We start from the raw sequence: 56216 nt of genomic DNA on the forward strand, positions 1-56216 counted from the left end.
AAGTCACGACTGAATGGACCCTCGTCGCTCTCGCATACAACTGCAAAAGAATGGCACGGCTTCAGGCAGCATAAGCCGGGTCAGCCTCGGCGTTATCAGCCGCAAAATGCCCAACCCGACAGGCTGCGAGGCCGCAAGGGCCGCAGCCATAGCCGCAGCCGAAGCGAAAGCGCGCGAGATTGCGGACGCCCCCGACCCCTGGTGGCCCGACGATCCGACGCCTTGAGAGACCACGCCGCAGGAGCCCGGAAACCGGGTTCCTGCTTCTGGTGTCCGGGGTCGCCATTGTGCTTGCAAAAAAATGCCCTGAAACCAGCATGTCGCCGCGAGGCGCCCGCCTCAAGCCCGCTGCGCGCCGCGCTTCGCGCGGTGAGGACACGCCCCTTTCAGTGAACAGGGCCGCCCGGATCGCAGGGCGGTGCCCCGCGCTCCGGGCAACCCGGTTCACCTCAGGGGCATGCCCTCAGGCTTGACCCGGGCGCCTCGCGGCCCTCCCGGCGGGCAGCGGCCTTCCCTGTTCCGCTCCCATGAAAAACAATGTCGGTCATGCAGCATGCCGGATTGTGGAGATGACAAATCTACTGTGTCGCCCTGCCGAACACGAAGCCGAGCTTGCTGTCATTCATGACGTAGGGCGTGCAGGTCATGCCGGGATGGACCACGTCGTAGGGTTTCAGCCATCTTGTCGAGACCCAGCCGGGACGCAATGCGAGGGTCATGCTCCGGACGTAGCCGTTCGTAGGCGGTGCGTCCGTGGCGACCGGGAGTACCGCCAGCGCGGGAGCAATGCTCGGGGCATCGTCCCGTGGTTCGCTCTGCAGCCGGATCGGATGCCGGAAATCCATCATGACCCGCTCCGGCGCATCAAGGGCCATGCATCTGTACCCGTCGAGTGCACGGACCGGGGTTCTGTGCAGCGCGAAGGCCGGGTGGCTGATGCTGCAGGTGATGACCGCAAGGATCGCGGCCCGGTGGAAAAACCTCATGCTGGACTCCTCGTCAGCCGGTCAGGATCGAACTGGACGCTGCACTGCCCATTTTTGCTGCGACTGCCGCGCGCCATTGGCCGACCGTGGTGGTTGAACTGATATTGTTCCCCGACATTGCCGTGCCCGATATGTAGGACGACATGAGACTGCTGTCGTCGGCCGTCGCGATTTCAGCGCCAGCGCTCGGGCCAAAGTTATAATAGGCCCGGGCATCAAGGACTGTCGGGTTGCTGATGCCGCTGTGCTGCAGACTGGTCGCGGCATCCTTGAGATACTGCGCTGCAGCCACCGCCTGCGTCGCCGGGTCCTGCTGGCCTGCCGTGCCGCTGGTGATGGATGAGGCCAGCGAGGGGTCTGCGGCCAGTGCCTCTCCAAGGGTCTGGCTGTAGGTCCCGTTGCTCATCTGGAACGCGCCGGTGATCGTACTGCCGTTTCCGGCCGTGTAGAGGTTCTGGCAGCCGGATTCCACCACGCAGGTCGCGGCAAGCGCTGATGGATTGACGCCCAGCGCCTCGGCGTTCTGGGCTGCCGCATAGCCCCATGACTGCTGGTATAGGGTCTCGAGCGCATCGCTGTCGGACGTGCCTGCTGTCGTTGTCTGGGTGACGGCGCCGCTTCCGCTGGTGGCCTGGGCTGTACCCGTCGTGTCCGGGGTCCAGCCACCGAGCCCCAGTTCCTGATAGGTTGCGTTGACATGTGTCGGGAGCCCGCCCGGCACGTTTACTGTCTGTGCGTGCCCGATCGGCCGAGCGACGAGGCCGCACGTTACGAGGACCACGGTCGCTTGCGTCGTGCGGCGGCATGGGAAGGGGAGCCGGATCACCTTGGCCTCCTGTTGCGAGGCGGACAGGATCGGCCAGCATCATGCGACCTGTGTCAGTACTTCGTACGGCGTTTCCGTTCCGGCCCTGAGCGTGACCGTTGCAGACATGCTCAGGGCATCCGTCCGAGCGCAAATCCCGCTATCAGGACGATGGAACTGTAGCCCAGGATGCGAAAGGCCGTCTCTAGGTTGTACCGTCTGGTCATGGCCGTGGCCTGGCTCTCGATGGCGCCCCTTAATCCTTTCGTCATATCCGCCGTGATCGTGAGGAGTTTCTTCTCGACCAGTTTTTCGTTGATGGTGCGCAGCGTGTGCACGGCTTCAATCCCGTCGCGCAACTGCTCGCGGATGACCACGGTATCGTCGGCGAGTGCCCTGCGCTGCTGCTCTGCGATCAGCCTGGCTTCCGTGACGGAACGGATCGACGCGCGTCGTGCCTCTATGGCCAGCATGCCAATCTGGTCCAGCGTGACAATCAGCGCGGAGATCACTTCCGCTTCGGGTGCGATCGGGCGGGAAATCCACTGATTGGCAACCCGCCGCAGGTTATCGACGTGCTCGGCAAACGCACGATCCGCGTCTTCGATTTCGTTCGGCGCTGTCATCACACACCAACCCCCATAACTTCTGGCAGGCCTGCGGGCATCCGCGGCAGATAATCGGGGCCAAGTGCTGCAAGAAACTTCGGCACGTCGCGCCTCAGCCACCGGCTGACGCGACACCGGTCGAAAAACGAACTTGTCGGGAAGCCGTGGACCGGCCTGTTCGCCGCAAAGTCCATGAAAGACTGCCCCCGGTCCGAGACACGCTTTATCCCGTCAAGCGCAGGAAACACCCCGTAGACAGCCCCGCGGCCAAGTGCGCCCTCGATTGCGGGATATTGGAGGATATGCCGGATTTCCTCTGAAGCATCGACGCGCCCGCTAAGCAGGGCCTCGTTAATGACAATGACGGTGTTCTTGGGAATAAAGCCCCGGTTTGCCTGCAGGTCTTCAAGATAGTCGATATCGGCATGTTCCGAGCCGATCATGAAAACCGTGACAAGATTGATCCCGAGTTCCTCAAGCTGTGCAACGAGCGGGGAGGCCTTTACCAGTTCATGAACCGCCGTCCAGCCGCCACCGATGTCAAGAATCGCGTCGTTCTGAGTTTCCACCAGCTGCTCGATCCTCTGTTCCAGCCAGGCCGCCTGTCCCTTGGCCGTTATGGTCGCAGGTTCCAGGACGTAATCACCCAGAGAGGCGATGGTATTGGACTTGTTGAGTGAATCCGTATTCCAGATTTCCGGGTGGCCTCCCTGCTGCTGGGTCAGTTCCGTGAGGACCTTGAGGAATGTCGTTTTTCCAACCCTCTGGCGTCCGATTGCCATCATGAGGGTCGGTTGCGCCTTTACGGTCTCTTTCGCCGCGGTCTTCGGTTCGCGTGCCGTCATGTTTCATTCCTGATGAAAGCCGGGTTCCTGCAACCGTCGCCGGTTTTCCAGATCCCGAATGATCTCTTCGGCCCGTGCGCGACCCCGGCGACGGATTTCTTCCTCGTCCAGGTCTGCTACTGACGCCTCGGGAATGGTCGGTGGTAATGATGCGACCTGGGATGGCTTTTTTTGGAGGGAAGCAATTTCTGCCGGCAGGGCTGCTTCGGCAAGAGGTAGGCTTTCGTGTTTCCCGTCAATGATATCGGGTTTCCAGTCTTTAGACTGTCGACTGGGCAGGAGCTGCTTCTGGTTTTTTCGGACGATATCGTGGGATCGCCCGGCATGGGCACGCCGGACTCGAGCCCATGTCTTGGCGGCCGTCTTGCGGGTGATTTCCTTGTTCTCGACCGTTCCGGTTATCCCATCCTCGTGTGCGATCTCGATGAAGATATCCCAAGCGCGGATTGTCTGACGCGCTTCCGAGATGTCCTTGAAATTCTCCATCATCCAGCGGTAAAGTGGCGAGACTTTCTGTCCTTGCCGACCACGAATTTTTTCTCCGGCCACGCGTCGGATGAAACGGTTTCCGCCTGCCTGTGAGTCCATTTCCGTCACGTCGTTTCTCCTGCAGGCCGTGTCAGTGGCTGTACCGGTGTGAGGTAATCGCTGTGTGGACGTCGGGTGGCGCATTTTTGGTCCCGGTACGAACCCTTTATGAACCCCCACTGGACCCATTTCAACGACGTCTTGGCACCTGCCCGGGGTGGGACCGGTACCACCTTTGGAACCGGGTCGGACCCGGCCTGATAGAGGCTCTTCATACACCATTGCACCGTTGGTGCGGGACGTTCCGTAGCGACGATCTGAGGCCGAAAAAAAGATATAAAGTAATCTTTGCGCCCTTGGGGTGAGTATAGCGATCTGATAGAATAAACCGCTTTGTGGAAAGGGAGAGGTGTTCATGCGTCCGTCTGAAGCCGTTGCCCTGCATCGTCACTCCATCATTGGACTGGCCCGGCAATGGAAACTCGATAATCCCCGGGTCTTTGGCTCCGTTGTGCATGGCCTGGATCGGGATGGAAGTGATCTGGACCTGCTGGTTGATGCACCCGAGGGAATCACCCTTTTTGACCTGGGCGGACTGCAAAGCGATCTCGAAGATCTTCTGGGACTAGCAGTTGATCTCCGGACGCCCGAAGATCTGCCCTTAGCCTTCCGGGATGAGGTTCTGTCTGAAGCGCGTGCCTTGTGAGTCGTCATTTTCGTTTGACTGACTATCTGGGACATATGCACGAGGCAGCGACCGACGCCCGCTCCTTCGTGCAAGGCATGGCGGTCGAAGATTTTCTGAAGGATCGCAGGACCCAGCAGGCCGTTGTCATGAGCCTGCTTATCCTTGGGGAAGCGACGACCAAAGTTATGGCTGCCTACCCGGATGACGTAGCGCGTTATCCGCATATTCCGTGGAGGCAAATGCGCGGAATGCGGAACCGGATCGCGCACGGCTATTTCGAGATCAATTATGGGATTGTTTGGCGTACGGTAGAAGAGGCTTTGCCTGCCCTGATCGCTCAATTGGAGCATCTCCTGCAGAGATCATCCTGAGGATTTCATTTTGAGGGCAGGACGGTGGGCTATCTGATGAACGGCTTCGGCCGTTACGTCCGGTCCCACTAAGCGGTGTCCTCAGTCCAATATGACCTACCTGTATCATGTCAGGGCGCTGACCCGTAATCGATGCAGCCTGCGTGTCAGTCCGGGGATAAAGCAAATGTGTGACTGCATGCGATCGTAATGCGTCCTGGAACCGCAATCGTAAATTCGCGATATTTTCCAATGGTCCTCAATCAAGGATCGATCATAGGAGCGTAGTCGCCAGACCGACCTGGGGCCCCGCTTCGGCAAGACGACGATCCAGGGTACATAATGTCGCGCCATGATCCGCACAAACTGCCAGATGGAGGGCGGCTCCGGCACGCAGACCCAGAGCATACTGATCGGAAAATCTTGCCGCCGTCCGGAAGTTCTGACTGGTCACAGGCATGACACCAAAGCTTTCTGTGCGAAGACGGGTGAACATGGCCAGGCTGTTTGCTCGATCTGTGACGGTAATCTGGCCCATGCGAAGCTTGATCGACAGGGCTGAAGAAAACTCGGTGACAACCCAGTCACTGATGGAAAGATCTTCAGGTGCCTGGGCGCCAAGCCAGTCCTGCATCCGGGTTGTCTCTTCCTCATTGGTCAGAGCCGCCACAAGAACCGATGTATCGAGATAAAGACTCAATACCTTGCCTCATCACGCATCGCGCGAACAGTTTCTGCAGCAGGTTCCCTTTGCGGCGTCATAATGCTGGTAAGTGAACGAAGAGCACTCACTGCAATGGGTTTACGTACTGGCTCCGCCTTGACGAGTTGTGCGACGACCTTGCCGCGACGAAGAATACGAACGGACTCTCCTTCCTTCGCCAGATCAACCAGACGACTGAGATGGGCTTTGGCTTCCACCAGGTTGACAGTCTGCATTTCGGGCTCCGAACCATTAAACTGGTCACTTTATAGCGAAAAAATGTCGCCCTACCAAACGGAATATGCGTCTGACAATGAGAGCGATGCTCGCGGAATTCAGACGAGCAGGATGATGCTTTCCTATACGCCTGGTGGGATGCCGACCCCGTTTACAAGTCCAATCCCACGTTTCTGGCAACTCTTCGTCTCGCCCGTGCTCTGGAGATTAGCCCGGCGGCTTTGGTGGAGCTGGAAGAATAGCACGCCGGCTGCCGAGAATCTGAATCTTATCCGGACAACAAGCTCTGTTCACGTAATAAGACATGGTGATCATCGTTGACCACGTTGGGCATGGCTTCCCCATCTTTTTGGCAGGGGAAGCATTGGGTTGTCGATGTAGCAAGTGACATCTTATAACTGCTGCCTAAACACGACGTTCAGACAGAGCCATTACCGCGTGAAAGTCGCGGAGAATCAGTTCGTCGGACAAACCCGTGGTATCACCTTGGTGGCGTCGACAAGTGCGGGATCCGTCTGGTTGCGGCACGTGCAGGTCGCAACCCGAGAGCGCATGTTGATTTGCTGTTCCGGCCTGCGCAAATGTCACCTTTTGCGCAGGCGCGGGCGATGAAGGATGCCTCGGGCAGAAGAAAATCAGTAAAGTCGCGTGATGCCACGTCACACTTCCCTCGGTCCTCACATGGGAAACGATGATAATGCGCGAGGCAGACAGAAGGCAAAGCAGATCCCTAGTCCAGGACGACGACCTGTGGGAACGGCTGCGGGCGATTGAGGACAAATTGTCACTGATCATTGAAATCTTCTCGCCGGAAGATTCCGACGGGCCCACGCTTGATGAAATTCTCGGCCGATTGGTGACCTTGATCGCAGCCCAGAACCCGATGCTCAGACGTATTGATCTTACAACCGGCAGGTTGCTCGACATTCAGGAGGGGAGGACGCCCCGCTCCGCCCGGCGCGACGATGAGGATGGAGCCGATGCCTGATGATGACGTTCCGGAAAATCTCAGCTGAGAGCAGTGGTCGGCTGATTACTGCCTATTTCACACAGGAACTGCCAGATCCGGAGCACGACTTCCGTACCCAGCCCGGAAAAGTGCCTGACGCGGATGGTGGCCGACTGACCAGCTATTACACCGGTCGCGACGGGCGGGCCTCGTGGCGACCGGACATGCAGCCCAAGATCGCGGCGGCTCTTGGCATTGATCCGAAGACACCACCGAAGAACGCGCAACTCAATCGCCTGTTTGAAGCAAAGAGGGCCGATAATGGCGAGGACTGGTCAAGGAACGCCCGCAAGATCAGTGCCTATGATCTGACTTTGGCGCCACACAAATCAGTTACCCTTGCGGCCGAGTTTGCGCCGACCGAAGCCGAGAGGGCAGCCATCTGGCACGCCATTGATCGGGCAAACGACGCGACAATGCTCTATGTCGCGCGGGAAATCGGCTTCGCACGGCGCGGTCACGGGGGCGAAGACGGTGCCGACCCGGGCGAGGTCGCCTGGGTGTCATTCCGGCATGATACCGCGCGCCCGACGGTCGAGGCGCGTGACGCGGCGACAGGCCAGACCTATCTGATCGATACGCCAGCAGGCGGCGATCCCCATGCCCATATCCATAATGCCCTGTTCAATGTCGTGGTTACGGAAGAGGGGCATGTGGGTTCACTCGACACGAAGCGGCTGCGATCGCGCGTTCACGAATTTGGAGCATATTTCCAGGCACAGCTCGCTGATGAACTGCGCCGGATCGGCATCGCCCAGCAATACGATGCGAATGAACAGGCGACGGTCATCTCGGCCGTGCCGCAGAATATATCGGATTTCTTCAGCAAGGGACGACGGAACGTCATCAGGGCGGCCAAGGATTACGCCGCGGCGGAAGGAGCGGACTGGGCGCATATGCCGATCAAACGCAAGCGCCGTATCCTGTCCATGGCCGGCCTGGCAGCCCGGCTGGACAAGAACGAAGGCACAAGCGACCATGAGATATGGCGAGAACAGGCCAGGCGTCTTGGCTGGGAGGAAAAAAGTCTGCTTGGCGCGCCAGTAGCGCCTGCGGGCACCAGGGAACAGCGATACGATATTGCCTGCCGTTTCGCTGTGCGCCATCTCGCGAGGGAGTTTGAAACAGCCGCCGTGATCGATCACGACAAGCTTCGAACGTATGCGGCCCGGGGCCTGATCGGCACCGGCATCGAGGGCGGGGTGAAGGACATTGATCATGTCGTGGCCCTTATTGAACAGCGTGGTCTTGAACTCAGCGGGGAACGGGTCTCGCTGATTCAGGAGATGCGCGGCGACAGGCTGAGGGTGACGAATTCCGCGCAGATCGCCATCGAGGAGGACCTCGCGATTCAGGCAGCTCGTGCGTCAGGAGACCGAAGCGGGGCGCTGTCGGACCGCCAGATCACGGAAGCGATCGGACGATCATCCCTCGACTTTGCAAGCGATCATGGAAAGACCCAGAAGGCCGCTATCTACGCTCTTGGCCGGGGCGGCGCGCTCTCCATGCTCACCGGTGTCGCGGGCTCCGGAAAGACGGCGCTGCTGTCTCCGCTGGTTGATGCGTGGAAACATGATACGCGTTATGACACGAATGGTCGCAGGGTTATCGGGATTGCCAATGCCTGGCGCCAGGCGGACGCATTACGTGAGGCCGGCATCTTTGACACGAGCGCGATGCTGCCTTTTCTGGCGCGGCTGGAGCGCGGTGACGTTGATGTGGACCAGAATACGGTGCTGGTGATTGACGAGGTCGGTCAGGTCGGCCCGCGCCAGATGCTTCGCCTGTTACAGGTGCAGCGTGATACTGGTTGCACGGTCAAGGCGCTGGGTGACCACGAGCAGGCGCAGAATATCGAGGCAGGGGACTCCATCGAGATGCTGCGCCGGGTTCTGGATCCGGAAGATATGCCTGAGCTTCTGTCCAGTGTCCGGCAGGTATCTGCAAGAAATCGCCAGATTGCTGATCTGTTTCGTGGCGCAGAGCCGGAAGAGAGCGATCTGGAAGCCCACGAGTTCAAGGGGGCTGCGGCAAACGCGCATACGGACGAGGAAAATGATGACGATGTCCGTAACAGGTTCCATCTGAAGGAAGTCCGGGATGCGATCGATATGAAACGGGCGGATGGAACGATCCGTCTGGTCGGCGGCGACCATGAGGAAGTCCTGCAGGATATTGCCCGGCTGTATGTGACGCGTCGCGATGCCCTGATAGCCGAGGGGGCCGGCCCGCAGCGAGGCCGGGCCAAGACGATCAGCATGTCGGCGCTGACCAATCAGGATGCTGCCGATCTGAGTCGCGCAGTCCGCAGGATCCTGCAGGAGCGCGGCGAGATCTCGACACATGAAATTACCGTGCAGGCCATTGATCAGCGTGGCGAGACCTATGATCTTGCGATCGCTACGGGCGACCGGCTTCGGCTGTATCGTCGGACGTGGGGCAGCGTGGATGGAAAGGGCGCCACAGTCGGTAATAACGGCGATGTGGTGGAGGTTCTGGCCCATGGTGATGCGGGGCTTCGCGTCCGCACGAAGGACGGGCTTGTTGCTGATGTTGAATGGCGGCGGTTTCGTGATGTGAAGACAGGTCGGGTACTGCTGGGGTTCGGACATGCCATGACGATTGATGCGGCACAGGGGCTTACTTCAGATGAGCACGTCAACGCCCTGCCGCGAGGCGTCGAACTGGCGACGGGATTTACCTCATACGTCGCGGAAAGCCGGGCGCGTGGAACCACATGGACCATGATCTCCGATGGCGCGACGTTTGAGGCGGTCCGGAACCAGAGGGCGCTCGGGGATACGACGCCCATCACCAGTGACGATCTGTGGAATCACGTGGCAAAGAAAATGGCGCATAAACCATATAAATCATTGGGCACGGATCTGGTTGCCCGAACCCGCAAGGCCCGGGATGCGAGGATCCGGGAACTGATCGCGCTTGGGCGCACGCAGGAGACACTGATGAAGTCAGGTCGCCCATATGGCAGGGAGATTATTCTGGAGACCCAGGCGCGTCTGGCCGAGCGCTTGCATAAGGCGCGTCTGGCCGAGATCGACGCCAGGCTGCAGGTCATGATCAGGAACGCACCAGCGGTCATGACGGGTGCGGAACAGACGCTTCGGAGCCAACGGGCTGCTCAGGTGCTGGGCAGGCGTTCCCATGTGCCATATGCGTCGCCAGGCGCCGCCAGCTAGAGCGTCCGGCTTTCTGCTGTTCTCACCCGAATTTGGATCCTGCCGACAGTGCGCCATACCGCGACAACATCTCAGATCTGACGCACGCTTTGGTCATTTGCGCAACGAAGTCGGCTGGGTATCGTTAGGTAGGCGGGGAGCAGCAGATAGCAGGTCAATGATGGACGATGTGTCTTTCCGGGGAGATCCTGATCCGTTCGACTGTTGGTTGAAAAACGAATTGCGTGCCCGGTTCAATGATGTTGTGCGTGAACCGATCCCTGAAAGTCTGCTGCGCATTATTGGCGCGACTGAAGCTTCCGGGCATGTTCACGCGTCAAGACCTTCCTGGACCGAAGAGGAAGCTGTGTCTGATTACTTGGCTGATACCGGCTCCAGATGATTTCGTATCGCAGATATGGCGTCTTGATGCTGTGCGGGCAACAGTTAATAGGATCACGGCAGAAGACAAGAAGTGTTGACGATCAGGTAAAATACAGATGAGCGGGCACAGGACCCTATAGATATCAGTTCAAGAGCATACCTGTTCTGCAATCTGCCAGATCCTCGAAAACGTCGAGGACTATTCCCAGTAGCGGTGTTATATACAGGGCCAGAGTTTTTTCGTCTGTTAAGGTGATCGACAATGTCCGAAGAACAACAAAGACAGCTGGCGCTGACCGTGGAAATCATAACTGCTTATGTATCGGAAAATAAAATATCGCCGGATGAACTTATCAGGCTGATTGGGACTGTTTACAATTCATTGTCCTTCCCGACTACTTCGAGCGTGAAAGAACAGATACCTGCCGTTCCCATCAAGCGGTCCGTATTTCCGGATTATATCATATGCCTTGAAGATGGGAAAAAGCTGAAAATGCTCAAACGGCATCTGCAGGCATCCTATGGCATGACGCCTGAAGAATATCGGCGGAAATGGGGACTTCCGTCTCATTATCCTATGGTCGCTCCCAATTACACAGCACGCCGATCGGAACTTGCAAGAGAGATTGGGCTGGGGCGGGATATAACGTCCACTGCCACCAAATCTGGTGATGAGGGCACGACAGAGCCTGCATTGCCTGACAGGCCGCAAGGACGCCGCCGGGGTAGAAAGAAGGCCGCCCACTAAAAGGGGAACGCGCCGCCGGACCGGGCGGCGCGGCGATCTCCTGGCTCAGGAACGCGGCAATATACGAAGGCAGCGCTTCTTCGCTACGCCGTAGGGTGCCGACTGCGGCTGTTCCTGTTTGACCGGACCATGATCCAGTTCAGGGCGTTACGTCGATAAATCCGGACGAAAGATGCCTTTTATACAATCCAGGTTGCGGATTGCGATCCTAAGCCCTTGCGTTATGCACCTTGTGGAAGAATTCAGTTCTCAGTGAAAATCCATAGGCGATGACTACAAAGTTGTGCTCTCACGAGGGCAGCCTGCCTTTTCCGCTCTGACAATCCTTTTTCAGATCCCATATCTGGTGACGGACAACTTTCTACTTATCACGGTCGGTCCACGCGCAATCATTCAGAGAATGAACGCCTCAGCGCCTCAGTGTCTGACCGAAAATGAGTTGAGTGATTTCAGCAGGTTATGATTCATGGGTTTGCGAGAACCTGATGAGATCAAGATGGCCTGGACTGAAATCACCCGAGCGCAGTATCGCCGGGACGACCTGGAATATGCAAGCGACCTGCGCGATGCGGAGTGGGCGCTGATTGCGCCGCTGATGCCCGAGAAGAAACGGCTGGGCAGACCACGACGTACGGATTTGCGCCGGGTCATGGAGGCGATCCTCTATATCGTCACGACCGGCTGCCAATGGCGGCAGTTGCCCCGGCACTTTCCGGCCTTCACGACCGTACAGGGCTATTTCTACCGTTGGATCCGCGAGGGAAGATGGGAAGCCATTAACCATATTCTCGTGATCCTGTCGCGTGAGCAGGACGGGCGAGACGCCACGCCTTCGGTAGGCATTATTGACAGCCAGTCGGTTAAAACTGCTGAAAACGGCGGTCCACGCGGTTATGACGCGGGCAAGAAGATCAGGGGACGCAAGCGGCATATCACGACCGACACGCTGGGTCATGTCGTGGCGGCTGTCGTGCATCCCGCCGACATTCAGGATCGTGACGGTGCGCCGCTGGTAGCGACCAGAATACGCTCATTATTCCCTTGGCTTCGCCATCTGATCGGTGACGGGGGATATGCTGGCGAGAAGTTGCGTGGTGCGCTGGCTGAACTCGGCCGATGGACGATCGAGATCGTCAAACGTAGCGATCGGGCCGAAGGCTTCGTCGTCTTGCCCAAACGCTGGATCGTGGAGCGTAGCTTTGCATGGCTCGGACGTTGCCGTCGCCTCACGAAGGATGTCGAGGCAACAATCTCGTCATCCCACGCGTGGTTGATGATTGCCCATATCCGCAGAGTTCTGCGAAAAATCAATCAAACCGCTTTCTGATTCAGGCTCTCAGAGATGGCGTTCCAAAGCCTGAATTTTTCGATCATGGGATATTCTTTTTGAATCTTGCCGCTTGGTATGAAATGAGTATCCCGTAATGACCTGATGATGCGGTCGGCATCCATATCCGGCATTTCAACAAGTTCCTTGAGTGCCTGCCGGGCATTATGGTGCGACCGGAGATATATGGCTTCCTCTTTCATGTGGTGCTTGATGGTCATCTCCAGTGCTGCGCTGAGATAGATAACGTGGGGGGCGAAATTGATATAGCGCCAGGCCGGTTTCGCCAGGTCAGGGGTCGAGAAGTCGAGATTGGATTTTATCCCATCAGGATAGGTCTTCATGTCACGATCGAAAGAGACATGATCCGTGATCTGTCGCATTAGGGGTTTTGAAACCCTGTCCAGAATCTGGTCGTAGTTTCGCCTGCTCGTCGGGTCTCCAATGATGGTAGCTGAGATGGGAAGGATGATCTGGTCGGGGATGGCGCCGTCCCGCCTGAGAACGTCGTTTATCAGGAACCGGTGTACACGGCCGTTCCCGTCAGAAAGAGGATGGATGTAGACGAACCCGAAGGCTGCCACGGCGCTACGCATGACAGGAGACTGTCCTTCCGTCCTGTCGAGGAAAATTTTTAATCCTCCAAGCATATCCGCTACGTCTTGTGCGGGAGGCGCGAGGTAATGAACAACATTCTCGTACCTCATCGTGTATTCTCCAACGAATACCGGTGACAGCCGCAAGCCAAAATGCTCGGTTATTGTGACGTCACCGAGGATGTTGCGTTGCAAGTCGGCAAGGTCAGTATCTGTCAGGGGGACTGCCCCATGCCCTGTCCTCGTGGCGAGTACGTGGCTGAAGCGCTGGATCCGGTCAAGTTGGTGCTCCTCGCCTTCAATGGTGAAACTTGCCTTGCTTTCACGATTTGTCAGCCACACTGCGGCCCGGGCAAGCATGCTCTCGCCGAATTCCTGCACCAGTTCACCGTAACCGGCAGATACGTCCATCTCCGCAGCCGTCCTGAGTTGACTGGAAAGCGGGATAAAGGGACAAAAAAAGCGGTTCCCAGGCATGTTGTCACGGACGCGCCATCTGCTGACGTTGCTCATCTTGTCCGGAGAAGCTGTTACCTGAAAAGATGCATCCAGGGCGGAAACGTAGTTGCCGCCGAGGTCGACTGGCGGCAGGAGCGTTTGTCCGGTGACGAATTCATAGAGAAACGATGCCCGTCTGGCATATTGTCCGGTCGGTGCATTGTTTATCCACTCCTGGACAAAACTTGGTCCGGTCTTCGCAAAGACGCGCGCCAGCAACTCAAGGCTGGTGGGTTCGTGTCGCAGATGAAACTGCAGATGCGCGGCTGCGGCGTCGGTCGGACGCATGTTTTCGGGATACGTCTCGATGCTGTATAAATTATGATGACTGCTCGACCGGCGACTTCCAAGCTGGCTTTTGACAGCCAGTCCGCCGAATGGCTCTGCATCATATTTCAGTGCGAGCCACATGCCGCCGATCGGGTCTGCCATTGGAATTAAATTCCTGCTGAATTGTCCAAAACCGTTTATTAATGCTTAAAATCGCATATAAACGGTGCCTTGTGTAAAAAAATATATATGGACAGCCGTGGCCACGCGTATGCTTTCGTCACTTCGTCTTTGTGATCAATAATTCCCATTCGCTGAAGCGCCGCATGATCAGCCTGTTTGCTTCTGGTGTCCGATGATATGGTCCGGCAGGGTTCTGTTGCGTTGACAAAATCTGGAGCCCGACCAAGCCGGATGAAAGTCATTGTCTGGCGTGATCAGCACAGTGTTGCTCCCTTTCTGGCGGGTGGAAAGGCTGGAATCCCGCTTCGCGTTGTTGCATCCCATGACCACCATCCGTCTGCTCCAAAAGTTATGTTGTAGTAGTTTTCCTTCTCGGCTCGTCTGGCAGTGTAGGCCTCGTCCGTACGGCCGAAAACTTCCATTGGATATCCGGCACTCCGCGCGGTGTCCTGCAGGATGAAGTCGGGGAAAACGAGATCCCGTTCCGCGTCGAAACGCAGTGGTTTTTCGAATGCGCGCCCCGCTGCCACGAGGGCATCGGCTACCGCCAGTTCATGACTGCTTTCGAAAGGAAGCATGCTGCGAGAGACGGTCATCAGGGCACCGGTCCTGACTTCCGCCTGGATCCAGCCCCTCCACCGGCTATTGGGCGTTCCGATGTTTCGTGCCGTCACATAGAGCAGCGCTACAACGTGCGCCTGCCGCGCCGCTTCGGGCAGGGCGAGCGTGGCTGCCGCCAGTTGGTGCGACCGGGCAAGACGGTTCCTCTCGGCTGCAGGCACTGTCAGAAAGCAGCGGTAACCGTTGCGCTGGCCGCTCAGGGTCATGGTGAAATTGCCCCTGGGGTCTGGTTCCAGAGTCTCCACGAACCCGATCAGGAACAGATGGTTTTCCTTTCCTTCCGTCCGGACAATGGCATGGAGACGCCGTCCGAACCTTTCATGCCCTGGGGCGACAGGGCATAGAAGATCGGAGATCAGTCTGCCCTGCGCCCGGATCCGGGTTCCGGCTGAGGCGATCCGGCCCAGGGCAACCGTCGGTGTGCGGTGTCTGGCAAATTGTGGCCGCCATTCGGTCAGCCCCGCCCGTTCCCACAGGAGATGGAGCAGCCCGAGAGGCGTCATCCGGCGCTGTCGCGCCTGTCCGGGCCGATCTGAAGCAGGCAGCGGCGTGTCATCGACTGGCCGGGGTGGCCCCTTGCGGCGCAGGCCGATCGACAGGGTCACAGCGACATCCCCATCCTCACCCTCGCGAATTACGCTATTTACATAGCTGGCGCGCCCACTTTTTTCTGGATCAGGCTTGTAGAACGCGCATGTCTTTTCATGCAGCGGCCCTTCATTTGGCCAGACGGCGAGGTGAAAACTGTGACTGTCCGCCCGGTAACGGATCTGTAGAGGCAGTGCGGCCCCGCGATGCTGGCACAGGCATCGCGCCTTGTCAGAACGCTCCGCGCTCCGGCTCTCATCATATTTTGCCTTCAGGCGGCGTTCCCAGCGCTCCGGGTCACTCCGGCGCCATTCGAGCTGGAACCTTTCCCCGCCAGGAAGGATGATGATCGTGCCGGTCATGCCGAGGTTTTTTCTCGCAATATCCTGATCTGGGCGAGGATTTCCTTCTCGGTTATCCCGGTGCCAGCCGCGCCCTCCTTCGGTGCGCCTTTTGTCATCGCGTCCCTGACACCCAATATAAGCAGTGCCTGACGCCGGGCTACACCAGGCTGCCGGTCCACGCGGCGTTCAATGGCTTCAAGGCGTCCAAGCAGGTAACCGTCGATGGGAGGTATGGTGCGGGGCTGTGTCTGAAAACCGGGTTTCGGGGTGGAGGCAGCATCACGCAGCATATAGGAAAATGGTGTCAGCATGTCTGTTCTGGCTGCGTGTTCATTCCCTTCATCGTCATTGGCGGTCGTAACCCGGCGTGGTGTGGCGGCGACTGCTGCACCAATTTGTGCAAAATTGCGCAGGATGTCTTTAGAACCTGAACCGAGGCGGTCGACTGCTTCCTGGAGTGCGTGAACATCCGGTTCGTCGTGTACCATGGTCAGCTCAGACTGAAACAGGCCGCCTTCGATCGTCGCGAGGAGGGCGAGCAACTGCTGGTCCGGGGGCACCCGATTCAGGTCCAGCGGCGCTGCAAGCATGACCGGCTGGGCCATGCGGATCGCGCCTGACCGCCCATTGACGGCGGCAAAGAACGTCTTCGAATGGACGATGCGACCGGCATACATCGTTATGGCCTCGCCCTCGATGAGCGACTGAAGGTCTGCCCAGGGAATACGGGCGACTTCCCGGACTTCGGCACCCCGTCCTTCCCGGTAACTTCCCGCGGAGTTGCCTTCGAAATGCGTGGCCTGACTGACCTCGATCCGATCGGACTGCTTTTCGATCCACTCGCGCGTGCGCATGGCATCCTGCAGGCGCATGGCGTGGGTAAGGTTGGCGTTGCCGAGCAGGGTAAAGGCTTTGTCGCCGATGCGTGTCGTGAGACCCGGAAGATCCTGAAACCCCAGCCAGAACATGCAGTTCAGGCCGCGTCCCATGGCCAGCTGCCGGTCCATGCCGTCCGTGACGTAGGCGGAGAGTTCATCGTAGAAAAAATGGAACGGCGCGTCGCCGCTGCCTGCCTTGAGCTTGAAGACCTGCTCGGCGGGGCCGTCGAGGCGGGCGCCAAGAAGCTGGGCCATGACGCCGCGACCGGCCGCGACCACGATCTTGCCCAGTCCGGCCAGCGTATCCGAGGAATTCTCCAGCGCGGGCAGCGTGACGACGAGAATGCGGCGGTTCAGCACCACATCGCGCATATCGATGTCGGGCGTCTGGGCGCGGAAGATATGCCCGAGACTGACGCCAAGCTGCGTGAAGACCCGGGTGAAATACATCTTGGCGTAGCCATGCTGTTCGCTCGGTTTGTTTTCTTTCTGTTCATTCCACGCCAGAGAGGAATCATACCCCGGCAGTTCGCCCAGATAGGCCTGGGCCGGATAGAGGATATCGTCGGGAATTTCGGGAACGCTGATCTCGATGGGATGATCGGAGCCGGGATTGCGGATCAGGAATACGCGATGCCGGGCCAGCGTGCCGATCCAGCGCAGTTCCATGGCATAGCGCATGGTCTCGATGTTGATCGGCACGCCGTGCGTGTCGCGCATCCAGGTCAGCACCGGCGCGATCGTGCCGGCAAGGCCGACAGCACGATCCCGAAAGACACCGTTGGCGTCGTTGCTCGACGGCTCACCAAGCTGGCTGACCAGCATTTCACGGATGGCGTCGGCATTGCCGGTCGCAAACGGATTGAACGTATTGGACTGGCGGATGCCGCTTGCGGTTAGAAAGTTGAGATTGAGCACCTGGTCATCCAGCCCGAAGCGGCGGGCAAGCGCCAGCACATCGCCGTGGACCGTGTTGTCACCCTTGCCATCGATCAGGATAAACCCGGATCCATGCGCAAGCGGATTGGCGAGCAGGGAGATGGCGGATGTCGTTTTGCCCGCACCGGTCGTGCCTGGCACGGCGGCGTGCTGGCGTCCCGCGTCGGATGAAAGCCAGAGTTGCTGGCCGGTCAGTCCGTCCGTTCCAAGATATATGATGCCTGCCGCCGCCCGCGGCCGACGGGTTTTGGGATCAAGATCGTGTTTATCCTTCAGTCCGCAATACCGGGGCAGATGAAAAGGCAACACGGGTTGGCGGGTCATGACCCAGAGCGTCAGGCAGAGGGCGAGGGGAAAGGTGATCCCGACGATCGCGGGAGCCAGCACGCTGAGCCCTGCCAGCATCATGAGAGCAAACCCGGAACTGCTGGATTGCAACTCTTCGGCGATCCGGACCGTGAAGGGACGCGTATCGCGATAGGTAGCGCCGTGTTTCAGTTGCTGGTGGACCTGCGGTCCGCCGATCTCGCGCTTCACCATGCCTCAGTCTTCCAGCCCAAAAGGAGATTTTCCCGTGCCGATCGTATGCGGTACGGGCGCTGTTGGTGCCGTGGGGGAAACCGGCGCCGTCGGCGCTGTCTGCGCGCCACCTGGGGGGTGCGGATAAATGACGACGGGCCGCTGCGTCATGATGCGTCGTGCGGCATCAATTTCCGCGCTCGCCGGGTGACCGTCGGGATTGCCGACCACATTCCCGTCGACCGGCATGTGCTCGCCCGGGACATAGGTTGAGCGGACCCCTGGCGCGCCTTCGTCCGTCATGGGCGCGCCGGAGAGTGGGGGTAGAATTGCAGGCGGCCGTAGCATGCCAGCGGGCCCCGTGTCGGGAACAGTGCGGTCGGAAACCATGGCCTGACGTGTGCCGATGATCAGGATGGCGGCCAGTCCCCCAGCGATGAGCGCGGGCAACGCTTTTTTCAGGCGCCAGTGCCGTGATGCTTCCGGTGCCGGTAAAGTCGGGACCGCGCTGCTCGTCTCCATCTGCCCGAAATCAGATCCGAGATGGAGATGGAGGGGCTGTAAGCCTGTCCCGTCGAGTTCAATGGTGATGGGAGCCCGGCCATCAGCGTGCAGGATGATACGGGTCATGGGAAGATCCTTGTGCTTCGGGCATCGGGCGCAGGATGGCGAGTGCGTTCTCAACCGCAGGGATGTAGATCGGACGCTGGTAGCGTCGTTCTTCGCTCCAGTGCGCACGTGCGCCGGCGGCCTCGATGCGGGGATTGGGATGAAGGTCTTCGGCCGGGATCTCAGCAGGAAAGCCGAGTGAGTGCAGCGCGTACCACAATGATCGGTCGATGAGCTTCACGATGGCGAATGAGGAGGGGGCGAGCACGCCCGCCTGACGCCGGGCTTCGTGCAGCAGGGTCATGAGCGCGGTCACGCTCCATCCGCTGCGCTCGCAGACCGTATCGATACAGTTTGTGATTTCCTTGTCCTGCAGGGCAGAGCGGGCGCTTCGCACAACGGACTCTGGCACCGTGAGTGGCGCTAGCGGACCACGGGGACCATCAAGGCCAGCGTCGGCCAGGCCGGCAGAGAGTTCACCAAGCAGGGCGAGGGCTTCCCGGCGCCTCTGGAGGTAGTGCATCGCAAAGGCAACGAGAAGCACCTGTTCGACAGGGGACGCGGCGTGGATGCTGGACCAGTGGCGGCCCAGCTGGCGCGTGAACGCTTCGAGCGCGCCGGTTTCACTGCAGCGGTCCTGTGCATCGACAGCGAAGCGCGCGCCCCATTCGGCACGTGTCAGGGCCGGGTCCGCGGGCAGGGGGATGCCATCCGTGGGCGTTACAAGCCTGTCCAGTCGGCGTCGGACGAAGCCTCTCAGTGTCGGAAACATTTCTGCCTGGACCGCAATCAGACCTTCCAGATCGAGCGCTTTTGCAAAACGGCCGGGGGCAGCACGCCACATGCATAACCCGCCCATGAGCGCAATCACGATGGCCACCGGCCATTTCAGGGCATTGCCCAGGATCGCAAGGCCATAATAAAGCTGGATCGCCCGCACCAGGTCCGGTCGATATTGTGCGGCCCGCAACTGAAATCGCAGGTGCATCAGGTCGGGATTAGACGTATGCAGCAGGTTGATCTGCCCCAGCATGGCCCGCAGATAGAAGGCCGTGATCTGCGTATGCCACAGGCTCCAGGCCATGTAGCTAAACAGCAGGACCCCGACGATGATGATGATCGAGGAGAAGAGCAGATAGTCATCGCTGGATGACCATGGGACACGGCTCGTGCTCATGAACGATCGTCCCCGCGGTTTCTGGCCATCATCGTGAGGGCGATGTCGTAGAAACGCCGGAGATAGGCGTTGCCATGGCGTGGGGTATGAGAGTGATAGAATGCCACGGCCTGCCAGAGGTCGCCGTGTGCCTCGTGCATCGCCTGACCAAGGATCCAGGCGCCTGCCTCGATATTGGCGCACGAACTGTCGCGCAGGGCCGCATATGTTTGCGCGGGCGTGCTGTGCCATCGCCTCGCGATGCGATCGACCCATGTCGTGTTGACCTGCATCGGCCCGAGATCCGCCGTGCCGTTACCGTTCGGGCTGACCATTCCGGGGCGGCCGGCCTCGACATAGAGGAGGACGAGCAGCACGCCACGGGGCACGCCGGAGATTTTTGCCGAAGCCTCCAGACAGGCTGCAATCTGGCGGCCATTTTCTTCGATGCTCGCGGCACGGGCGGTCGTGCTGGCGGCAAAAAGGGGAAACACCCCGAGTGCCGCCAGAGCGAGGCGAGGGATCATGTCGCCCCCTGCAGGGTCGGCGCGACATCGGCGATCCGGCCATGGGCTTCGCCCCAGAAGTCGATCAGATGATTGAGGACCAGCGCGTCGTCCATCTCCGCAAGCCTCATCGTGACATCGATCAGACATAACATCACGACCGTAAATGAACCGGCGCGCACCGTGCGTACGGCATAGCCGAGCGCGCTGTCGGGCGTCCTGCTGACATCAAGGGCAAAGCCCGTCCCTGTCAGTTCCAGCCACAGGGCTTCGGCACTGATCAGGAAAACGGGCAGATAGGCTTCAGGGTGTGCCGCGTCAGCCGGTGATACGACCACCCTTTTTCCGGTCCCAGGGTCCAGCAGCTCAATCGGCTTGCCGATTTTGGCCAGAAGCCGTGTCTGCGCCGCACTGATCGCCGCCAGATCGATCGCGCTCATGAGAACCGCCTCCTTTGCCATGTCGGCAGGGCGGTGCGGACCGGCCCGATGAGGAAGCGTCGCATGGAGCGTATCGCGGCCGGCAGCGTCAGCCCGAAAAACGAGATCGTGCCGAAAAACACCACGCCGAAGACGCCGATCAGCAGGGTGGTGAGGCTCCAGTGTGTCACGGAGATGAGAATGGGAAAGCAGCTGCGGGCATCGAGAATGAAAACCCGGACAGGATAGGCCGTTGCACGCCACATCACGCGTCTCTCCTTTCTTCCGCCAGAGCGGTGTCTTCGGTGATCAGATCGGCATCAAGCAGTTTGCGGATGGCATTTCCGAAAGACTGGCCCTGCGCCTCGACTGCGTCGGCCACGACGTCAGGCCAGTCCGTTGGCTCGGTTCGGGTCAGCTTGCGGCGCAGATCACGGTCGAAGGTGAGGAATTCGCGGATCGCAACACGCCCCCCGCCCTTGCGGGGTACAAGACGCTGGTTGATGCAGAACCGCAGTGCCTGAGCGAGGGCCGAGACGAGGTTGTCACGTTCCGAGGGCGGACAGAGCGCGATCGCGCGCTGGATCATGAGGGAGACGCTGTCTGCGTGTAGCGTTGTGCCCAGAATACCGCCCATCATGGCGATATTGATGGCTGCATTCATGGTCTCGCCGTCCCGACATTCCGTGATGATGCCATCGCTCATCTCGCGGCGTGTCAGGCTGCGGGTGAACGTGGGAAAAGTCAGGGTAGGGGGGCGGATCTCCGTCTGGCTGATCCGCGAACCTGAAGGCGGACGCAGGTCGTCCAGCAGGAACTCGATGGGCTCCTCGCCAGTTGCCATGTCGCAATACACGGTCGGGTCCATGAGTTTTTCGATGGCGAGCCCGAATTGCAACGTGGTCTTTCCGGAACCGGTTGCCCCACCAAACAGGACCATGCCGCTTTTGAGCCTGTTCGTGTCCCGGATTTCCTGCTCGACCATCTGCTGGTCAAGGCTTGCGGGGCGGGCGGGGATCGGACGCATGACGATGTGGACGCCACTGCCCCGCTTGACCGAAATGGGCGAAAGATTGATCCGGAAACGCAGATTGACCTTGCGGTCCAGTGCCACGCTGTAGGCTGTATCGAGGATATGGCCGACACCAAGCATGGCCATCCCGTCAGAGGCATAGACATGGCCGACGATATCCGCCAGCGCGAGGGAGTCCGTCGCTTTGCATGTGGCATAGCGGATCACGCCGTGCACCTTGATCGTGACCGGATGGCCGGTCTTGATGTCGATGCGCGAGGCGCCGAGGCCGTGCGCCCAGCGAAGGAGGGAGTCCAGCCCCGGCGCGTTACGCCGTCGTTCCTCGACCCAGGCAAACGCTTTCCTGCCTTCATCCGGCCAGCGTTCGTCGGTCGTGACGGGGATCGTCATGTTCATCGGCAGTGCTCCGGATAACCGTAATCGCTTCCGCGACGGACGTGGCCCTGAAGCCCCGGCTGGCTCGCGATCCGGATCGTGCGGTCATTGAGGTGGAGGGTGTCTCCCCCTCCCACGGCGTCCTGGTGCTCGAACACGACGCGCGGTTCTTCGACGCGCCCGGCGTTCAGCAGCACCCGGTAGCGGGCCATGCCGGTAATGTCGCGCTGCAGACGCGACAGGTCGGAGAGGAAGATCTCGGTCGCCTGCTTTTCTCCATCTGCCCAGCCTTCGGCCACCCATTGGTTCCAGTGTGACACTTCCGCCTTTGTGCGAGGCAGGGCCGTGGCTACCGGATGATGCGGTTTGCCCCATGTCCGGACGAGATACGTGCGCCAGTCCGGGGGCGCGGATGTCAGTTGTGCCTCCCGGGTGATCTCGAAAACACATTCTGTCTCGTGCGCCACCTGACCGGTGTCATTGAGCGCAAAGGCCATCTGCGCCTCGGTGACGATAGGGGGCTGCATGAGGGTCTGGCCACTCCCGATCGGAAGCACGATCGACCGGAAATCATAAGTGGCGTCGAGTGTCTCCTCATGGCGCCGCAGCATCTCGTTGATGGCGAATGCCCGGGCGGCCAGACCGCCCTGCGCGCCGTAAATATGCGCGGCTTCCCGAAGCTGGGCGCTTCGACCGGGTTTCAGGTCATCGCCTGGCTCGTCATTGGGGCGGGTATTCTCAAGGGCCTCAAGAGAAGGTGGCGCTTCGCCGCCGACTACCTCGTCGAGCGTTGAGGCCCCTGTCACCGGTTTATTGATGGGATTGGCAAGGGCGGGGTCAGCCCCATCCACCTGATCCGCACCCGGCTGGGGCGGCTGTGGCACCGGGACCAATGTGCCGCTGCGAGCCGATGGCGGGAATGGAGACGATGTCGGTAGCCGGACGTGCTGCCCCTCCTCAATGACAACCTTCCCCGTGGAGACAGACGCCGCATGGGTCGGACCGCCTGCGGCCGTCACGACGATGGCCGAAGATAGAAAGAGCGCCATCTTACGCATGCCACGCCACCGTTATTGCGTGGTGAAGTGGGTCTACCGAGACCATGGCCTGATCTCCGGCCTGATCGCCCAATGTCCGCAGGATATCCACCACAGCAGCAACGCTGTTGGTCGCGACGCGCATTGCTCGGGGATGGCCGGTGACAGTCACGCTATAGCCAATCTCCTGGCCGAGTTTTGCGACGGCCTTGCCCAGCGGGCCGTCCCACACGAACCAGATCCGGCGGGTCAGGTCATCGGGGAGCGGGGGTTGGTTGGTAGATGCAACGACCGGAGACGGGCGGATGCTGCCAAGTTCCCGAAGATCGGTTGTGGTCTCTGCTATTGACCGCTGCAAGGCCAGTTCAGGATTGGCCATGCCGGTCGTCGCAATGGGAGAAGGTGACGACAGGCTCTGCGCACAGGCGCTGAGCGCCATGGGCAAAAGAAAAATGAGCAGAGAATGTTTCATGAGCTTCTCCGGATAATGGGAGTAGCTTCGAAGATCATCTTGCGACTGCTACAGCAAAAATTGGCTGCGTTGCTTTTTCTTTCATGCAGGCCCCGAGAACAGATTCGTGTCCTCTTTTGGGGTATGCTGTCGCCGGATTGACGCGCAGAATTGCGTGGGACAGGAGCAACCCTTTTCTGTTTTCGGCTCTGAACGTGAGGGGATCACCGGCAGCCATCCATGTTGCTGACAGTCCTACCAAGCATCTGATGTGCGCTGAACAATCTGTATCGATGGGACACAATGAGGTATGTCGATGATATGTAGCCGAGAGGGTAGAGTGCAGGATGAAGATCATCAGAATGGCCATCGTGATGGCGATCATTGCAGGCACGAGTGCCTGTTCGTCCACGGGTGATGCTTCCATAAAAAAAACAACCATCGCGGAAGTTGATCAGAATATTCATGATGGTGTGACAACTTCATCCCAGGTGCGTCAGATTTACGGTGAACCGGGGCAGAAAACCTATGAAGATGGTTATGAGGTCTGGATTTATAGTTTTACGTCCGGCAGGGAGGATGGTCTTTCAATAGCGCAGGACGTAGTCGGGCTTGGCATGCTTGGAGAAAGATCAAATAACAAAAGCAAGATGATGACTGTTGTGTTGAGTAACGGGATCGTGCTGAAGCATAGTTTTTCCACCTCGCATTTCAGCTCCAGCAGTGGCTTGAGGTAGTAATATCGCAGGCAGGTAATGGTTTGGTATGAATGTATTGATCTGGGTAAGGCATGCAGCAGGGGCTGACTATAATGAAGACGTGTGCCGCAGAACTTAAGTTGGAAGAAGCCCCCTGCATGGTCCGTAGTAGTGGAACGTGGTAAGTGCGTATTCGCATGTCTCCTGATCAGAAACGCAGCTATGCGCGCTCAAGACGCATACCTCCCTTTAAGTCACTGCATTGACGGGTAAGCAGTCCTTCTGGTGACGAAACCATGGGACCATGCGGCGGATGGCTTCTTCAATCTGGTCCGTTGCGACCGCAAAGCTGAAACGGATGAAGTATTTCCCGTCTACGGGGTCGAAATCAATGCCCGGTGCTGTCGTAACACCCGTATCCAGCAACAGGCGCTTGCAAAACGCCATGCTGTCATCCGTCAGGTGCCTGATATCGGCATAGATATAGAACGCTCCATCTGGTGGCGCGATATGGCGCAGCCCCATTTCGGGCAGGGTACGCAGCAGCAGGTCACGATTGCGCCGGTAGGTTTCCATATGCCCTTCAAGCTCATCGCGGCAATCGAAGGCGGCGAGGGCCGCGTGCTGGCTGAGGGCGGCGGGCGGCAGGAACAGATTGCCCATCCGCGCACGGGCGGCTTCCACCTTGGCAGGCGGGACAACCAGCCACCCCAGCCGCCAAGGCGCCATGCTGAAGTATTTGGAAAAACTGTTTACCACCAGCGCATTGGGATCATATTCCAGAATACTGTGCGCGCGTTCGCCAAAACTCAGGCCGTGATAGATTTCATCCGATATGATGCAGATCCCGTGCGCGCGACAGACGTCAACAATGCGCCGTATTTCATCAGGAGACAGGATGGTACCGGTGGGGTTGGCGGGACTGGCCAGGATCAACCCGTCGGGAGCAGGTTCAAGCGCGGCAATGGCGTGGGGGGTCAACTGGAAGCGTTCTTTTTCCCCACACGGAATTTCAACCGGTTCCATATGGAGCGAGCGCACGACATTGCGGTAGGCCACGTAGCCAGGTCGCGCCATGGCTACATGCGCGCCGGGCACAAAACTGGTCATGAGCGCCAGGACCAGCGCGGGTGATGCGCCACAGGTCAGGATAATCTGTTCAGGCCGGAGCGAAACGCCATATGTTTCGTGATAGTGCAGGGCGATCCGTTCCTTCAGGGGCTGGCTTTCCCAATAGCCCATGGGGTCTGTCGCCAATATGTGCTGGGCGCGTTCGATCGCCGCGCTTGGCGCGCCGGTGGAAGGCTGGCCAAATTCCATATGAATGATGCTGCGCCCCTGCGCGGCCAGTTCATGCGCCAGTGCGCTGATGGACAGCGCGTGGAAGGGATCGATTGGTGGAACAGGCATCATGACCTCAAGGTGGAAAATAGACTTATAGGGCGATGATCGCCCTGCGACCAGAAACTGCCCCTGGAAATCAGGCGGCCTGCCCACCGTTTTCTACGCGACGTGCCAGTTCCTGCCAGGAACGTGTTGTGGAGGGCAGAGGCTGTGGAGTTTACAGAATTCCATATATGATGCTATAAGGCACTTTATATGCCAAATATGAGTGATAGTAATGGGCTCACCAAAATCCCGCGCGGCTCTTGAGCGACTGGGGCGTGACCTTCGTGGCGCGCGCCTGCGGCGCGGCATAGCGATAGCCGACCTGGCCGCTCGTGCCGGCACGTCAGCAAGTTCCATCGCGCGCCTGGAAAAGGGAGACCCGGGTGTGGGGATCGGCACTCTGGCCGACGTGCTTGTCGTGCTTGGTCTTCTGGACCGGTTGGCCGACCTGATTGATATCCGCAAGGATGATCTGGGACTGGCGTTGGCTGCTGAACGTCAGCCTCGTCGAGGCCGGTCTTCTGCGACCACGTTACGCAGGCAGCAGGATAAGGATAAGGCCACGCATGGGGGAGCGGATGTTATTGATATGGACGGTGCTTCGTTCTGATGCCTGATTTCAGCGCCCATGTCGTTCTTGGCGACAGCCTGACTCCCGTGGGTCAACTGCGTTTTACGCAGGCAGGTCCACGGCAGTTTTCGACCTTCACTTATGATCCGGCCTGGGTCGAGAATTCTCGGGCCTTTGCCATCCAGCCAACCTTTCCCCTTGGCTCTGGGCCGTTTCATGCGGCTGGCCAGCCAGGGAACGTGCGCGATGCTCTTGCGGGTGTCTTTGCTGATGCTGCGCCCGACAGTTGGGGGCGCAGGCTTCTCGAGCGTGCCTACGGTAATGGGCTTTCCGAGTTTGAATATCTCACACTGTCGGATGACGTATGTCGGCAGGGTGCGCTTCGTTTCGCCGATGATAACGGAGAAATCATTCGTGGCGGCGCCGATGACATCATACCGCGTCTGGTCGATCTTGCCGCTATTACGGCTATCGCGCGGGCATATGAACAGGGCAAGGACATATCCGAAAGGGATATGCAGGCGCTCGCTGGTGCAGGTGGTTCGGGTGGGGCGCGACCGAAGGCCAATGTTCGGGACGGCGATGTGCTCTGGCTTGCAAAATTTACCTCGGTTCACGACCAGTGGCCAATAGAACGTATTGAAGTTGCCACGCTTCGTCTGGCAAGAGCATGCGGAATCCGGACGCCAGAGGTCAGGCTGGAACTGGCTGAAACGCCGTTTCCTGTGGCTCTGATCCAGCGGTTTGATCGGCGTGGGGCTGGCCGGATTCCTTATATTTCGGCGAGGACTGCTCTGGGGAAAACCGGAACGGAACTGGGTTCCTATACGGAGATTGTCGATTTTATCCGGACCTATGCCGCCGATCCCCAGGCAGAGTTCCGCGAACTCTTCCTGCGTCTGGTTTATACTATTCTCGTGTCAAATAAGGACGATCATCTGAAAAATCACGGATTTCTCTATGTGGGCGCTGGACACTGGCGGTTATCCCCCGTTTTCGATGTGAATCCAGCACCCGACCGTAACCCGCATCTGGAAACGGCGATACTGGAGGGCGGTCCGCATGATCGGTCCATCCGTCTGGCACTGGAGGCGTGTGAATTCTTCGAAATTACCCCTGCTGAGGCCCGGCAGATGATCCGCGTGACAGCGCGGCGAATTTCGGATGAGTGGAGATCTGTTCTGCGAGAGGTTGGTGTTTCCGGGGCGATGGCGCGTCATTATGAAGCCGCCTTCATAAACGATCAGATCGGGATCGCGCTAACGATCTGATAGTCACATATGACTGATAATATCGTATAATATGCCAGATACGACACATAAATTTGTCGAATCTATCCCTGCCAGACGCCGCCGCGCTATTGATCGAACAGCATGGTCAATATCATTGTGTCCGCAATGATCAGGCTGTGAGGACGTCAGGAGAATATCGGTCACTTTCTACCCAGTGGTAAATTCGAGTTCCGATTGTTCATCAATGGCGCGCAGGGTCTCGTACAGTCCTGCAGCCACGCCTCTGCCGCCTACGATCTCGTCCGCCAGTTCGTCCAGAACGCCGGCAAATGCTTCATCGGTCGCGAGACCAAAAACATTCATGCGTTCGCTTTTTCTGCGTTCGATCTCGCTGTTTGCTGTTCCCGAGGGAAATACGGTGGCAAGCATCCGCAGGGCCCGGGCAAAGTGGATCCGTTTGTAAAGGCGCGAACGGAGCGCCGTGTCTCCAGGCGTCGTCGAAAAAGACCAGAGTTCGATTGGCCCCAGGACGTTCACCAGAAGCTGTTCATACTTTGCTTCTCCGGCCGACATGTCCACGAAGAACGGCGCACCATTCTTTCCCGGACCCGGCAGTGCGTTGCGGATCACATAGGCGCTGGCATCGGACAGCTTGAAGCGTCGGATAAGGCTGTCTGCCGTCTCCTGATCACCGCATTTGAGGACCCATCGGGCGGTTGATATCTTGTAAAGGTCCTCGCTGAAGTCGGTATGGTTCTGTGAAATGAAGGCGAGTTGGACGTTGTGCTTGCGCCCCTCGCGGCCGTCGCGGACAGCCTGCTTGTCTACCTGGGGCGCTGGTTCGGTACGGTGCCACTCGTCGAAGTCGATACGTTTCGTCGTTTCATACATCTCCGTGAAACGGGCGAGATGATAGTCCCGCATGGATGGGGGCATATGCGGGTCGTCGGCATAATCGGGATGGAGAAAGAAATTCCGGGCCAGGATATGGCGGCCAAGCATATACATGAGCGCTGTCTGGCGGTTGGCTGCGGGAGAGCCGGAAGGTGCCACCTCGGCAAGATCGAGAACGATCACGCGCGCGTCGCCCATATCCAGCCTTGTGGGGGACGCCAGCATGGGAAAATTCTTGATCACGTTCATGATGTAGCGATCAAACGTGTCGATCAGGCTTTCACCAGTTTCCAGGGTGATCTTCGAATAGCGTTTTTCGATTTCCGGGCTGCGGGCCGCAATCAGCAGATCCTGCAGGACCGGTACTGCATGGCGCTGGGCAAAACCTGCCAGGCGGTATTCCCTGAGATTGACAAAGGCATCGACGACATCCCGCCACCATGTCGGATCGTCCTCTCCCGCATGGTGGGGCAGGCTGATGCCCAGCGATGTTATTGCGGCATCGACGTCGGGCTCGATCCCCGGAGTGTAGATTTTGGGCGTGCCCCCCTGCACCCCGGTACAGAGGCGGTAGGCTTCATCAATCACGTCCTCTACCAGATGGTCCATGCCCTCCCACGGCCTGCCATCCAGCGGCGTTGCAAGGAGCGAGATGAAATTCTGCAGGAAGACGCGCTCGAGTGGCAGGGGATATTCCAGCCCGACCTGGGTATCGAAGACATTGACCTCGAAGCCCGGGATTGCCTGCATCTTGACGTAAACCGCCTCGTGCTGGCGTTCGGGGCCAAGCGCGTTGCGTAGCATCTCGATCAGTCCGCGCGAGGACGGTCCGATGTCGAGCTTGCCGATATAGGGGAGCTTCGTGCCGTGGCTGCTGATCGCGGCGCTGCTGAGGATCAAGCCCAGCAGAATGGTATTGGCCAGAACGGATTTTCCGCCGCCAGGCGGGGCTACGATAATGTCTACGACGGATGGGCGTAGCCCGCCCCCGGTCGGATCGTAAGGCCAGATTGAACCATCGGGCTTGCGGAAGAGGATGGATCCTTTCTGCCACGGTGACGCACTGCGTGCCCACGGCATCATGGAGAACGCGTCACCGACAAGGGCGAGCGATGAGGTCGCAGTCGAACCGAGCGCCAGGGCAGGGACAGAACCCATGGCCGCCTCCAGCGGATCGCCGGAGATCCGCGTTGTCTTGCTGTTGCCCCACGCATCAATCGCCTGTGAGAGGTCCGACGCCTGCCGTCGCAGCTTCGCCTCTGCTCCGACCGGAGCCCAGGTTGTGGCGGTCATGCGCATCCGCACGGAATTATGGTTGTTTTTCTGGCGCTCGAGCTTGAGTGCGGCTAACGCCCGTCGAATGTCGCTATTTCCAGGGAACATCGCCAGAAACCCGGCTCCGGCTTCCTTGAAGCCGAAGGCGGCGCGGCCACCGCCCTCCAGGATCATGGCGCTACGCCATGGCAGTCTCTTGCGGCCGAGCACGCTGGACAGTTCGGAGAACGGGCGCGGATCCTCTGGGCCAATCGTCATGTCGACCGGGGCGTATGTATAATCCCCCACGGTCACGAGCTGCCCGCCTTTCGTTTCGGCGTCGGCATTGAAGATCTGGTCCCGGATCGCTGGCCAGAGCAGGCCCTGCGGATGTGGCTGCGGGTCATCCAGATCGTCGGGAAGCTGTGGCATGACCCGGTCACCCAGCAGGGTCGGTTTCCAGGCGGAGCCAGCCGTTTCACGATAGGTTGCCTCGCGCGCAATCTGCAATGCCTGATGTGGACCGAGGAATTCGCAGGAAATGTCGAACCCCTGCAAGGCGGCCTGGACGCGCGAAATGAACGATTCATGGCGGGCGGCCATGATATCGGAGCGCAGGGCAAAACGTTGGGTATTGCCCACGCGGGGAAACTGGGAGGCAAGGGTCCTGCGCTCCTCTGCCACCTGTTTGCGGTCCTCACGTGTCAGCACGCTGGGCCGGGTCCACAGGACGTAACAGGTGGCCTCCCAGCGCATGACGTTTGGCCAGCGCCGGCGCCTCTCTTCAATGACGTCCGAAAGGTCCGCTCCGATCTGTCGGGCTATGGACCGGCAGCCATTGAGGCTCAGGCGGTCAATCTCGATACCCGAGCGCTCGGGATCGGAAATATACCATCCCACAATGGCATGGCCACGTTCTTCAAGGAGACCCTGCAATTCTATACGCTGCTGCTCGGCGAGCGCTTCCACTTCCTGCCGCGTGCACATGCGACGCAGGCCATTGATGCGCAGTACGGAGACATATTCACCGCGTTTGGTGATGAGATGGTCCCCGTGCGTACTTTCCACATCGCAGAATGAGGCAAGGGGCTGGCGCAGCCCGAGGCTGATGCCGGCCAGCAGACTGGAAAGAATACCGCCCATTGATATGATCCTGTCATGTCATGACCGGTTGGGGATCGGCATCAAGCCATTCCCTGACAAGCGCCGGGTAGATGTCGGTGGGTCCGTTATGGAGACGGCCCAGGGGGAGGAGCCGGATGCCGTCCATCAGGGCGGTCGCGCTTTCATTGATCTGCGGGTCCGCCCGGTTCGCCATCAGCAGGGCAGTCGCCAGCAGTCGGGGAGAGGTTGTCTCCAGCCGCCGCCGGGCTTCGGCCGTCCGCGCGTGCAGAGCGCGGAGCACAGCGAGAGCGCTTTTGCATTGCGCAGGCATCATCGCGGTATCCGACCCTGACGCGATCGCGTCCATTGCACGATGCCAGACGGCATCCTGTCCGTTTGGCCCGTTGCCGAGCGTCTGCATGAGGGTCTGATGCGCGCAGCGGGTCAGGGTCATGATGCGGGTCTGTGGCAGTTTCGGCCACCATATCAGGACGGCTTCGCGTTCAATGGCCGGACGGGTCGGATCCTGCAGGATGTTGCATAAGGCGCAGACAGGCCCGGGTCCGTCACCGCGCCATGGAAACCTGCGACCAGGCGTTATCAGGCCGCAGCAGGCGCATGTGAAAAGGCCCGGCTCACCCATTTCCCCGGCGCCTGGCGCTGACGGATCCCATGGGCGCGGCAGCAGCCGGAAAGACTGTGTGAGACGGGCCATTGCGATCGGGTTCCTAGCCGCCGCTCGTGAACTGATAGGCCTGAGCCTGCGTACCAACGGTTGCCGAGCCACCGGACGCGGTGTTGGCAGCCTTGTTGATCCACTGCGGACCCGTTGCGAAAAGACCGCACAGCACGATGCCGGCGATTGCCATACCGACCTTTCCGGGCGAACGGTTCTGTTCGTTGCGGCTCTGCCAGGCCGCCCATACGCCGCCGATGAAGCAGATGAAGGCAGCGACATACATGCATGCAGCAGCGACAAAGCCGCCCGCTGTCAGCCCCTCCTGGGCGGTGGCCTGCATCTGGGCCCCGATACCGTTTGCGCTGCCGGTTGCGGATTGGGCCAGCGCGTGGCTGGCAATGAGGATCGGGACGGCCAATGTGCCAAGTGCCATGACGGCACGCTGTCTGTATCCGGCCCGTTGTGTCACCAGACGCGTCAGTCGCGCCGCGCTGGTGATGCCTGTGCGAGAGAGGTTCATGGTCGAGGGCTCCGTTGAAAGAGGGATCATGTCCCCCGAATCATTGTTCTGTCGGCAACATGCGACTTCGAACGCTTTCTTTGCGGACAGGACCTAGCCGGACGTTGTCCAGTGGCTCAGGATCCAGGTTGCTTCCTTGACGGGATTGAGGAGGATCACGCCGAAAACGAACTGGATGAGGCAACTGAGTTTTGAGCGGTTTGTTTTTCCGGTCGCCGACGCGTTCCACGCAACGACTGCCATGAACGCCGCCCAGGCGCCGAACATTTCGAAGAACAGGGCGAAATCACTGACGATTGACAGGATGGCATCCTCTGGGCCAGTCCCGGAAATGACGCTTCCCGTCGCGGCATCCGTATAGCCGGTGACAGAAGCTCCCAGCGAAACCTGCGTATCGAGACCGGCAGAGGTGGTGGACTTGGTGAGTATCCTGTCAAAGGTGGCAAAGACGCCAGAGAGGACAATCCCGATCCAGGGCACCCAGGGGCGCCCGACGAACGGGTTCTGGGGCTGGCGCTGCTGCCATAATCCCCATGCCCCGGTCAGGAAGGCAATCCACGCTGCAATATAGCAGGCCATTGGCAGCAGCCAGGCCATGGCGAGAGCGAGATCGTTGACGAGGTTGACCAGACCTTGCACGTCGATGTGTCCTTGCCTTACTGGATGATGCCGCGTTCAGCCTGGATCACCCACATCGTGCCGCGTTGGGAGATGGCGCGCACACGACCATATCCGCGGAGATCGGTGCCGATTTCGATTTCGGACTGCGGCGGTTGCCCGACCGGCGCAGCGTCGTCCTGCACCATGGCAAGCTGGGGAGATGCGGCAAGTATCCGGTAGTGGGGCGTCCATGTCGGGGGCGGAGCAGGAGGCGTCGGGCGCATTTTCGCTGTCCGGGACGCTGGAGATTGCGGCGGCGTTGGTGCTGGCTGCGGCTCGGCCGCCGCTGCTTCCAGGGCTGCCCGTGCCTTGTCGGCTGCGGCACGTGTGGCGGCCGGTCCATCTGACGGGGGCGCTTCGGCGTCGGCCACGGCTCGTTTCGCTTCGAGGAGCGACATCCGGCGGTTGAGATCCGAAGCCTTTGCCGTATCTGCGATACGCAGTCGGTCAAGATCCTGCCGGAGTGCTGCGATCTCGCTACGGGTCCGCTGCACCAGTGCTGCTTCTTCCGTCACAAGCTTCAGCACCTGCAACTGGTCATCCGATGTCATGGGAGCCGCTTGCAGGCGGGTCGCTTTCTGGACCGCATCGTCCGTCGGAACAGCGTTTTCGATGCCGATATCGTGTCTCTGCGCAGGCGTGTTCTCGGTCGGCATAGTTGCCGGTGTTGGGACGGCGGGATGGGGCGGCTTTTTCATAGCAAGGAGTGCCTTGAGATCCTCATCTGTAGCCGAGACCTGAGGTGCCGGGGGTGATGGCAATGATGTAGGTGAGTGCCCCGGCGCTGGAGACGCTTTGGGGCCTGATGGTAGCGGGGCGGAAATCATTCCGACTTCCTGGCCCAGGGGAGACGCCTGCCTCTTTGCTATGCCCATCACGAGGAAGAGGGAGAGCAGACTGCTGACGGCAGTACCCGCGATGATGACCTGCCTGCGGCGCGGAAGCGCCCTGAAAAGGGCCATTGCATGTGGAACGGGTCGGTTCCTGTCAGGTGCTGCTGTCACAGGTTGCGGGTGAGGGGAGGGAGGCTCGGCAATTATGTCCGCCTCGGGCGAAGGGTCAGGCTCGGGCGTCGTGGCCAGCTTGCGAAACGGAACAGGTTCAGTGCCGCGATCCGCGCTGAACGGATCCCGGGACGTCGTTGCGGTTGCGGTCATGGTGAATGCTGCCTTCTGGTAGAGAGTGCAGAATTCGCCAATATCATGCGACCGGTGCTCGAAAACTTACTTCTTCATGACGACGTCCGACATGAAGATCACGCCAACACTGACCTGAGCGGCAAGATTTACGCGCGGCTGGGTCGGCATCTGCTGCATGAGCGCGCTGTTGACCTGCGAGGCCGCTGCACCGGCCGCCACGCCCAGTTGTTGCGGAAAATTCAGTGACTGGACGTAGTTGACGTTGCCGAGGGCTCCGATCGAACCGGTCGTGTTCGACGTCATCTCGATCGCCTGCCCGAGCCCCTGGACAAAGGCGGCTGCGGCGGGAAGAACAAAGCGCTCAACGTATAGCTGGTCAACGCTTGAGGCCACCGCAGCTTCCATGGTGTCCGGCGCAACCACCATACCTTCGACCTGGATCGGGGTCGGATCATTCTTATGGAAGACCTGATCAACACGGACAACCAGCCTGTTCAGATGTCCCCCGGCCCTTCTGACGGATGCTTTCATCCTGTCGCCAGCGAGTGGACCTGAATCAGCTTCCAGGATGATTTCTCCCCCGAGATCGCTGTTGGTTGCTGAAACCGTATGGGCGTAAATCCCCCGCCCGGCAGGAACAAGGACGCGGGAGAGGGCCGTCTGGGAATTTGCTGTCGCCGCCGAAGTTATTGAAGGGGAGACCACCGGTTTTTTTGTCTGCTCCCTTCCGGTTTCCGTCTTTTCATACAGGACATTTGTGACCGGAAAGCGTCCATCAAGACGGCCCGCGAGATCCATGATCGCATGTCTGTATGCGGTGATGGCGTCCTTCTGGAGCTGCGGGTCACGTGGCAAGGCGGCGCGGAAGGCTGCATCCGTTTGCACGGGTACGACGGGAACGCTTGGCACGACCTCAGGCGCATGCGGGGCTGGCGCCGCAGTGGCCTTGGCCATCGCCGGGTTGACGTCCGCCCCGACCTCCTGAGCGACCGGGGGCGGGGGAAGCTTGTCGTCGGGATGGGTGGGCGTGCCCGGTGCAATATCGGGTGAATACGATTGTCCCGCAGTCTGTGCCCGACCAGCCTCGTCGCGGATCTGATCTTCGCGGAGTTCCTGCTGACGCGGATTGGAATTCAGGCCGCCGGGCAGGGGGTTGGCGGCAGGCGGCCTGCCGGGGTCCGAGCGTGGAAGCTCCTTACGGTGGATGGTGGAGATGAGTAGCGTGACGCCAAGAACGGTGCCGATACTCCCAAGGATTGCGAGCAGACGCCGGTTTCCGCCCCGCGACGCATCACTGAACAGCTGGTTGAATCTGGGTTTCATCACTGTGCGTCCCTGATATGGGCCGAGACCGTCCGTCCCGCGTCGGAGAGAAGGACAACGGGAGACTCATGGAAGGCATAGAGCGTGTATCCCCCTTCACCGTGCTCCATGCTGTCCGATGAAGGCGTCATGAGGTGAAGGCGCGTGCGAAGATAGACCTCGTTTCCAATCCGCCATGCGCGCACGTCATCGGGTGAAATACCCTCGACGGCCAGCGGAATGGCTGACGCTGGTGGGATGCCGCTTAGCATGGCGTTCATGTAGGGCTCGCCTGTCGCAGGCACTCCGGGGCGGCTGTCGACCGGCTCCCGGGCATTGGGTCCTCCCTCGGACATGCGAACGGTCAGGTTGTCATCGTAGGATCCACGCCCCGCGATCAGCAGGAAGGAGACCGGCTTTGGCGCGTTCTGAAGCGTTACGAGCAGTCCACCTCTGGGCTGGAGCGACATCGGTTCGATATTGATGGTATTGGAACCCTTGAAGGGGACGCAGGTATAGAAACCTGTTGTCTCAACCGCAGGATTCCCGGCTGATGCGCCGCTTTTGCCGGAAGCACAGTTCGTGCTGCCGTCCGGGTTGGCGGAATTGCCAGATGTATTCCATGCGATCGGCCAGGGCTGTCCCGTGCTGTCCACGAAGGACAATGCGGTCGGATAGCCTTTTGTCGTAAAGATCAGGCTTGTCTGCTGACCAGGCGCAAAGGAGACACGGATCGCCGGGCGCGCATTAGGGGTCGCGAATTCCGTGCCGACCTGCTCCGTGGCACGACGCACGTCTTTCAGGCGTTCCCCCAGCCGAAGGATTTCTTCGGGCGTGAAAGGAATGGCCTCATGCTCGGCCTCACCTTCGGCTGCCGTATCGGGATCGTCTGCAGGTGTCGTTGCCGCAGGTCCGGGCTGTGATGGCTGCTGTGCGAGTGCCGCAAGTGGCAGGATGGACAGGGTCAGCGGAAAGAGAGAAAGAATTCGCACGGCTGTCACTCCCTCCCCGACGAGACGACAAGCTGTTCGATGGCCAGCCCATCAGGGTGATCCAGGTCCTCCACGCGATCAATCGTCACGGTTGCCATCAGCATTTGCGTATTCTGCTGGTTGACGTTTTCGCAGGTCTGGATGAAAGGAAACTGTATTACGTAGCGCGAGTGTCCCTGCACGACTGTCTCGGCGCGTACGGTCGCGGCCCGTGTCGGCTGCGCATAACAGAGCAGTTTTGCATCTCTGAGTTTCGCCAGATTCCCCTGCGTAATGAAAGACTTTGCAAAGGTGTTCCATCCGTTGAGCGTGTAGTGAGCGCCCGCGGTGTTCATCTGGGTTGGAAAATCACGATAGTTGATGTTGTAGGGTGCGATCGCCCATTTGACGGCCCAGCCGAGAAGCTGGTCCTGGCCAAGTACCGGACTGGTGAGCGCCACGGCCGGTCGGGGAGCATTCTGGCCGTCAACGTAGAAATAGAGGGGTGTGGGCGGGTGTGCACGGATATAGGCGTCGTGCGCCGCGAAAACGATGACCACGCCCGCCAGTGCGATGTTGAGCAGCAGTGATCTGTCTACAACAATCCCCTGAAAGTCGGGGTCGGTAAGCCGCCTGGTTACTGCGGAATTAAACAGCCGCATGGCGCGCCTCCCTTACGGGGGCATGAAAAAAGGTGATCATCACTCTACTCTCATTTCCCGACGGTGATGAGAGCAGGCTGGAAGTCTATCTTGCGACCAGCACGTTTTTTCTTTGATGGTTCCCGCTACTACTCAGGCGGCTATGCCATGCGTGGCGGCAATGCTGCGGCGGTATCGTCTGCTGACCCGGTCACCACCCTTGCGGGTGGTCCAGAAAAAGCATCCGCTCTTGCAGAGGCATTCCCGCCGGATGTAGTGGTGTTCGCCGATATAATATTCGGCCCTCGCGTGAATGAACCAGGGCATTTTGGCGCCGCGTCGTGGCGGAAGCTGCTCCCAGCAGCTTTGGGATTTCAGCGCGCTTTCCGAAATAAGAAAGTCCCGTGCAATTTCACGCGGGTTCTGAAATGCAAAATGGCGGTAGGCGATTTCAATGTTGGCGGCCTCGTGCCACCGCACCTTGTCTCCGCCCTTATGTCCTGTGAGGGTCAGCCTGCTGAGGCTGTTCCTGACAAGCCATGTCCGTCCCCGTCGGGCTTCGGGTGGAAGCAGCGAAGCCTGTTCCCATGTGAGGACAACTGCGGGATCTGCGGGAATGGCGCTCCGCTTTTCGGCAAGTATGGTCTCCGCCTGTATTTTTGAGAGTCTGATGCGCGGTGGCAGGCCAAGCTGCTTTCTTTTTGCACGCACGCTCCCGGCCGAGCGGCCAAGCATCTCGGCTATGTCGGCGGTTTTATCACCGCAGAGCCAGCGTTGGCCGAGAATGAGTAGCTCGGTCCTTGTCCATGCTCCCCTGCGTGCAGGCGCTTCATAAAAAACATTCCGGGGTCGGTCGGCCCATTGCGCGACTGACTCCTTCACCTCCTGCACTGTCAGGGTGAGCATTGTCGCCACAAGGACCTCGTCGCGCAGCCTGGCATAGAGGGCGCGTGTCATTTCTGGCGTGGGATAGGTCTGAAGCCATGTAAACAGACCGTGTTTTATGACCTGGCCGAACGATGCTGACTTCATGGCGGTATGCCCTCGTCATCGCGTTTTCGGGATAGGCTGCGTGTTTTGGGAATAATATCTCTTAATCGTTATATAACCGTCAAGAAATAAATAGCGCAGAACGCGCTAATATGATTCCAGACGCGGTTTCCGGTCCGCGTTGGTGATCCGCCGGGCCACATCACCTGGAATGGACAGCCCAAGGCATATGGCCTGCCATAAGAAAGGAGACCTCTTTCCTGACAGTCTCCATACCTTCATCACCCGGTCAGTGGCTTGCGATATCGTCGAGGTGACCAATAATGGACTCGAGATCAGCGAGGGCTTCGAGTTGTGATTGCGCGGACATTGCCCACGCGGTCATGTCCAGGGAACGCAAAAGGTCTGCGTCGTCATGTATTCCCGGGATCAGGTAATAAACGGAGACGGCCAGTCCTTCGGCGATGCGATAAACCGTTTCAAGGCTCGGATTTCTGAGCCCTGCTTCGATCAGGCTCAGGCTGGTCAGGGAAACATGTGATTTATGGGCGATCTGGCTCGCTGTTGCCCCCTGAAGCGTCCTGAATATCTGAATCCTGCGGCCAAATATCTCAAGGAGGTCCTGCCGTTCCCCCGAGGTGAAGGCGACACTGTGTGAATAATGATCGATCGGCAATCTGGCCGGTATTTCCGGCAGGTTAAACGTCTTTGAAATATTTCCAATAATGTCGCGTAATTTCTGGATTGCCAGATTGTAGTCCGAACACTGCCTCATGGTCTTTTTCAGCTGCGTGGCGGATGCCACGAGATCCAGATGGGCAAACCATGTACCTTCCGGTGCGCCTTGCGGAAGAATATCGCGCGGATCTATCTTAAATACCCGTAGCAGCGCCGATAATGTTTCCAGGGAGACCGGACGACCTGCTTCGATGCTCCGTATGACCGATACATTCAACCGTGCCAGTTTGGCGAGGTGTACCTGCGTCCAGTCAAGCGCAGTTCGCCTGTCATAAATGATTTTCCCGATGTCTCTATATAATTGGCCGGATGCAAATAAAGCCTCGGCTTGCATCTTGCCATTGTCATGGGACATTTTCGTTTACTCTCACGGCGGGCGTTTTCCTCAGCAAAAGAAACTTCCAACATCCAGAAGATATCGACTGGTCACGTCCTGACAGGGGATCACGCGTGACGGAACGTCATGATAGTCGAGTTGGAGCCCGCAAAAAAGGTGTCTGAGGTCGCAAAGGCCGCTGCTCTGGTCAGGAGAGCTTGATGGAGACACTCATATGCCTGTTATGCCTGCCGTGGTTATGGCGCTGGCCTCTGGTCCCATATCTGTCACACCTGCCGCGTTTCATCTTGTCCAGACAACTTCTCCGGACACTCCGTCCCAGCCGGCGTTGATGGGGACAACCGGCGGGGAAGCCTTACCATCACCGGGAGACGCTGGGCAGGAAGGTCCGGGCGCATTGGCTGATACTGGTGTGGATCCTCGAACATCCGGGAATGTTCCAGCCCGTCGGTATTTCCATATCGCCAGCGGTTATGGAAAGCAGGTCCCACTTGGTTTCGCCGTGCGTCAGATCGTTCCGCATGGGGTGCGTGTGGTGTTCGCGGCGGACGTGGACACCAGCGTTCCTGTTGACTGGCAGGGCGGCCGGGAATGGAACAAGGTTCTGGCGACCACGGTAGCCCAGGCGGGTGACGTCATTGATGTTGGTCATAATAAAGTCGCGGTCCGACGTCGAATTCGCTGACTGGTCGCATGATGGCCCGACACCTTCGTCGTAATCTCCCGAGGAAGGTTCCATGAACAAGCCCTCATCCGTCCTGAAATCCGGACATCCTTCCCCGATGCCCAATGTCGCCCTTGCGCTGGATGCGCTCGGCGAGATCTGGCGCATCAGGGGCGGAGAGGACGTCATCGCGATGTTGGACAATGATATGACAGCGAGGTCGGCCTGGCACGCCATCCTCTCTGGTGTCGCGCCGCATGAATGGCCTGATCTGGTCAGCTCCCTTGACGCGCTGATCCCCTATCTGCGCGGCCGCAGGGACCTGTTGTCGGCGGACAGCCCTTTTGGACGGGGCGTGATTTCGGAAAGCAGGCGCCAGGCGCTTCATCGCCTTCTTGCTCCGGAAAGGATTGCCCTGCTGGAGGCTGTGACGCGTCCGGCCACACGTCAGGAGGCCGCATGATCGATCTGCGCTTCCGTGTCCTGTTGTCAGTGGCTGCCGCTCTTGTATCGATACAGGGGCATGCGCAGACCACGTCATCAGGCGCCTCTGGCGCCACGACATCGACGGGAAGCGTCGGCTGCGCCGCCCTGACCCAGGCGGCGGCAACAGCCGTAAACGAACGCGTCCAGGCCAACGACGCCTATGAAAAGCAGCCGGATAGCGTCAACGGCCTGTCCTGCCTGAGCAATTTTTTCAACGGCACCGGATTGAATCTCATCACGAACGGCCTTGACCCCGCGGCCCTGCTGCAGGCCGTCGAGGGCCAGATAGGTGGCCAGGTCTGTCAGGCAGCACAGGCCGCATGGGGGAACGCCATGGGGTCGACCCAATGTGGACTCAGTCTGTCAGGCGTTAACCTGGGGCTTGGTTTTGGCTCGAGTAGCGGACTCATGTGCCCGAGCCTGAGTTTCGGTGGTGGTGGTCCGCCAATTGCGACCGCCATTGCGGGGACGTCGAGCGGTACGACTGACCTGTATATCAACGGATCTCCCCAGCTTCCGACCGGATACAGCCTGAGCAATCTCGTGGACGGAGTGTTCTGATGCGCAGGCTGCAGATGGTTGCCATTGGTGCCGCTTCGTGCGTCTGCGTGCTGGCAGTCACGCCGCGTCCGGCATATGCGCTTTTCAGTGACGCCGCGGTCGTTGCAGCGATCAAGCTTCTTCAGGCGTTCACGGGCAGCGCCCTCGATACGATGACGAAAAACCTGACAACCAGCATCGATTCAAACCTCAGTAGCCTTACAAACCCCAATTCCGTGGCGTCTCTCCTGACGAAGGGCTTCACGCAGGTTGCCAATTACGCAAAAGCCCAGGTTGGTGCCCAGTCGCAACTCATGGATGCCCAGGACGCGGCGATGGCCGGTTTTCTACGGCGCCAGCAGGAAACCGGAATCCGGGACGAGCATATGATGAACCCGGAATTCTGCGCGGGCCTTGACGCCCAGCAGTCCACCGTGGCCGCGTCCAAAGCGGCGCGCTCTGCGGTGTACGCCATTGCGACCGTGAGCGATCCCCGCGGTGAGGCAGGCCAGGGCACGCCCTCCTATTACGGCAAGTCGCAGGGCACGGATGCGAACATGTCCCTGCACCTCAAGCGCTACTGTTCATCCGACGACGTGGCGCAGGGGCTCTGCTCTTCCGTGTCCCGGCTGCCGAACGCCGACCAGCGTGCCGCCAGTCTGTTCGGCGCCGATACCCTGTCCGCGGATGGCGCAGTGGATGCAGCCAATGATTATGCGACCACGCTCATCCAGCCGGTAGCGCCGGCGGCCCTGCGTGGCGAGCAGCTGTCCAGCCTTCGGGGACGTGAAGCCGCAACCCGGCGCCGGTCATACAACAGTCGTATGTCTCTTGCGCGCTGGGTCACGGGCTACGTCACATCTCTTGGCGTGCCGTCCGTCACGCTGACGCGTGACCAGAAGGCCGAAATGACGGCTGAGGGGCTCACACCGCTCGACAAGGCGTCGTGGCTGCAGGCCATGGCGCTGGAAGTCAATCGCAGGGTTTCCAGCGTAAGCTGGAACGCCTCGCTCCAGGCAATGCCTCCCGCGTCCGTCATGCGCGAGGTCGCCACCGAAATGGCGCAGGCCAATTACCTGGCACTCCAGAACTACCGCCTCAGTCTCTATCTGGCGACCATGGGGGCTACCCGGGTCGCACAGGAAGAAGAGGTCGCCTTCAAGGACGGCCTCACCCCGATGCCGTCTCCCACGATCAACCCATAAGAGGTCCGTCATGTCTGAGGCCCAGCAGAAAACCGGCGATATCGAGGATGTGCTGAAAACCCTCGATCGCGTGCAGTCCGAATACAGAAAGCAGGCGCCCGGGCAGGCCGCCGCATATGACCGGCTGCGGCAGGAATCCCGTGAGCCTGACGTCCAGAATGATCCCGGGTTCCGTACGCGCGTCGCATACGCCGTGCAGGATGTAGAGCGCCTTTTGGGACCGACGCTGAACGATGACCATCCGCTTCATGCGGAGATGACGGAGCGCGCTGCGCATTACCCGGGTCTGAACGAACCTGTGGTCGCTGCGATGATGCGTGAAACGCATCGCCTTCAGCAGCCGGAAGTAAACGCGATCCGGACACTTGCTAGCGAACTGGTTGAAGGACATCAGGATCCGGACCACCCGGATATCGCGCACACAATCGATAGCCTGAGGGCGACCATCTTTCCCGAACCAGGGCGCCAGCCAGCGCCAGGTCATGACCATGCTGCCGGGTCTGCGCACGATGAGAAAGGTCAGGCGGACAAAACCCGTGGAATGGCGTCGCCGGGGGAGGGCGCTCCGCCAGGACCGGAGCAGTCGGCCAGCAGCCAACCCGGACAGACCCATACGATGGATCCTCAGAAGGATTTTCAAGAGAAACAGACAGGTTCGGCAAAAGATGCGCCGGAAAGCCGATCGACGATGGATGGCAACGGCACAAAGGAAAAGGCGGCAGCGAACACACGGGAAACGAACGCGGCGGCCAAGGATCAGGAGGACGTCAAGGTTATTCGCGGTGGGGGCTTTGCCCGCCTTGCGGAAGCGATTGCCTCGCGCATTGATAGCCAGCCTGCGAACCCGGCATCATCGTGGATGGAAAAGGCCGTCGATTTCAGTACCCGGCTGCACACCGCGCGTGACGAAAAGAGCCTGGAGGCGACCGAACGTCTGGGAAAGCAGGCGGTGGAGGCCCTGCGTGACCTCAGGGAGCGGCCAGCTTCCTCCATCATGGCGGCGATTTCAGATGCAGGAAAGGGTGATCCTGACGGTGTTGCCGGTGTGTTGTCGGAGATGAAGGCTGGCGGCCGATATGCCGATCTGCATAGCCAGTTTGTGACGGAGAAACAGAATAACCAGGCGTTTGCGGCGCAACTGGAGAATGTCACTAGCAGGCTCGAAGCCTACGGAAAAGGAAGGGAAACCGCCGAGGCAACAGGCCAGCGCATGGGAATGTCTGGCAGCGTGACGCAGCGCTTCACCCAGATCGATGCCGAGATTGGCAGGACCGCGGCCGAAGTGCCCGGAAAAAAAGAAGGGGCCAGTGCGCTGGAAGATGTGAGCGAGAAGGTCCGCGAGATGATGCACAAGGCTGTGACTGCGGTCACGGATTTCATGACGCGGATGAATCCTGGTCCCGCCGCCAGTCCTGCGCCGTGACTGTGCTGCTGGAGGACAAACCATGACGCCCTTTCGTCGCCCTGTATTCGCCATCCTGCCGCTCCTGTTTCTGTCGGCTCTTACCGTGTCCGCTGCAGCGCAGACGGTCGTCGCGACCGGTTCGGGAGATGCAGCGAACAGTACAGGCTATAACGTGACATGGGACCTGCTCGATCCTGGCAGTGACTGGGCGGCGCAGGTCATCAGATCCGTATTCCCGGTATTCGGGCAGGATACGAACGCACCCAGCATCGGCAACGAGGCGACGGTCATAGGAACCATGATCGGATGGTTTTCCGGGTTTGTCATGGCATTTGCCATGGCGGTCGTAAGTTACATTTACTTCATGAACATCCACCGGGGTGCAGAAACAGCGCAACTCCTGGGTAACAACCAGACCAGCATGTCGATTGTGCGGATCGGGATTGCGGCCATCCTGATGTGGCCGCTTCCGACAACCGGCTTCAATGCGGCGCAGGCCGTTGTCGTGCAGGGCTCGCTCTGGGGCATCGGCATGGCGAAAGTCGTCTACGACAAGGCGAAGCAGGCGATCGGACCAGACGGCAAGGTCATCGCACAGCCCCTCATCCCCGGCACAAAGGGGATTGTGACCGGTCTCGTAAAAAATGAGTTCTGCCGGGCCATTATTAATATTGCTGCGAACAACACGAACCTGATTGCGGCTCCCACCGGGCAGACTGTCCTGTCCGTGACCGGCGGGAAGATGGGAATCATCAACTATTCTTACAATATGGCAGCTGGCGCAGGAGACGGGACACCAGTTTGCGGGGCCGTAAGTCTGCAGGCGCCCAACACTGACGCGGTGAATCTGGCCGGTTTTCAGGTCGATCAGGCGGGTATGCAAAAACAGGTCCTTGATTCCGTGATCCTTGGCGACATTCGCAGCCAGGTTGCGCAGGTGGCCCAGAATTACTGGCAGACGAAAACGACAGCGTCGCTGGCCCCACTCATGACCATCATCGTCAATGCCACCAACGATTATGCGTCGCGTCTCACGACGCAGGCGGCACAACTGCGGTCTAAGCTTCAGGACACGGTCAATAATCAGACGCTCGCGCTTCACCAATGGGGGATTTCGACGAACGGAGATGCGGTCAACACCAGCAACCAGATGGATAATCTCGGGTGGACTGGCGCAGGAGCCTACTATCTCGAATTCGCGCGCCTCAATGGCCAGACCCTGTCTCTCATGACCGCAACGCCAACCATCACTACGCCATCCTATTCCGGTCTCGGAAACTATCTTGCCTCGGACATTGCGCCTCTTGTGCAGTCTGCGGACACCTTTATGGAAAACATCGACAGCATGGTTGCGACGCAGGATGGCGTGACCGCGCCAGGCGGGAATGCTGACCTGTACACAGGCGCGATACCGGGTGGAGACGGTGCAGGTGTGCTCGACCAGCTGTTCCGCGCCCTGCACCTGAACGATTACGCCCTGCAGATCGTGACCGGATTTATCGAGCCGTCCGGTACGAACGGCTACTGGACGGATCCGTTTGGCAATCTCATGTCACTTGGCAACTGGATGATCACGACCTCCCTTCTCACCATGGGCACTGCGTCGGTTCTTTCTTCTACGGCCGGCACCGTCGGTATTGGCGTGCTGTCGCTTCTGAGCGGAAATCCTGAAGGTGCCGTTGCGGCAGGGGCCGGGCACGCACTGATGCACTTTTTTGGCGCGCCGATTATCGGCGGCTGTTTCGCCATGCTTATGCCAGGCCTCACCATCGCCTATGTCATCCCGATGATCCCGTTTGTCATGTGGATGTTTGCCGTGGCTGGATGGTTCATCATGGTCTGTGAGTCCGTGATTGCAGCGCCTCTGTGGATGCTCGCGCATATGACCATGAACGGGGAGGGGCTGCACGGTCATGCAAAACAGGGTTATGCCCTTCTGTTCAATGTCATCTTCCGACCGGTACTGATGCTGTTCGGGCTTTTCCTTGGATATTTTATATTTGATTCAGTGTCGTGGCTGATCCACATGTGTTTCGGCATTGCGGCCGGACTGGTGCTGTCAAACGGCTGGATTGTGAGCAACTTCCTCGGCATGATTGTTCTGGTCAGCCTGTTTGTCATGATTCACGTCACCTTGGCGTTCATTTCGTTCAGGATGATCTCGATCCTGCCCCAGCGGGTTCCCGCCATGATCGGATTTGGTGACGTGGACCGGGTTGATATCGACCAGTTCAGCCGGGATGCCGCCGTTGTCGGTATGGCGGGCACGTTGCTCTCGATTCAGCAGTCTCTGGCAGGAAATAAAGCAGATAATCAGAATGGGCCGGGACAAGGCAACGGTGGCATATCTTCTGGTGCTCGGGCCCTGATAAGTGATACAACAATGAAAAAGAGCGTCTGACTTTAGGGTCAGGAGGAACTGAGATGTCGAACTATGGTGGCCTGAGCGGGGCTGCAGCGTTCATGTTGGGACGTGCATCGCACCAGTACGAACAGACGCTGGGAAACTCCATACAACGTGCGCTTAACGGCCGACGGTCTGCGCGACCGACAGAAGCCGATGAACTCGCTGACCTGCTTTCGCAGATGACAAGTTTACTGCGACAGAAGAACGCGGAATCTGACAGACTTGAGGAGCATCTGCTCAGATCCAGGGAATATGCTTCTGGTCTGGAGGCTCAGATCAAAGACCTGAAAGACACTCTCGCTCTTGCAGATGCAGCAACTGCGCGGCAGGCAGTTCAACTCAAGGCTGCTGGGGACCGAGAGAAACGCCTGGCGTGCGATCTTGCGGCAGCCCACGACAAATACCATCGACTTAGCAATGATCATACAATGCTGAAGACCAAAGCCAAGAACATGGAACGTCGCATTCGAGGCTATCTTTCCATGGAAGACGAATGGAGAAAGCGGCAGCCCTAGTCGCAAGATCCTTGGTCAGGATGGTCTCCTCTAAGCGGGAGACCATTCGTGAAACATTTCATTCTACCTCTTGTCTTCTCCCCCTGGCTTGCGGCATGCAGCGCTGGCAACGTGTCATCCGCTGCCCATGAGCATGGCCCAAAGGCTCCCCCAACCAGACATGCGCGGTATGATCCGCACGCGGCCTACGGATCGACACGTGTAATCTGGACACCCCCTACGTACGATCGCGCCGGTACGATCGTCCGGCCTGATGATCCACGGGCGATGTCGGGGCGCGAGGATTACGAACATGCCTCCTGGGCAACAGGCGCTCAGGGCGGCGACAAGAACGCGCCTCCCGGCACGTTCTGAGTGCTCCGCCGATCCTATCTATTCACCAGCGCAATGCAGATGGACTTGCGGTTACGGCCTGCGGGGAATGAGGCTGTCGGCGGTAGCGACAAATTGGCGGGCGGAACCCAGGCGGCGTTCGCGGATCTGCCAGTTGAGCCACGCGTTCTGAAACGCCACGAGTGCCAGAAATGTCCAGAAGGGCGCGAACTCCAGCGCAGCAAGGAGTTGGCTGCCCTTCCAGTGGGAAAGGAGCATTTCTCCGGTCCAGCCAAGAACCAGAACAACAGCGACCATACTGGCAGCAAGCGCCCGTCTGTATGTCTCATGCTGTCTCTGATCGAGTAAGGTCGCCACAACGCGGGGTTCGACGCCATATTTGGCAGCGATCGCGGCGATATCAATAGGGGTGCCGTCTGGCGCCCGCGGGTCCTGCATACCGGCTTTTGGCGTCAGTAATCCCTTCCCGAGGGCTTCAATCAGCGCGGCATTTCTCGTTACATCGGACCAGGCGACCAATGTACGTGGATCGCCAATCACCAGCCGGGCCACCTTGCGCGTTCTTGCAAAAAAACGCCGCGGGCCGGTCTGGTCCTGTCGTGTCTTCATTGCGAGACCGAGGTCAGAAACGTGGCGACATCCGTGGGAACGCCGTCGAGCCGGCCGATCCTGCCATTGCGGTGCATCCAGACGAAGGTTGGGGTCCCTGTGAGCCCTATCCGCCGTGCAATCTCGGTATTGCGGGCAAGCTTCTCCTCACTATCCGGTTCAGGTGCTGTCAATCCTGGGTTTAGGCGACCGTTGACCCACGCTTGTGCCATCTCGTTTGCCGGAAGCGACAGCATGGCTCTCGCATTGACGGTGCTGGCGCCATTATCCTCGTAATCAAGCAATGACAGCGGGACTATTTTCAGGCGAACTTTCCCTGCATCGATTGCGGGCTGAAGGATATGCATCGCCTTCATCGAGTAGATACATTGCGGGTCTATGAACATGATGACTTCCGGGGCTGAAGGTATCCCTATAAGGCCTCCCGAGAGACCCGGGAGCCCGGACTGTTCGTTAGCGTCGGCTGAAGCGCCAGAGATACTGATTTCCGGTAAGGCTCCCGGAATGCCCCTGATCTGGTCTTTTGTGATGTCCTGTCCAGTGGCGCCCCACATGCGGGCCGCGACTGCTGCCTTACCATCCGGGGTCGCATAGACGACCTGAAAACGGTTATCCGCCCGAACAAACATTCCCCTGATGCCATCGACCGGAGTGAGATCGTGGGCGCGCGATCCGGCCAGGGAACGTAGGATGTCGTAGGGCACAGGGATCAGCGTGCCGCTAAGCACGATCGCGTGGCTTTCCGGGGCGAAAAAGACGAGGAGTTCGTTCCGGGTATGGGCGATGCCTGTTTCGAAGCCATGGAGATCGGGTAGTTTTTCGATGTTGGCCCCTGCGATCCCAAGGTGGGCGACTGCATCGGTCCTACCTTTATCATCGTGTTCCAGGGTCGGCCCTATGGTGTCGCTCCTGGACTCAATCGGAGTGGACACAGAGCATTGCTGTCCTCGCGCTGGCGCGTGCATGAGCAGGAGAAATGGCAACACGTAGAAACAGCGCATGGCGGACTCCGGACAATACCTATGTCCTGTACGCCCTGATCATGCGACTGCGATTAAAAAATCATTCCTTGTCGTTCCCCCTTTCTCGAGACAGGGGATTTTCAAAAGCAGGGTCTCTCGGGGAGAGAATAAACGTCTCTCCTGTTTCGCTTCCTAACTCGTCGACCGACATCTCGCTTATCATTTTTACAAGAATATCAACGCGGAGTTGCAAATAATGGGAATTCGGGTGGTCGTTTTTCAACTGACGGCCTTTTTCGTGGCAAAGCACCAGAATGGGGTGCAGTGATTTTGCCTGCTCACGTCTGGCAGTCGATGTTTTCGCGGGAGAAGCGATATATTCAATATTGCATCTAAGCGCTAAAACCGCTTGAACCAGCGTCAAACATAGCTGTCCGGATGGTTCGTCATCGATAAGCTCGAAACGCGAGCGAAGTTCATCAAACTTCATGTCATCCCCACATGGCTCAAGATGAACACATTGAAGCAGCGAAATGCACCATTATCATGCTTCTTACGGAGTTCTGGAACGAGATAGCCTGATATACTTTGCTATTATTGACGATTTCCGTCGTGATTTAATCTGGTCACCTGGCTCCACGGAATCATGATCAGGATGCTCAATCTACACGATTCCGTCTTGTTGTAACGCATATCTCGTTATTGTTACCAAGTGTTTCTTTGGGGGCACCTATAGTCAGCATGCGCTTTACATGAGCGCATTCGTAGCCTTGCGGTTCAAGCCTGATTTAAAGCAGAGCCATAATCTGCGCATTGACAACGGCAAGCATGTGACGCTCGCTGTTACCACGATAATGAGCAAACTCGTTATCCATACTAACGCGCTATTGCACGATGACCGAATCTGGATCCCGAAAGCAAGCTTGATCACGATGGAGATGCCAGACTGACAATCGGATCGATATGGTGCTCTAAGTAATACTCGAATAATACAGAAAACGCGGAGTAATACCAACGGTTATAGGTACTGATTCGTGTGGGCCCATTTTCTGAGTCTGATGGATCGGATGGTTTCCGGCAGGGCCGTAAGACTGTTCCAGGCTGAGCAGGCAGCGTCGATGATGTGATCGACGCTGTCGAAGACGGTGTTGGACAGCCAGTTGGCGCGCAGGAACTGCCAGATATTTTCCACCGGGTTCAGGTCGGGGGCGCGAGACGGCAGGAAGATCAGGCTGACATCGCGGGGCAGCTTCAGCTTGTCGGTAGTATGCCATCCTGCGCGATCAAGCAGCACGATGGCGTGGGCGCCGCGCGCGACGCGGCTTGAGATTTCCTGGATATGCAATTGTATGCTGGCGGTACCGATGAACAGTAGCGCCAAGTCGGCAGCCTTGCCGCCCGCAGACCATCGGGTCCGTCAGTATTGAAGCGGTGAACCCAGTCACACAATGTCTGGCGGTCCATGCCGCCTACGCGGGCTGCATCGCGGTCCGGATGGACCCGTTACGGAACGCTGCCTGGGCCAGAAGCCAGCGCGCAGCGTTCGCATTCCGGCTGCGCGCCGCAAGTCGCCTCAGATCAGAGGCTGAATAGTCATCCCATAGCTTCACCGCCCTCGTCATCAGCCAGATCCTCCTGCATCAAGAGAATCAGAGCCGGCGCCGTTCGTCACTCCATACACGAGTCAGTGGCTACGTCCTTTGGTATAAGTCATAAAACTATCTGACGATAGGAGAATTTGTATATAGGTTATGCTGTACGACAAATTTCTAAAGTGACCCATATGGGGACTATACACGTTTTCTCCTCATAATGTTCTTGTGGAGTCATAAAACAAACAAGGATATACCAACGTAATTTCTAATGTTTCCTAAAATTCCATCTATATAACGCTTGGAAATGAAAATTATACGAGGATTAATGCTGAAAATATCTTATTTATAATGGTAATCATTTTCATAAGGAGATGTTTTCAAAAAATCTGTCCTTGTCTACTGAATATTCAGGTTCGCGTCAGGTTTCTCTGTTATCAGCATGCAGTCGTCACCGTGATGACATGGGTTTATATATGCTAAGGAGTAGACATACAGGCTATGCGAGGGATATTTCTGACCAACCTCTGTTTTGCTTGTATTGTTTTTTTGCTTGCCCAGCCTGTATGGGCGGAAAACAGACTGGCAAGCATATGCATGATCGTTGGGTACGGCATTCTCGTGAATATGGGTGGCCTTTATGGGGAACATCTTCATTCCGTATTGCGCAATGCAATGCTGCGGGGCGCGGCGTGCCTGTCTGATGTGGCTGAACTGCATGCGTTCAGTCTGGTTACCGATCCGGTGCCGCATCCACGTGTTTTTGCTACGAGGTTCATCGGATTGGGGAGGCTGTGGAGCAAGTCTGTCGAACGGATCGGCCATGGTGGCTCCGTCATTGCATGACGGTATAAGGTATGAACCACTCCATGCGCCCTTTCCTGTCCATTACCATGGCCTGCGCCATGACGTGGGGCCTGCCCGCGCGGGCGCAGGTGTCGCAGCCCGGCCCATCCTTCCACGAAGCAGTCGTGATGGCGTGGGCTATTGATCCCGTCCGTACCGAACTGCAGGTCGGCCACCATTCTGCTCGTGCCCGCGCCAGTGCCGCGGGCTCATGGTTTGCGGGTGGCCCGACCCTGTCGGGGGAATATATGGATGACCATATGATAGGCAGTAATGAGGGCTACACAACGTATCAGGGCGGGGTGTCGGTGCCGCTGTGGCTGCCGGGGCAGGGAAGTGCCACGAAACAGGTAGCAAGCGCGGAAGCCGCGTCCATTGACGAGCAGCTCAATGTCGAACACATGGCTTTGTCCATCCGGGTGCTTGATGCCGCTGCTGCGGCCCTGATCGCGCGTACCCGGGTGGACGTGGCCCATGCCTCATACGATGCGGCGGCGCGCATGGCCATCAGCGCCACGCATGCGGTGCATGGCGGCGAACTGGCCTCGGCAGATGGGCAGTTGGCGCAGGCCGCGATGGAAAATGCCCGCAATGAACTGGCTCTGGCACAGGAAGAAGCCGAGAACGCTGCTGCGGCGTTGGAAGTGCTGCTGGGGCGCCCGGTTGTGCCCGACCTGACCCGTTATGGCGGCAGCGACGTGACACAGGCGCGTTTTGTCAGCCCGCGTGACATGGAAGACAATGACCCCCGCATCAAGGTGGCGCACCGCAATGTTGAAGCCGCCGAGGCCAACATGAAGCTGGCGCGCCATTCCTTCATGCCCAACCCGGAAATCGGTGTGGATGCTATCCATGAAAAGCAGTACGGCAGCCCGTGGGATGACCGCGTGGGACTGAATTTCAGTATTCCCCTGCCCAGCGAAGTCCGCAATACCCCCATCATGTCCGAAGCGCGCAACCGGCTGGCCACGGCCACCAGCCAGGAAACACAGGCCCGGCGCATGGTGCATCTGGAAATGATGCGGGTGCGGGAACGCCTGATTGCGGCCACCACGGCGCGGCGAGCGACGCAGCTTGCCGCCGAAAGCATGGAACAGCGTGCCACGGCACAGGAACGCGCATGGCGTGTGGGCGAGGCCAGCCTGGATACGGCACTTGCCGCCCGGCAGGCGGCGGCCAATACCCGGCTGACCAGCGCCCGGGCCGAGATGGAATGGCATGTGGCCAGCATCCGCACGCTGATCGCAACAGGCATCGTGCCATGATGCGCATTGCCCTTGCCCTGCTGCTTCTGGGGGCAGGTAGTCTTCCGGCTTGGGCCGAAGAGGGCGCGCTATCCCCGACCGTGAAGCTGGATGCGGCGGCAGTCGCCAATGAAGGCGTGAGCATTACTACGGCCACCGCTGGTACGCTTGCGCCCGTGTTGCCGGTCATGAGCCGGGTCATGCCCGATACGACGCGGGTCGTGCATATCCACCCTGCGGGCAGCGGCAAGGTGCTGGCAGTGCTGGTCCAGCCGGGCACGCCCGTACGGCGGGGGCAGGCGCTGCTGCGCTATCAGGATCATTCCCTGCATGTCGCACGCCTGCAGGCGGTCCAAATGCGCGCGGCGCTTACGGCCGCCGTCGCGGCCCGGGCCGATGCGGCGGGTGCGGTGCAGCGGGCAAAGGCCCTGGCGGGCGAGAGCCTCTCCATGGCCGAACTGCACCGCAGGCTGGATGTGCTGGCGCAGGCAGACGCCACCATGCGCGCACGGCAGGCGGATGTGGACACGCTGGGCCACCGCTTTTCTGAGGAATTCAATTCATCGTCGGAACAGGACAGCCAGGGCGTAGAGGATGAAACCTCCACCCTGATTTCCCCGCTCGATGGCATGGTGCAGGTGATCAGCACGTCGGTCGCGGGCGACGTGGACCCGAGCATGGATGTAGCCACGGTGGCTGACCTGTCACGTATATGGCTTGTCTCGGACATCCCGCCCGATCAGGCGGCGCGGATCGAATCAGGCGGCCAGCAAGTAACGCAGGTACCCGGTGGCCCGCTCATTTCGCGTATCGATACGGTGGATGGCATGGCCAGCCCGCTGACCGGGCTGGTCCGGGTCATCAGCAGCGTGGCCAACCCAACCGGCGTATTGGTGCCCGGCATGGTGCTGGATGCCACGCTGGCCCAGCGCAACAGTGTTGCGGGCATTGTCGTGCCGTCCGAAGCCCTTCAGCCTATTAACGGGTGTAGCGTCGTGTTCGTGCGGATGAGCGAAACCGATTATCGGCCCGTCGTGGTTGATGTGGCGCTCGATGACGGAACGCGGGCAGTGCTGCGCTCCGGCCTGAAAGGCGGCGAACCGATCGTAGGGCACGGTAGTTTTGCCCTGCGTTCGGTCATCGGCCTTGCCGGCTTGGACGCGGACTGATGGCGCGCAGGTATCTCGAGGCCCTGCTGCGCGCGCGCATGCTGGTGCTGGGCGGGCTTGGCCTGCTGCTGGCGGCGGGACTGATGGCGGTTCTGGGCCTGCCGGTGGAAGCCGTGCCGGATATTTCGCCCCGGCAGGTGCTCGTCTCGGTCGTGGCCCCCGGCCTTGCGACGGAAGAGGTGGAAAAGCTCATCACCTTCCCGCTTGAAGCCAGCATGACCGGCATTCCCGGCATGACCGACCTACGCTCCGTCTCACGCGGCGGCGTGTCGGTGGTGTATGTGCAGTTTTCCGATGAGACCGACATCAACCTCGACCGTACCCGCGTCAATGAACGTATCCAGCAGGCACGCGCCAGCATATCCGTGCCCGGCATCACCGTCAGCATGGGACCGCTGGCCACCGGCATGGGCGAGATCATGCAGTTCCAGATCCGTGGCGCCGGGCGCTCGCTCATGGACCTCAACCGCATCATGAACTGGACCGTGGTGCCGCAGATGCGCCTCGTGCCCGGCGTGGTGGACGTGAACGTCAATGGCGGGGCGGAGGAAACCTATGAGGTGACACTGGACCCCGCGCGGCTGATTGGCAGCAACCTGTCGGCAGGCGAGGTCTATCGCGCGGTCGATGCCAGCAATGCGGCATCTGGCGGCGGGTGGATCACCCACCATGCCGAACAGCAGAGCGTGGTCGGGCGCGGGCTGGTGGGTAGCCTTGCGGATTTTGGCAATATCGCGGTGCGCACCAACCCTGATGGGTCCGCCGTGCGCCTGCGCGACCTTGGCCGCATCACCACCGGCGCGCGCACCCGCCTTGGCGCGGTAACCCGTGACGGGCAGGGCGAGATCGTGATCGGCGTGGTGATGATGGAAAGCGGGGCCAGTTCCAACGCCACCCTTGCCGCCATAGACCGCGCCCTGCCGGGCATAAGGCAGGCGCTACCCGCAGGTGTTACGCTGGAGCCCTATTACAGCCGCGCCACCCTGACCGGGCAGACCATCGCCACCGTGCGCGACAATCTGGTCATGGGCGCGGTGCTGGTGGTGGGCGTGCTGGTGGTGGTGATCGGTAGCTGGCAGGCAGCCCTTGTCATTGCGTCAGTCATTCCGGTGGCCCTGGTCTGCGCCATGGCGGGCATGCGGCAGTTCGGAATTTCGGCCAACCTGCTCAGCCTTGGCGCGATCGATTTCGGCATGATCGTCGATGGCTCACTGGTGGTGATCGAACATGTTCTGTCACGGCGAGAGGAGGAACCGGAGGCGGAATTCGTTCCGCTGGTCATCTCATCAGTGCAGCAGGTGATGCGCCCGGTAGGGTTCGCCATACTGGTCATCGTCATGGTCTACCTGCCCATCCTGACCCTGCAGGGGATCGAGGGGCACATGTTCCGCCCGATGGCGCAGACGGTCATCATGGCGCTGCTGGCATCGCTTGCGTACTGCTTCATCTGCATACCCGTTCTGGCCAGCCTTGCGCTCAGGCATGTCCGACCTGCGGGCGATACCCGGCTGATCGCCTTCATGCGCCGCCCCTATACCTATATGGTGACATGGGGGGAGGCGCATCCGCGCATTTTGTTTGGGGGCACGATTGCGGTGCTGCTGCTCTCTGCGGGGCTGGCTACGCGACTGGGCGGCGAGTTCATTCCCCAGCTTGACGAGGGCGCGCTGGCGGTCACGACCACGCGGCTGCCCTCGGCCTCGCTTGACACCGTTCTGGCCTCGGTCACGAAGCAGGAGCAGATCCTGCGCCGCTTCCCCGAAGTCTGTTCCGTGGTCAGCAATACCGGCACATCGGCCATTCCCACCGACCCGATGGGCATGAACGAGACCGACAGCTTCATTTTCCTCAACCCGCCCTCCACATGGAAAACCGCCCGCACGCAAGCCGGGCTTGTCGCCGCGATGGACGACACGCTGCGGCGCGAACTGCCCGACGCGCTGTATTCATGGAGCCAGCCGGTGCAGATGCGCATGGATGACCTGCTCTCTGGCGTGCGCACGCAGATTGCCGTCTCGATCTTTGGCGATGACCTGGCCACACTGGCCGAACTGGGCGATAGGGTCGTGGCCACCATGTCAGGCGTGAAGGGGGCGGCGGACGTGGCGGCAGCGGGCGATGGCACCGTACCGCTGATCGTGGCCGACATCGACCGCTCGCAGGCGGCAAGCCGCAACGTGGCGGTGCAGGACATTCTGGATACGGTGGAGGCGATTGGCGGGCATATCGGTGCCCGGCCAGTCATTGTGGATAACGCGATCATCGGCACGCAGGTGCGCCTTGACCCGCGCATTGCCGGTTCGACTGCCGCGATTGGCGCGCTGCAGGTCCGGCGGATGGACGGGCGGGGGAATGTCCTGCTGTCACAGGTGGCGCATGTGCATGAAGTCGATGGCCCACCGCGCATAAGCCGCGACCGGGTGCGCCGTCGCATGGTGGTGCAGGCCAACGTGCGCGGGCGGGATCTGGCCTCCTACGTGGCCGAAGCTCAGGCCCGCGTGGCGCGCGACGTGAAACTGCCTGCAGGCTATACCATGCAGTGGGACGGGCAGTTCCGTAACCTGCAATCGGCCATGCAGCGGCTGGAAATCGTGCTGCCCATCGCCCTTGGCCTGATCTTCGCGCTGCTGGTGGTGGCGTTCGGGGCTATGCGGCCAGCCCTTCTGGTCTTCATCAACCTGCCGGTGGCGGCGACCGGCGGCATCGTGGCGCTGACACTGCGCGGCCTGCCGTTCAGCATTTCGGCGGGGATCGGCTTCATCGCGCTGTTTGGCGTGGCGATCCTCAACGGCGTAGTACTGCTCAGCGAGATCGCGGCTCTGCGGGCACGCGGCATGGCGGTGGCGCAGGCGGCCTTTGCGGCGGCTGAATCCCGCTTCCGCCCAGTCATGGCCACAGCACTTGTCGCCAGCCTTGGCTTTTTCCCGATGGCGTTTTCAGACAGCGCGGGCGCCGAGGTCGAGCGCCCCCTCGCTAGCGTGGTAATCGGGGGGTTGGTTACGTCCACGCTCCTGACGCTGCTGGTATTGCCATCACTGTATGCCCGGGTCATGCGGGAAAGGGATAAAGACTGATGCGTATCCTTATTGTTGAAGATGAATACGATCTGGGCGTGGCGGTGCAGGAGCGCGTGCGCCAGGATGGGCATGCGGTGGACTGGTTCACGACACTGGAGGACGCGCGTGCCGCCATGGCGACGGTGGATTACGATTTCATGCTTCTCGACCTTGGCCTGCCAGATGGGAACGGGCGCGACCTGCTGCGTGACATCCGGCGGACGTCAGCGAATATTGCCATCCTTATCACCACGGCAGAGGACCAGATCAGCGATCGCATCGAGGGGCTGTCTGAGGGGGCGGATGACTATATCGTCAAACCCTATGACCTGAATGAACTCGTGGCCCGCATTGTTGCAGTGGCCCGTCGGTATGCATCACCGCGCAGACAGGCGTGCTGCCGCGTGGGGGACATTACGATAGACCGGGAAAACCGTTCCGTATCGCGTGATGGCGAGCGGCTGGACCTGACCGCGCGGGAATGGACCATCATGGAACTGCTGTCGCGCAGTCCGGGGCGGATCTATTCCCGTCAGCAAATCGACACGGTCCTTTATGCGCTGGACCGGGATGTGGACAGCAATACCGTCGAGGTCTTCATCAGCCGCCTGAGGCGCAAGGTAGGCAATACGGTCATCCGGACTATGC

Annotated in this window: 55 protein-coding genes and 1 pseudogene (1 of these 56 running past the window's edge); 23 read left to right on the plus strand and 33 right to left on the minus strand. The window is 59.5% G+C overall.

Translation table 11 applies throughout. The features are described 5' to 3' along the window. Positions 1-578 precede the first annotated feature (578 nt). From OQZ28_RS13620 to OQZ28_RS13640, 5 genes are all read right to left on the minus strand, one after another. On the minus strand, positions 579-986 hold the full coding sequence (locus OQZ28_RS13620) for a hypothetical protein (protein ID WP_420605112.1): 408 nt from the start codon (positions 984-986) through the stop codon (positions 579-581). Positions 987-999: 13 nt separating this feature from the next. Next, on the minus strand, positions 1000-1812 hold the full coding sequence (locus OQZ28_RS13625; protein ID WP_420605111.1) for a hypothetical protein: 813 nt from the start codon (positions 1810-1812) through the stop codon (positions 1000-1002). Positions 1813-1922: 110 nt separating this feature from the next. Next, complete coding sequence (locus OQZ28_RS13630; protein ID WP_019086855.1) at positions 1923-2417, minus strand: hypothetical protein; 495 nt, start codon at positions 2415-2417, stop codon at positions 1923-1925. Then, positions 2417-3244: an FAD-binding oxidoreductase gene (locus tag OQZ28_RS13635; protein ID WP_034926262.1), complete on the minus strand. Its 828-nt coding sequence runs from the start codon at positions 3242-3244 to the stop codon at positions 2417-2419. The genes OQZ28_RS13630 and OQZ28_RS13635 overlap by 1 nt, the downstream gene beginning before the upstream one ends. A gap of 3 nt (positions 3245-3247) precedes the next feature. Next, positions 3248-3832 (minus strand): hypothetical protein, encoded by a 585-nt coding sequence (locus OQZ28_RS13640; protein WP_458136454.1) that lies wholly within the window; start codon positions 3830-3832, stop codon positions 3248-3250. Positions 3833-4187: 355 nt separating this feature from the next. Between OQZ28_RS13640 and OQZ28_RS13645 the strand changes: the two genes are divergently transcribed. Together OQZ28_RS13645 and OQZ28_RS13650 are read left to right on the plus strand one after the other, a co-directional pair. After that, entirely contained in the window at positions 4188-4478 is a 291-nt protein-coding gene (locus tag OQZ28_RS13645) for a nucleotidyltransferase family protein (RefSeq protein WP_010518281.1), read from the plus strand. 14 nt (positions 4479-4492) lie between these two features. Next, positions 4493-4831, plus strand: a complete 339-nt coding sequence (locus OQZ28_RS13650; protein WP_026018796.1) for a HepT-like ribonuclease domain-containing protein — start codon at positions 4493-4495, stop codon at positions 4829-4831. A gap of 253 nt (positions 4832-5084) precedes the next feature. Here OQZ28_RS13650 and OQZ28_RS13655 read toward each other — a convergent pair whose 3' ends face one another. Both OQZ28_RS13655 and OQZ28_RS13660 read right to left on the minus strand, forming a co-directional pair. Continuing rightward, positions 5085-5510, minus strand: a complete 426-nt coding sequence (locus tag OQZ28_RS13655; protein ID WP_019086860.1) for a type II toxin-antitoxin system VapC family toxin — start codon at positions 5508-5510, stop codon at positions 5085-5087. Next, positions 5507-5749: a type II toxin-antitoxin system Phd/YefM family antitoxin gene (locus tag OQZ28_RS13660; RefSeq protein ID WP_010518306.1), complete on the minus strand. Its 243-nt coding sequence runs from the start codon at positions 5747-5749 to the stop codon at positions 5507-5509. Before OQZ28_RS13660 ends, OQZ28_RS13655 begins: the two co-directional genes overlap by 4 nt. A 692-nt stretch (positions 5750-6441) precedes the next feature. On the opposite strand from OQZ28_RS13660, the gene OQZ28_RS13665 reads away from it, so the two are divergent. The 5 genes from OQZ28_RS13665 to OQZ28_RS13685 all read left to right on the plus strand — a co-directional run bounded on the left by OQZ28_RS13665 (position 6442) and on the right by OQZ28_RS13685 (position 12394). Continuing rightward, positions 6442-6738, plus strand: coding sequence for a hypothetical protein (locus tag OQZ28_RS13665; RefSeq protein ID WP_034926251.1), 297 nt, complete (start codon positions 6442-6444; stop codon positions 6736-6738). Then, on the plus strand, positions 6738-9956 hold the full coding sequence (mobF, locus tag OQZ28_RS13670) for a MobF family relaxase (RefSeq protein WP_420605110.1): 3219 nt from the start codon (positions 6738-6740) through the stop codon (positions 9954-9956). Before OQZ28_RS13665 ends, mobF begins: the two co-directional genes overlap by 1 nt. 157 nt (positions 9957-10113) lie before the next feature. Next, on the plus strand, positions 10114-10338 hold the full coding sequence (locus tag OQZ28_RS13675) for a hypothetical protein (RefSeq protein WP_162531789.1): 225 nt from the start codon (positions 10114-10116) through the stop codon (positions 10336-10338). Between the two features lie 243 nt (positions 10339-10581). Beyond that, complete coding sequence (locus OQZ28_RS13680) at positions 10582-11067, plus strand: Ros/MucR family transcriptional regulator (protein ID WP_082267139.1); 486 nt, start codon at positions 10582-10584, stop codon at positions 11065-11067. Positions 11068-11563: 496 nt separating this feature from the next. Next, positions 11564-12394, plus strand: a complete 831-nt coding sequence (locus OQZ28_RS13685) for an IS5-like element IS1032 family transposase (RefSeq protein ID WP_035366909.1) — start codon at positions 11564-11566, stop codon at positions 12392-12394. On the opposite strand, the gene OQZ28_RS13690 is transcribed toward OQZ28_RS13685, so the two are convergent. The 11 genes from OQZ28_RS13690 to OQZ28_RS13740 form a co-directional block, all read right to left on the minus strand. After that, positions 12379-13920 carry a Fic family protein gene (locus tag OQZ28_RS13690; RefSeq protein WP_217420045.1) on the minus strand — a complete coding sequence of 514 codons (1542 nt, stop codon included), beginning with the start codon at positions 13918-13920 and terminating at the stop codon, positions 12379-12381. The two genes, OQZ28_RS13685 and OQZ28_RS13690, sit on opposite strands and share 16 nt — an antisense overlap. 275 nt (positions 13921-14195) lie before the next feature. Beyond that, entirely contained in the window at positions 14196-15512 is a 1317-nt protein-coding gene (locus OQZ28_RS13695) for a DUF1173 family protein (RefSeq protein WP_217420046.1), read from the minus strand. After that, positions 15509-17851 carry a type IV secretory system conjugative DNA transfer family protein gene (locus OQZ28_RS13700; RefSeq protein ID WP_217420047.1) on the minus strand — a complete coding sequence of 781 codons (2343 nt, stop codon included), beginning with the start codon at positions 17849-17851 and terminating at the stop codon, positions 15509-15511. Before OQZ28_RS13700 ends, OQZ28_RS13695 begins: the two co-directional genes overlap by 4 nt. 3 nt (positions 17852-17854) lie before the next feature. Beyond that, positions 17855-18460, minus strand: coding sequence for a hypothetical protein (locus OQZ28_RS13705; RefSeq protein ID WP_026018810.1), 606 nt, complete (start codon positions 18458-18460; stop codon positions 17855-17857). After that, entirely contained in the window at positions 18435-19616 is a 1182-nt protein-coding gene (locus OQZ28_RS13710) for a secretion/conjugation apparatus DotM-related subunit (protein WP_217420048.1), read from the minus strand. The genes OQZ28_RS13705 and OQZ28_RS13710 overlap by 26 nt, the downstream gene beginning before the upstream one ends. Beyond that, positions 19613-20122, minus strand: coding sequence for a lytic transglycosylase domain-containing protein (locus OQZ28_RS13715; RefSeq protein ID WP_129552107.1), 510 nt, complete (start codon positions 20120-20122; stop codon positions 19613-19615). The genes OQZ28_RS13710 and OQZ28_RS13715 overlap by 4 nt, the downstream gene beginning before the upstream one ends. Beyond that, complete coding sequence (locus OQZ28_RS13720) at positions 20119-20541, minus strand: hypothetical protein (protein ID WP_129552106.1); 423 nt, start codon at positions 20539-20541, stop codon at positions 20119-20121. The genes OQZ28_RS13715 and OQZ28_RS13720 overlap by 4 nt, the downstream gene beginning before the upstream one ends. Further along, positions 20538-20786 carry an IcmT/TraK family protein gene (gene icmT / locus OQZ28_RS13725; protein WP_010511855.1) on the minus strand — a complete coding sequence of 83 codons (249 nt, stop codon included), beginning with the start codon at positions 20784-20786 and terminating at the stop codon, positions 20538-20540. The genes OQZ28_RS13720 and icmT overlap by 4 nt, the downstream gene beginning before the upstream one ends. Further along, on the minus strand, positions 20786-21949 hold the full coding sequence (locus tag OQZ28_RS13730) for a type IV pilus twitching motility protein PilT (protein WP_217420049.1): 1164 nt from the start codon (positions 21947-21949) through the stop codon (positions 20786-20788). Before OQZ28_RS13730 ends, icmT begins: the two co-directional genes overlap by 1 nt. Beyond that, positions 21946-22986, minus strand: coding sequence for a type IV secretory system conjugative DNA transfer family protein (locus OQZ28_RS13735; RefSeq protein ID WP_217420050.1), 1041 nt, complete (start codon positions 22984-22986; stop codon positions 21946-21948). Before OQZ28_RS13735 ends, OQZ28_RS13730 begins: the two co-directional genes overlap by 4 nt. Next, a complete protein-coding gene (locus OQZ28_RS13740; RefSeq protein ID WP_217420051.1) occupies positions 22979-23437 on the minus strand; it encodes a DotD/TraH family lipoprotein in 459 nt (152 codons plus the stop codon). Before OQZ28_RS13740 ends, OQZ28_RS13735 begins: the two co-directional genes overlap by 8 nt. A gap of 326 nt (positions 23438-23763) precedes the next feature. Here OQZ28_RS13740 and OQZ28_RS13745 point away from each other — a divergent pair, with 326 nt between their 5' ends. Next, the gene (locus OQZ28_RS13745) at positions 23764-24153 is read left to right on the plus strand and encodes a hypothetical protein (RefSeq protein ID WP_217420052.1); all 390 of its coding nucleotides are present in this window, start codon (positions 23764-23766) and stop codon (positions 24151-24153) included. Positions 24154-24363: 210 nt separating this feature from the next. Here OQZ28_RS13745 and OQZ28_RS13750 read toward each other — a convergent pair whose 3' ends face one another. Beyond that, a complete protein-coding gene (locus OQZ28_RS13750) occupies positions 24364-25524 on the minus strand; it encodes a pyridoxal phosphate-dependent aminotransferase (RefSeq protein WP_217420064.1) in 1161 nt (386 codons plus the stop codon). A gap of 211 nt (positions 25525-25735) precedes the next feature. Between OQZ28_RS13750 and OQZ28_RS13755 the strand changes: the two genes are divergently transcribed. Together OQZ28_RS13755 and OQZ28_RS13760 are read left to right on the plus strand one after the other, a co-directional pair. Then, positions 25736-26113: a helix-turn-helix domain-containing protein gene (locus OQZ28_RS13755; protein ID WP_019087395.1), complete on the plus strand. Its 378-nt coding sequence runs from the start codon at positions 25736-25738 to the stop codon at positions 26111-26113. Beyond that, positions 26113-27345 (plus strand): type II toxin-antitoxin system HipA family toxin, encoded by a 1233-nt coding sequence (locus OQZ28_RS13760; RefSeq protein WP_010515531.1) that lies wholly within the window; start codon positions 26113-26115, stop codon positions 27343-27345. The genes OQZ28_RS13755 and OQZ28_RS13760 overlap by 1 nt, the downstream gene beginning before the upstream one ends. A 168-nt stretch (positions 27346-27513) precedes the next feature. On the opposite strand, the gene OQZ28_RS13765 is transcribed toward OQZ28_RS13760, so the two are convergent. From OQZ28_RS13765 to OQZ28_RS13810, 10 genes are all read right to left on the minus strand, one after another. Then, positions 27514-30597, minus strand: coding sequence for an ATP-binding protein (locus tag OQZ28_RS13765; RefSeq protein WP_217420053.1), 3084 nt, complete (start codon positions 30595-30597; stop codon positions 27514-27516). Between the two features lie 13 nt (positions 30598-30610). Beyond that, a complete protein-coding gene (locus OQZ28_RS13770) occupies positions 30611-31012 on the minus strand; it encodes a hypothetical protein (protein ID WP_242407767.1) in 402 nt (133 codons plus the stop codon). Between the two features lie 274 nt (positions 31013-31286). Then, positions 31287-31757, minus strand: a complete 471-nt coding sequence (locus OQZ28_RS13775) for a hypothetical protein (RefSeq protein ID WP_010515534.1) — start codon at positions 31755-31757, stop codon at positions 31287-31289. Positions 31758-31850: 93 nt separating this feature from the next. Continuing rightward, positions 31851-32396: a hypothetical protein gene (locus tag OQZ28_RS13780; RefSeq protein WP_010515535.1), complete on the minus strand. Its 546-nt coding sequence runs from the start codon at positions 32394-32396 to the stop codon at positions 31851-31853. Between the two features lie 17 nt (positions 32397-32413). After that, a complete protein-coding gene (locus tag OQZ28_RS13785) occupies positions 32414-33115 on the minus strand; it encodes a hypothetical protein (protein ID WP_254511742.1) in 702 nt (233 codons plus the stop codon). Positions 33116-33640: 525 nt separating this feature from the next. Beyond that, the gene (locus OQZ28_RS13790) at positions 33641-34879 is read right to left on the minus strand and encodes a DotG/IcmE/VirB10 family type IV secretion system protein (RefSeq protein WP_217420055.1); all 1239 of its coding nucleotides are present in this window, start codon (positions 34877-34879) and stop codon (positions 33641-33643) included. Further along, positions 34879-35859 carry a DotH/IcmK family type IV secretion protein gene (locus OQZ28_RS13795; protein WP_217420056.1) on the minus strand — a complete coding sequence of 327 codons (981 nt, stop codon included), beginning with the start codon at positions 35857-35859 and terminating at the stop codon, positions 34879-34881. The genes OQZ28_RS13790 and OQZ28_RS13795 overlap by 1 nt, the downstream gene beginning before the upstream one ends. Further along, complete coding sequence (locus OQZ28_RS13800; RefSeq protein WP_010515538.1) at positions 35856-36491, minus strand: DotI/IcmL/TraM family protein; 636 nt, start codon at positions 36489-36491, stop codon at positions 35856-35858. Before OQZ28_RS13800 ends, OQZ28_RS13795 begins: the two co-directional genes overlap by 4 nt. A 132-nt stretch (positions 36492-36623) precedes the next feature. Continuing rightward, positions 36624-37502: a hypothetical protein gene (locus OQZ28_RS13805; RefSeq protein WP_217420057.1), complete on the minus strand. Its 879-nt coding sequence runs from the start codon at positions 37500-37502 to the stop codon at positions 36624-36626. 247 nt (positions 37503-37749) lie between these two features. Further along, positions 37750-38553, minus strand: coding sequence for a helix-turn-helix domain-containing protein (locus tag OQZ28_RS13810; RefSeq protein ID WP_053323850.1), 804 nt, complete (start codon positions 38551-38553; stop codon positions 37750-37752). Between the two features lie 379 nt (positions 38554-38932). Here OQZ28_RS13810 and OQZ28_RS13815 point away from each other — a divergent pair, with 379 nt between their 5' ends. Genes OQZ28_RS13815 through OQZ28_RS13845 form a run of 7 tightly spaced genes read left to right on the plus strand, consistent with a single transcriptional unit; the run spans position 38933 to position 45757 of the window. Continuing rightward, positions 38933-39220, plus strand: a complete 288-nt coding sequence (locus OQZ28_RS13815) for a hypothetical protein (protein WP_232275836.1) — start codon at positions 38933-38935, stop codon at positions 39218-39220. Between the two features lie 52 nt (positions 39221-39272). Further along, on the plus strand, positions 39273-39662 hold the full coding sequence (locus tag OQZ28_RS13820) for a hypothetical protein (RefSeq protein WP_235450579.1): 390 nt from the start codon (positions 39273-39275) through the stop codon (positions 39660-39662). Further along, positions 39659-40246 (plus strand): hypothetical protein, encoded by a 588-nt coding sequence (locus OQZ28_RS13825; protein WP_019086208.1) that lies wholly within the window; start codon positions 39659-39661, stop codon positions 40244-40246. The genes OQZ28_RS13820 and OQZ28_RS13825 overlap by 4 nt, the downstream gene beginning before the upstream one ends. Continuing rightward, the gene (locus OQZ28_RS13830) at positions 40246-41430 is read left to right on the plus strand and encodes a hypothetical protein (RefSeq protein WP_053323846.1); all 1185 of its coding nucleotides are present in this window, start codon (positions 40246-40248) and stop codon (positions 41428-41430) included. The genes OQZ28_RS13825 and OQZ28_RS13830 overlap by 1 nt, the downstream gene beginning before the upstream one ends. Before the next feature lie 10 nt (positions 41431-41440). Further along, positions 41441-42853, plus strand: coding sequence for a hypothetical protein (locus OQZ28_RS13835; RefSeq protein WP_217420058.1), 1413 nt, complete (start codon positions 41441-41443; stop codon positions 42851-42853). Between the two features lie 22 nt (positions 42854-42875). Continuing rightward, entirely contained in the window at positions 42876-45236 is a 2361-nt protein-coding gene (locus OQZ28_RS13840; protein WP_217420059.1) for a DotA/TraY family protein, read from the plus strand. A 23-nt stretch (positions 45237-45259) separates the two neighbouring features. After that, positions 45260-45757, plus strand: a complete 498-nt coding sequence (locus OQZ28_RS13845; protein WP_217420060.1) for a hypothetical protein — start codon at positions 45260-45262, stop codon at positions 45755-45757. Positions 45758-46162: 405 nt separating this feature from the next. Here OQZ28_RS13845 and OQZ28_RS13850 read toward each other — a convergent pair whose 3' ends face one another. From OQZ28_RS13850 to OQZ28_RS13860, 3 genes are all read right to left on the minus strand, one after another. Then, positions 46163-46699 carry a hypothetical protein gene (locus OQZ28_RS13850; RefSeq protein ID WP_217420061.1) on the minus strand — a complete coding sequence of 179 codons (537 nt, stop codon included), beginning with the start codon at positions 46697-46699 and terminating at the stop codon, positions 46163-46165. After that, positions 46696-47700, minus strand: a complete 1005-nt coding sequence (locus OQZ28_RS13855; protein ID WP_217420062.1) for a thioredoxin domain-containing protein — start codon at positions 47698-47700, stop codon at positions 46696-46698. Before OQZ28_RS13855 ends, OQZ28_RS13850 begins: the two co-directional genes overlap by 4 nt. Positions 47701-47761: 61 nt before the next feature. After that, on the minus strand, positions 47762-48151 hold the full coding sequence (locus OQZ28_RS13860; RefSeq protein WP_217420063.1) for a hypothetical protein: 390 nt from the start codon (positions 48149-48151) through the stop codon (positions 47762-47764). 262 nt (positions 48152-48413) lie between these two features. Between OQZ28_RS13860 and OQZ28_RS13865 the strand changes: the two genes are divergently transcribed. Then, complete coding sequence (locus OQZ28_RS13865; protein ID WP_110507789.1) at positions 48414-48611, plus strand: hypothetical protein; 198 nt, start codon at positions 48414-48416, stop codon at positions 48609-48611. A 68-nt stretch (positions 48612-48679) separates the two neighbouring features. Here OQZ28_RS13865 and OQZ28_RS13870 read toward each other — a convergent pair. Further along, positions 48680-49283 (minus strand): annotated as a pseudogene (locus OQZ28_RS13870) (transposase). A 471-nt stretch (positions 49284-49754) separates the two neighbouring features. Between OQZ28_RS13870 and OQZ28_RS13875 the strand changes: the two are divergent. The 5 genes in view from OQZ28_RS13875 to OQZ28_RS13895 are tightly spaced (at most 11 nt apart) and all read left to right on the plus strand, a layout consistent with a single transcriptional unit that may run on beyond the window. Next, the gene (locus OQZ28_RS13875; RefSeq protein ID WP_254511744.1) at positions 49755-50099 is read left to right on the plus strand and encodes a hypothetical protein; all 345 of its coding nucleotides are present in this window, start codon (positions 49755-49757) and stop codon (positions 50097-50099) included. Between the two features lie 11 nt (positions 50100-50110). Continuing rightward, positions 50111-51364, plus strand: a complete 1254-nt coding sequence (locus OQZ28_RS13880; protein WP_110507684.1) for a TolC family protein — start codon at positions 50111-50113, stop codon at positions 51362-51364. Next, complete coding sequence (locus tag OQZ28_RS13885; protein WP_110507685.1) at positions 51361-52512, plus strand: efflux RND transporter periplasmic adaptor subunit; 1152 nt, start codon at positions 51361-51363, stop codon at positions 52510-52512. Before OQZ28_RS13880 ends, OQZ28_RS13885 begins: the two co-directional genes overlap by 4 nt. After that, positions 52512-55586 (plus strand): efflux RND transporter permease subunit, encoded by a 3075-nt coding sequence (locus OQZ28_RS13890; protein ID WP_010515559.1) that lies wholly within the window; start codon positions 52512-52514, stop codon positions 55584-55586. The genes OQZ28_RS13885 and OQZ28_RS13890 overlap by 1 nt, the downstream gene beginning before the upstream one ends. After that, on the plus strand, positions 55586-56216 hold the 5' portion of the coding sequence (locus tag OQZ28_RS13895) for a response regulator transcription factor (protein WP_010515560.1). Its footprint extends 41 nt past the window's final position; only the first 631 of its 672 coding nucleotides appear in the window; the start codon lies at positions 55586-55588; the stop codon falls past the right edge of the window. The genes OQZ28_RS13890 and OQZ28_RS13895 overlap by 1 nt, the downstream gene beginning before the upstream one ends.

The sequence above is a fragment of the Komagataeibacter sp. NFXK3 genome (assembly GCF_054182245.1).

Excerpts from the sequence above, each read along its gene's own strand:
- OQZ28_RS13690 (WP_217420045.1), bottom strand. The coding sequence starts at position 13,920 with ATGGCAGACCCGATCGGCGGCATGTGGCTCGCACTGAAATATGATGCA.
- OQZ28_RS13680 (WP_082267139.1), top strand. The coding sequence starts at position 10,582 with ATGTCCGAAGAACAACAAAGACAGCTGGCGCTGACCGTGGAAATCATA.
- OQZ28_RS13620 (WP_420605112.1), bottom strand. The coding sequence starts at position 986 with ATGAGGTTTTTCCACCGGGCCGCGATCCTTGCGGTCATCACCTGCAGC.
- OQZ28_RS13710 (WP_217420048.1), bottom strand. The coding sequence starts at position 19,616 with ATGAGCACGAGCCGTGTCCCATGGTCATCCAGCGATGACTATCTGCTC.
- OQZ28_RS13825 (WP_019086208.1), top strand. The coding sequence starts at position 39,659 with ATGATCGATCTGCGCTTCCGTGTCCTGTTGTCAGTGGCTGCCGCTCTT.
- OQZ28_RS13640 (WP_458136454.1), bottom strand. The coding sequence starts at position 3,832 with ATGGACTCACAGGCAGGCGGAAACCGTTTCATCCGACGCGTGGCCGGA.
- OQZ28_RS13755 (WP_019087395.1), top strand. The coding sequence starts at position 25,736 with ATGGGCTCACCAAAATCCCGCGCGGCTCTTGAGCGACTGGGGCGTGAC.
- OQZ28_RS13830 (WP_053323846.1), top strand. The coding sequence starts at position 40,246 with ATGCGCAGGCTGCAGATGGTTGCCATTGGTGCCGCTTCGTGCGTCTGC.
- OQZ28_RS13635 (WP_034926262.1), bottom strand. The coding sequence starts at position 3,244 with ATGACGGCACGCGAACCGAAGACCGCGGCGAAAGAGACCGTAAAGGCG.
- OQZ28_RS13835 (WP_217420058.1), top strand. The coding sequence starts at position 41,441 with ATGTCTGAGGCCCAGCAGAAAACCGGCGATATCGAGGATGTGCTGAAA.
- OQZ28_RS13715 (WP_129552107.1), bottom strand. The coding sequence starts at position 20,122 with ATGATCCCTCGCCTCGCTCTGGCGGCACTCGGGGTGTTTCCCCTTTTT.
- OQZ28_RS13770 (WP_242407767.1), bottom strand. The coding sequence starts at position 31,012 with ATGACCCTGACCCGCTGCGCGCATCAGACCCTCATGCAGACGCTCGGC.
- OQZ28_RS13805 (WP_217420057.1), bottom strand. The coding sequence starts at position 37,502 with ATGAAGTCAGCATCGTTCGGCCAGGTCATAAAACACGGTCTGTTTACA.
- OQZ28_RS13890 (WP_010515559.1), top strand. The coding sequence starts at position 52,512 with ATGGCGCGCAGGTATCTCGAGGCCCTGCTGCGCGCGCGCATGCTGGTG.
- OQZ28_RS13855 (WP_217420062.1), bottom strand. The coding sequence starts at position 47,700 with ATGCGCTGTTTCTACGTGTTGCCATTTCTCCTGCTCATGCACGCGCCA.
- OQZ28_RS13880 (WP_110507684.1), top strand. The coding sequence starts at position 50,111 with ATGAACCACTCCATGCGCCCTTTCCTGTCCATTACCATGGCCTGCGCC.
- OQZ28_RS13820 (WP_235450579.1), top strand. The coding sequence starts at position 39,273 with ATGAACAAGCCCTCATCCGTCCTGAAATCCGGACATCCTTCCCCGATG.
- icmT (WP_010511855.1), bottom strand. The coding sequence starts at position 20,786 with ATGTGGCGTGCAACGGCCTATCCTGTCCGGGTTTTCATTCTCGATGCC.
- OQZ28_RS13695 (WP_217420046.1), bottom strand. The coding sequence starts at position 15,512 with ATGACCGGCACGATCATCATCCTTCCTGGCGGGGAAAGGTTCCAGCTC.
- mobF (WP_420605110.1), top strand. The coding sequence starts at position 6,738 with ATGATGACGTTCCGGAAAATCTCAGCTGAGAGCAGTGGTCGGCTGATT.
- OQZ28_RS13675 (WP_162531789.1), top strand. The coding sequence starts at position 10,114 with ATGATGGACGATGTGTCTTTCCGGGGAGATCCTGATCCGTTCGACTGT.
- OQZ28_RS13645 (WP_010518281.1), top strand. The coding sequence starts at position 4,188 with ATGCGTCCGTCTGAAGCCGTTGCCCTGCATCGTCACTCCATCATTGGA.
- OQZ28_RS13735 (WP_217420050.1), bottom strand. The coding sequence starts at position 22,986 with ATGCGTAAGATGGCGCTCTTTCTATCTTCGGCCATCGTCGTGACGGCC.
- OQZ28_RS13800 (WP_010515538.1), bottom strand. The coding sequence starts at position 36,491 with ATGCGGCTGTTTAATTCCGCAGTAACCAGGCGGCTTACCGACCCCGAC.
- OQZ28_RS13630 (WP_019086855.1), bottom strand. The coding sequence starts at position 2,417 with ATGACAGCGCCGAACGAAATCGAAGACGCGGATCGTGCGTTTGCCGAG.
- OQZ28_RS13785 (WP_254511742.1), bottom strand. The coding sequence starts at position 33,115 with ATGAAAAAGCCGCCCCATCCCGCCGTCCCAACACCGGCAACTATGCCG.
- OQZ28_RS13865 (WP_110507789.1), top strand. The coding sequence starts at position 48,414 with ATGAGCGCATTCGTAGCCTTGCGGTTCAAGCCTGATTTAAAGCAGAGC.
- OQZ28_RS13685 (WP_035366909.1), top strand. The coding sequence starts at position 11,564 with ATGGCCTGGACTGAAATCACCCGAGCGCAGTATCGCCGGGACGACCTG.
- OQZ28_RS13700 (WP_217420047.1), bottom strand. The coding sequence starts at position 17,851 with ATGGTGAAGCGCGAGATCGGCGGACCGCAGGTCCACCAGCAACTGAAA.
- OQZ28_RS13875 (WP_254511744.1), top strand. The coding sequence starts at position 49,755 with ATGCGAGGGATATTTCTGACCAACCTCTGTTTTGCTTGTATTGTTTTT.
- OQZ28_RS13740 (WP_217420051.1), bottom strand. The coding sequence starts at position 23,437 with ATGAAACATTCTCTGCTCATTTTTCTTTTGCCCATGGCGCTCAGCGCC.
- OQZ28_RS13810 (WP_053323850.1), bottom strand. The coding sequence starts at position 38,553 with ATGTCCCATGACAATGGCAAGATGCAAGCCGAGGCTTTATTTGCATCC.
- OQZ28_RS13850 (WP_217420061.1), bottom strand. The coding sequence starts at position 46,699 with ATGAAGACACGACAGGACCAGACCGGCCCGCGGCGTTTTTTTGCAAGA.
- OQZ28_RS13760 (WP_010515531.1), top strand. The coding sequence starts at position 26,113 with ATGCCTGATTTCAGCGCCCATGTCGTTCTTGGCGACAGCCTGACTCCC.
- OQZ28_RS13885 (WP_110507685.1), top strand. The coding sequence starts at position 51,361 with ATGATGCGCATTGCCCTTGCCCTGCTGCTTCTGGGGGCAGGTAGTCTT.
- OQZ28_RS13705 (WP_026018810.1), bottom strand. The coding sequence starts at position 18,460 with ATGACCCGTATCATCCTGCACGCTGATGGCCGGGCTCCCATCACCATT.
- OQZ28_RS13845 (WP_217420060.1), top strand. The coding sequence starts at position 45,260 with ATGTCGAACTATGGTGGCCTGAGCGGGGCTGCAGCGTTCATGTTGGGA.
- OQZ28_RS13745 (WP_217420052.1), top strand. The coding sequence starts at position 23,764 with ATGAAGATCATCAGAATGGCCATCGTGATGGCGATCATTGCAGGCACG.
- OQZ28_RS13775 (WP_010515534.1), bottom strand. The coding sequence starts at position 31,757 with ATGAACCTCTCTCGCACAGGCATCACCAGCGCGGCGCGACTGACGCGT.
- OQZ28_RS13790 (WP_217420055.1), bottom strand. The coding sequence starts at position 34,879 with ATGAAACCCAGATTCAACCAGCTGTTCAGTGATGCGTCGCGGGGCGGA.
- OQZ28_RS13840 (WP_217420059.1), top strand. The coding sequence starts at position 42,876 with ATGACGCCCTTTCGTCGCCCTGTATTCGCCATCCTGCCGCTCCTGTTT.
- OQZ28_RS13660 (WP_010518306.1), bottom strand. The coding sequence starts at position 5,749 with ATGCAGACTGTCAACCTGGTGGAAGCCAAAGCCCATCTCAGTCGTCTG.
- OQZ28_RS13665 (WP_034926251.1), top strand. The coding sequence starts at position 6,442 with ATGATAATGCGCGAGGCAGACAGAAGGCAAAGCAGATCCCTAGTCCAG.
- OQZ28_RS13765 (WP_217420053.1), bottom strand. The coding sequence starts at position 30,597 with ATGGGCGGTATTCTTTCCAGTCTGCTGGCCGGCATCAGCCTCGGGCTG.
- OQZ28_RS13730 (WP_217420049.1), bottom strand. The coding sequence starts at position 21,949 with ATGAACATGACGATCCCCGTCACGACCGACGAACGCTGGCCGGATGAA.
- OQZ28_RS13750 (WP_217420064.1), bottom strand. The coding sequence starts at position 25,524 with ATGCCTGTTCCACCAATCGATCCCTTCCACGCGCTGTCCATCAGCGCA.
- OQZ28_RS13860 (WP_217420063.1), bottom strand. The coding sequence starts at position 48,151 with ATGAAGTTTGATGAACTTCGCTCGCGTTTCGAGCTTATCGATGACGAA.
- OQZ28_RS13720 (WP_129552106.1), bottom strand. The coding sequence starts at position 20,541 with ATGAGCGCGATCGATCTGGCGGCGATCAGTGCGGCGCAGACACGGCTT.